Annotated in this window: 55 protein-coding genes, 1 pseudogene and 2 CRISPR repeat arrays (2 of these 58 only partly in view); of the genes and pseudogenes, 39 read left to right on the forward strand and 17 right to left on the reverse strand. The window is 52.6% G+C overall.

Features of this window, described 5'->3' with window-relative positions; genetic code table 11:
• The 3 genes from relA to J4617_RS09615 all read left to right on the forward strand — a co-directional run.
• Positions 1–585 carry the 3' end of a GTP diphosphokinase gene (relA, locus tag J4617_RS09605; protein WP_000226838.1) on the forward strand. It extends 1,650 nt beyond the left edge of the window, so the window shows 585 of its 2,235 coding nt (coding positions 1,651–2,235); the start codon falls outside the window, past its left edge; the stop codon is at positions 583–585.
• Positions 586–668: 83 nt separating this feature from the next.
• Positions 669–1,025: a type II toxin-antitoxin system ParD family antitoxin gene (locus J4617_RS09610; RefSeq protein WP_000480218.1), complete on the forward strand. Its 357-nt coding sequence runs from the start codon at positions 669–671 to the stop codon at positions 1,023–1,025.
• Complete coding sequence (locus J4617_RS09615) at positions 991–1,287, forward strand: type II toxin-antitoxin system RelE/ParE family toxin (RefSeq protein WP_001261201.1); 297 nt, start codon at positions 991–993, stop codon at positions 1,285–1,287. The genes J4617_RS09610 and J4617_RS09615 overlap by 35 nt, the downstream gene beginning before the upstream one ends.
• 457 nt (positions 1,288–1,744) lie before the next feature.
• Here the strand turns inward: J4617_RS09615 and J4617_RS09620 are convergent, their stop codons facing one another.
• From J4617_RS09620 to J4617_RS09655, 8 genes are all read right to left on the reverse strand, one after another.
• Complete coding sequence (locus tag J4617_RS09620; protein WP_001531793.1) at positions 1,745–2,830, reverse strand: hypothetical protein; 1,086 nt, start codon at positions 2,828–2,830, stop codon at positions 1,745–1,747.
• A 473-nt stretch (positions 2,831–3,303) separates the two neighbouring features.
• Positions 3,304–4,335: a hypothetical protein gene (locus tag J4617_RS09625; protein ID WP_001072353.1), complete on the reverse strand. Its 1,032-nt coding sequence runs from the start codon at positions 4,333–4,335 to the stop codon at positions 3,304–3,306.
• Between the two features lie 54 nt (positions 4,336–4,389).
• On the reverse strand, positions 4,390–4,926 hold the full coding sequence (locus J4617_RS09630; protein WP_017466195.1) for a fimbrial protein: 537 nt from the start codon (positions 4,924–4,926) through the stop codon (positions 4,390–4,392).
• Positions 4,923–5,393, reverse strand: coding sequence for a fimbrial protein (locus J4617_RS09635; RefSeq protein WP_000832396.1), 471 nt, complete (start codon positions 5,391–5,393; stop codon positions 4,923–4,925). Before J4617_RS09635 ends, J4617_RS09630 begins: the two co-directional genes overlap by 4 nt.
• Before the next feature lie 14 nt (positions 5,394–5,407).
• A complete protein-coding gene (locus tag J4617_RS09640; protein ID WP_000178258.1) occupies positions 5,408–5,914 on the reverse strand; it encodes a fimbrial protein in 507 nt (168 codons plus the stop codon).
• 19 nt (positions 5,915–5,933) lie between these two features.
• Positions 5,934–6,707, reverse strand: coding sequence for a fimbria/pilus periplasmic chaperone (locus J4617_RS09645; protein WP_017466196.1), 774 nt, complete (start codon positions 6,705–6,707; stop codon positions 5,934–5,936).
• A gap of 12 nt (positions 6,708–6,719) precedes the next feature.
• The gene (locus tag J4617_RS09650; RefSeq protein WP_071602143.1) at positions 6,720–9,416 is read right to left on the reverse strand and encodes a fimbrial biogenesis outer membrane usher protein; all 2,697 of its coding nucleotides are present in this window, start codon (positions 9,414–9,416) and stop codon (positions 6,720–6,722) included.
• Positions 9,417–9,498: 82 nt separating this feature from the next.
• Positions 9,499–10,086, reverse strand: coding sequence for a fimbrial protein (locus J4617_RS09655; RefSeq protein WP_017466162.1), 588 nt, complete (start codon positions 10,084–10,086; stop codon positions 9,499–9,501).
• Between the two features lie 605 nt (positions 10,087–10,691).
• Between J4617_RS09655 and mazG the strand changes: the two genes are divergently transcribed.
• The 5 genes and pseudogenes from mazG (at position 10,692) to J4617_RS09680 (ending at position 17,559) form a co-directional block, all read left to right on the forward strand.
• Positions 10,692–11,492 (forward strand): nucleoside triphosphate pyrophosphohydrolase, encoded by an 801-nt coding sequence (gene mazG / locus J4617_RS09660; RefSeq protein WP_000210449.1) that lies wholly within the window; start codon positions 10,692–10,694, stop codon positions 11,490–11,492.
• Between the two features lie 227 nt (positions 11,493–11,719).
• Entirely contained in the window at positions 11,720–13,357 is a 1,638-nt protein-coding gene (gene pyrG / locus J4617_RS09665) for a CTP synthase (glutamine hydrolyzing) (protein ID WP_000210863.1), read from the forward strand.
• A gap of 82 nt (positions 13,358–13,439) precedes the next feature.
• Positions 13,440–14,738, forward strand: a complete 1,299-nt coding sequence (gene eno, locus J4617_RS09670; RefSeq protein WP_000036734.1) for a phosphopyruvate hydratase — start codon at positions 13,440–13,442, stop codon at positions 14,736–14,738.
• A gap of 135 nt (positions 14,739–14,873) precedes the next feature.
• Positions 14,874–15,545, forward strand: coding sequence for a 7-carboxy-7-deazaguanine synthase QueE (gene queE / locus J4617_RS09675; RefSeq protein ID WP_001199961.1), 672 nt, complete (start codon positions 14,874–14,876; stop codon positions 15,543–15,545).
• A gap of 296 nt (positions 15,546–15,841) precedes the next feature.
• Positions 15,842–16,663: a CRISPR direct-repeat array (repeat unit 29 nt; unit sequence GTGTTCCCCGCGCCAGCGGGGATAAACCG).
• Between the two features lie 97 nt (positions 16,664–16,760).
• Positions 16,761–17,559 (forward strand): annotated as a pseudogene (locus J4617_RS09680) (MBL fold metallo-hydrolase).
• Positions 17,560–17,646: 87 nt separating this feature from the next.
• Here J4617_RS09680 and queD read toward each other — a convergent pair.
• The gene (gene queD / locus J4617_RS09685; protein WP_000108313.1) at positions 17,647–18,009 is read right to left on the reverse strand and encodes a 6-carboxytetrahydropterin synthase QueD; all 363 of its coding nucleotides are present in this window, start codon (positions 18,007–18,009) and stop codon (positions 17,647–17,649) included.
• 434 nt (positions 18,010–18,443) lie between these two features.
• On the opposite strand from queD, the gene cysJ reads away from it, so the two are divergent.
• From cysJ to cysH, 3 genes are all read left to right on the forward strand, one after another.
• The gene (gene cysJ / locus J4617_RS09690) at positions 18,444–20,243 is read left to right on the forward strand and encodes an NADPH-dependent assimilatory sulfite reductase flavoprotein subunit (RefSeq protein ID WP_017466163.1); all 1,800 of its coding nucleotides are present in this window, start codon (positions 18,444–18,446) and stop codon (positions 20,241–20,243) included.
• Entirely contained in the window at positions 20,243–21,955 is a 1,713-nt protein-coding gene (gene cysI, locus J4617_RS09695; RefSeq protein WP_001290662.1) for an assimilatory sulfite reductase (NADPH) hemoprotein subunit, read from the forward strand. Before cysJ ends, cysI begins: the two co-directional genes overlap by 1 nt.
• Before the next feature lie 101 nt (positions 21,956–22,056).
• The gene (gene cysH, locus J4617_RS09700; protein WP_000039870.1) at positions 22,057–22,791 is read left to right on the forward strand and encodes a phosphoadenosine phosphosulfate reductase; all 735 of its coding nucleotides are present in this window, start codon (positions 22,057–22,059) and stop codon (positions 22,789–22,791) included.
• Between the two features lie 87 nt (positions 22,792–22,878).
• On the opposite strand, the gene sopD is transcribed toward cysH, so the two are convergent.
• Positions 22,879–23,832: an SPI-1 type III secretion system effector SopD gene (gene sopD / locus J4617_RS09705; protein WP_024145767.1), complete on the reverse strand. Its 954-nt coding sequence runs from the start codon at positions 23,830–23,832 to the stop codon at positions 22,879–22,881.
• A gap of 444 nt (positions 23,833–24,276) precedes the next feature.
• Here sopD and J4617_RS09710 point away from each other — a divergent pair, with 444 nt between their 5' ends.
• From J4617_RS09710 to cas2e, 8 genes are read left to right on the forward strand one after another with little or no spacing between them, the layout of a single operon-like run.
• On the forward strand, positions 24,277–26,940 hold the full coding sequence (locus tag J4617_RS09710) for a CRISPR-associated helicase/endonuclease Cas3 (protein ID WP_000029738.1): 2,664 nt from the start codon (positions 24,277–24,279) through the stop codon (positions 26,938–26,940).
• A gap of 11 nt (positions 26,941–26,951) precedes the next feature.
• Positions 26,952–28,508, forward strand: coding sequence for a type I-E CRISPR-associated protein Cse1/CasA (casA, locus tag J4617_RS09715; RefSeq protein ID WP_000368584.1), 1,557 nt, complete (start codon positions 26,952–26,954; stop codon positions 28,506–28,508).
• Positions 28,505–29,065 carry a type I-E CRISPR-associated protein Cse2/CasB gene (gene casB, locus J4617_RS09720; protein ID WP_000117946.1) on the forward strand — a complete coding sequence of 187 codons (561 nt, stop codon included), beginning with the start codon at positions 28,505–28,507 and terminating at the stop codon, positions 29,063–29,065. The genes casA and casB overlap by 4 nt, the downstream gene beginning before the upstream one ends.
• 13 nt (positions 29,066–29,078) lie before the next feature.
• A complete protein-coding gene (cas7e, locus tag J4617_RS09725) occupies positions 29,079–30,137 on the forward strand; it encodes a type I-E CRISPR-associated protein Cas7/Cse4/CasC (RefSeq protein ID WP_000206416.1) in 1,059 nt (352 codons plus the stop codon).
• 10 nt (positions 30,138–30,147) lie between these two features.
• On the forward strand, positions 30,148–30,894 hold the full coding sequence (gene cas5e, locus J4617_RS09730) for a type I-E CRISPR-associated protein Cas5/CasD (protein WP_017466176.1): 747 nt from the start codon (positions 30,148–30,150) through the stop codon (positions 30,892–30,894).
• A complete protein-coding gene (gene cas6e / locus J4617_RS09735; protein ID WP_000281486.1) occupies positions 30,876–31,526 on the forward strand; it encodes a type I-E CRISPR-associated protein Cas6/Cse3/CasE in 651 nt (216 codons plus the stop codon). Before cas5e ends, cas6e begins: the two co-directional genes overlap by 19 nt.
• Positions 31,523–32,443 carry a type I-E CRISPR-associated endonuclease Cas1e gene (gene cas1e / locus J4617_RS09740; protein WP_017466175.1) on the forward strand — a complete coding sequence of 307 codons (921 nt, stop codon included), beginning with the start codon at positions 31,523–31,525 and terminating at the stop codon, positions 32,441–32,443. The genes cas6e and cas1e overlap by 4 nt, the downstream gene beginning before the upstream one ends.
• Entirely contained in the window at positions 32,443–32,736 is a 294-nt protein-coding gene (cas2e, locus tag J4617_RS09745; RefSeq protein ID WP_001518648.1) for a type I-E CRISPR-associated endoribonuclease Cas2e, read from the forward strand. Before cas1e ends, cas2e begins: the two co-directional genes overlap by 1 nt.
• A gap of 96 nt (positions 32,737–32,832) precedes the next feature.
• A CRISPR array of direct repeats spans positions 32,833–34,572; the repeat unit is 29 nt; unit sequence GTGTTCCCCGCGCCAGCGGGGATAAACCG.
• 14 nt (positions 34,573–34,586) lie between these two features.
• On the opposite strand, the gene J4617_RS09750 is transcribed toward cas2e, so the two are convergent.
• On the reverse strand, positions 34,587–35,633 hold the full coding sequence (locus J4617_RS09750; protein ID WP_000490481.1) for an aminopeptidase: 1,047 nt from the start codon (positions 35,631–35,633) through the stop codon (positions 34,587–34,589).
• A 250-nt stretch (positions 35,634–35,883) separates the two neighbouring features.
• On the opposite strand from J4617_RS09750, the gene cysD reads away from it, so the two are divergent.
• The 10 genes from cysD (at position 35,884) to J4617_RS09800 (ending at position 43,325) form a co-directional block, all read left to right on the forward strand.
• A complete protein-coding gene (gene cysD / locus J4617_RS09755; RefSeq protein WP_000372384.1) occupies positions 35,884–36,792 on the forward strand; it encodes a sulfate adenylyltransferase subunit CysD in 909 nt (302 codons plus the stop codon).
• A gap of 9 nt (positions 36,793–36,801) precedes the next feature.
• Positions 36,802–38,241 (forward strand): sulfate adenylyltransferase subunit CysN, encoded by a 1,440-nt coding sequence (cysN, locus tag J4617_RS09760; RefSeq protein WP_001522893.1) that lies wholly within the window; start codon positions 36,802–36,804, stop codon positions 38,239–38,241.
• The gene (cysC, locus tag J4617_RS09765; protein ID WP_001173663.1) at positions 38,228–38,833 is read left to right on the forward strand and encodes an adenylyl-sulfate kinase; all 606 of its coding nucleotides are present in this window, start codon (positions 38,228–38,230) and stop codon (positions 38,831–38,833) included. Before cysN ends, cysC begins: the two co-directional genes overlap by 14 nt.
• A gap of 50 nt (positions 38,834–38,883) precedes the next feature.
• Positions 38,884–39,207, forward strand: a complete 324-nt coding sequence (locus tag J4617_RS09770; RefSeq protein ID WP_017465864.1) for a DUF3561 family protein — start codon at positions 38,884–38,886, stop codon at positions 39,205–39,207.
• A 190-nt stretch (positions 39,208–39,397) separates the two neighbouring features.
• Entirely contained in the window at positions 39,398–39,709 is a 312-nt protein-coding gene (gene ftsB, locus J4617_RS09775) for a cell division protein FtsB (protein ID WP_000517480.1), read from the forward strand.
• Positions 39,710–39,727: 18 nt separating this feature from the next.
• Complete coding sequence (gene ispD / locus J4617_RS09780) at positions 39,728–40,438, forward strand: 2-C-methyl-D-erythritol 4-phosphate cytidylyltransferase (RefSeq protein WP_000741649.1); 711 nt, start codon at positions 39,728–39,730, stop codon at positions 40,436–40,438.
• Positions 40,438–40,917: a 2-C-methyl-D-erythritol 2,4-cyclodiphosphate synthase gene (ispF, locus tag J4617_RS09785; protein ID WP_001219245.1), complete on the forward strand. Its 480-nt coding sequence runs from the start codon at positions 40,438–40,440 to the stop codon at positions 40,915–40,917. Before ispD ends, ispF begins: the two co-directional genes overlap by 1 nt.
• The gene (gene truD, locus J4617_RS09790; protein ID WP_000134246.1) at positions 40,914–41,963 is read left to right on the forward strand and encodes a tRNA pseudouridine(13) synthase TruD; all 1,050 of its coding nucleotides are present in this window, start codon (positions 40,914–40,916) and stop codon (positions 41,961–41,963) included. Before ispF ends, truD begins: the two co-directional genes overlap by 4 nt.
• The gene (surE, locus tag J4617_RS09795) at positions 41,944–42,705 is read left to right on the forward strand and encodes a 5'/3'-nucleotidase SurE (RefSeq protein ID WP_001221537.1); all 762 of its coding nucleotides are present in this window, start codon (positions 41,944–41,946) and stop codon (positions 42,703–42,705) included. The genes truD and surE overlap by 20 nt, the downstream gene beginning before the upstream one ends.
• A complete protein-coding gene (locus tag J4617_RS09800) occupies positions 42,699–43,325 on the forward strand; it encodes a protein-L-isoaspartate(D-aspartate) O-methyltransferase (RefSeq protein ID WP_000253545.1) in 627 nt (208 codons plus the stop codon). The genes surE and J4617_RS09800 overlap by 7 nt, the downstream gene beginning before the upstream one ends.
• Before the next feature lie 138 nt (positions 43,326–43,463).
• Here the strand turns inward: J4617_RS09800 and J4617_RS22975 are convergent, their stop codons facing one another.
• A complete protein-coding gene (locus tag J4617_RS22975) occupies positions 43,464–43,622 on the reverse strand; it encodes a peptidase (protein ID WP_223148970.1) in 159 nt (52 codons plus the stop codon).
• Between J4617_RS22975 and nlpD the strand changes: the two genes are divergently transcribed.
• Together nlpD and rpoS are read left to right on the forward strand one after the other, a co-directional pair.
• Positions 43,552–44,634 (forward strand): murein hydrolase activator NlpD, encoded by a 1,083-nt coding sequence (gene nlpD / locus J4617_RS09805; RefSeq protein WP_223149274.1) that lies wholly within the window; start codon positions 43,552–43,554, stop codon positions 44,632–44,634. The genes J4617_RS22975 and nlpD overlap by 71 nt on opposite strands.
• A 62-nt stretch (positions 44,635–44,696) precedes the next feature.
• Entirely contained in the window at positions 44,697–45,689 is a 993-nt protein-coding gene (gene rpoS / locus J4617_RS09810; protein ID WP_000081498.1) for an RNA polymerase sigma factor RpoS, read from the forward strand.
• Between the two features lie 44 nt (positions 45,690–45,733).
• Here the strand turns inward: rpoS and J4617_RS09815 are convergent, their stop codons facing one another.
• Genes J4617_RS09815 through J4617_RS09825 form a run of 3 tightly spaced genes read right to left on the reverse strand, consistent with a single transcriptional unit; the run spans position 45,734 to position 48,001 of the window.
• Positions 45,734–45,970, reverse strand: a complete 237-nt coding sequence (locus J4617_RS09815; RefSeq protein WP_000562964.1) for a non-oxidative hydroxyarylic acid decarboxylases subunit D — start codon at positions 45,968–45,970, stop codon at positions 45,734–45,736.
• Positions 45,971–45,980: 10 nt separating this feature from the next.
• A complete protein-coding gene (locus J4617_RS09820) occupies positions 45,981–47,408 on the reverse strand; it encodes a non-oxidative hydroxyarylic acid decarboxylases subunit C (protein ID WP_000863168.1) in 1,428 nt (475 codons plus the stop codon).
• Positions 47,408–48,001, reverse strand: coding sequence for a non-oxidative hydroxyarylic acid decarboxylases subunit B (locus J4617_RS09825; RefSeq protein WP_001237181.1), 594 nt, complete (start codon positions 47,999–48,001; stop codon positions 47,408–47,410). Before J4617_RS09825 ends, J4617_RS09820 begins: the two co-directional genes overlap by 1 nt.
• Before the next feature lie 170 nt (positions 48,002–48,171).
• On the opposite strand from J4617_RS09825, the gene J4617_RS09830 reads away from it, so the two are divergent.
• A complete protein-coding gene (locus tag J4617_RS09830; RefSeq protein ID WP_000423344.1) occupies positions 48,172–48,576 on the forward strand; it encodes a MarR family winged helix-turn-helix transcriptional regulator in 405 nt (134 codons plus the stop codon).
• Positions 48,577–48,594: 18 nt separating this feature from the next.
• Here the strand turns inward: J4617_RS09830 and ygbI are convergent, their stop codons facing one another.
• A complete protein-coding gene (gene ygbI, locus J4617_RS09835; protein WP_000613184.1) occupies positions 48,595–49,359 on the reverse strand; it encodes a DNA-binding transcriptional repressor YgbI in 765 nt (254 codons plus the stop codon).
• A gap of 196 nt (positions 49,360–49,555) precedes the next feature.
• Here ygbI and ltnD point away from each other — a divergent pair, with 196 nt between their 5' ends.
• Genes ltnD through J4617_RS09865 form a run of 6 tightly spaced genes read left to right on the forward strand, consistent with a single transcriptional unit; the run spans position 49,556 to position 55,634 of the window.
• Positions 49,556–50,479 carry an L-threonate dehydrogenase gene (ltnD, locus tag J4617_RS09840; protein ID WP_017465865.1) on the forward strand — a complete coding sequence of 308 codons (924 nt, stop codon included), beginning with the start codon at positions 49,556–49,558 and terminating at the stop codon, positions 50,477–50,479.
• Positions 50,473–51,735 (forward strand): 3-oxo-tetronate kinase, encoded by a 1,263-nt coding sequence (gene otnK / locus J4617_RS09845; protein ID WP_017465866.1) that lies wholly within the window; start codon positions 50,473–50,475, stop codon positions 51,733–51,735. Before ltnD ends, otnK begins: the two co-directional genes overlap by 7 nt.
• Positions 51,732–52,370, forward strand: coding sequence for an aldolase (locus tag J4617_RS09850; protein WP_017465867.1), 639 nt, complete (start codon positions 51,732–51,734; stop codon positions 52,368–52,370). The genes otnK and J4617_RS09850 overlap by 4 nt, the downstream gene beginning before the upstream one ends.
• Positions 52,371–52,374: 4 nt before the next feature.
• Entirely contained in the window at positions 52,375–53,151 is a 777-nt protein-coding gene (locus J4617_RS09855; protein ID WP_001136901.1) for an HPr family phosphocarrier protein, read from the forward strand.
• 39 nt (positions 53,152–53,190) lie between these two features.
• Positions 53,191–54,141: a D-erythronate dehydrogenase gene (gene denD, locus J4617_RS09860; protein ID WP_017465868.1), complete on the forward strand. Its 951-nt coding sequence runs from the start codon at positions 53,191–53,193 to the stop codon at positions 54,139–54,141.
• Complete coding sequence (locus J4617_RS09865; protein WP_000202725.1) at positions 54,138–55,634, forward strand: gluconate:H+ symporter; 1,497 nt, start codon at positions 54,138–54,140, stop codon at positions 55,632–55,634. Before denD ends, J4617_RS09865 begins: the two co-directional genes overlap by 4 nt.
• Before the next feature lie 41 nt (positions 55,635–55,675).
• On the opposite strand, the gene J4617_RS09870 is transcribed toward J4617_RS09865, so the two are convergent.
• Positions 55,676–56,608, reverse strand: a complete 933-nt coding sequence (locus tag J4617_RS09870) for a LysR family transcriptional regulator (protein ID WP_072100737.1) — start codon at positions 56,606–56,608, stop codon at positions 55,676–55,678.
• A gap of 87 nt (positions 56,609–56,695) precedes the next feature.
• Between J4617_RS09870 and J4617_RS09875 the strand changes: the two genes are divergently transcribed.
• Positions 56,696–57,671 carry the 5' portion of an MFS transporter gene (locus tag J4617_RS09875; protein ID WP_017465870.1) on the forward strand. The gene runs 233 nt beyond the window's last position, so 976 of the gene's 1,209 nt are visible here — the first part of the coding sequence; the start codon lies at positions 56,696–56,698; its stop codon lies off the right edge, out of view.

Genomic DNA, 57,671 nt, shown 5'->3' on the forward strand with positions numbered 1-57,671 from the left:
ATCCGTCTTAATCAGATGGTGAATTTCCTGCAATCACAGTTCAATAAGCCGAGTGCAGAGGAGCAGGATGCAGCGGCGCTGAAACAGCTTCAGCAAAAAACATACGCGCCGCAAAATCGTCGTAAAGACGACGGGCGCGTGGTGGTAGAAGGCGTGGGTAATTTGATGCACCACATCGCCCGCTGCTGCCAGCCGATTCCGGGGGATGAAATTGTCGGCTTCATTACTCAAGGGCGAGGGATTTCCGTGCACCGGGCCGACTGCGAACAGCTGGCGGAACTGCGCTCCCATGCGCCGGAGCGGATCGTAGAGGCGGTATGGGGCGAAAGCTACTCGGCGGGATATTCGCTGGTGGTGCGCGTCCAGGCCAACGATCGCAGCGGCTTGCTGCGCGATATCACCACTATTCTGGCTAACGAAAAAGTCAACGTGCTGGGCGTCGCCAGCCGCAGCGACATTAAACAGCAGATCGCCACCATTGATATGACCATCGAGATCTACAACCTGCAGGTGCTGGGCCGCGTGCTCGGTAAGCTGAACCAGGTGCCGGATGTGATTGATGCACGGCGACTGCACGGGGGGTAAACCCCAGACACTAATAATGTAGCGGCTTTGCTACTCGTTCAGCAAAGCCGCATTAGCAACCCCATAAGCATGAGATATGGGGTATGTTTTTGACGTACATTTCATTTCCGGTGTACTCTTATGTAAGATTTATACTTACAGTGGAGGCTGTTATGGCCAGAACAATGACCGTTGATCTTGGCGATGAACTGCGCGAGTTTATTGAATCGCTCATAGAATCAGGTGATTACAGAACACAAAGTGAAGTGATCAGAGAGTCTCTTCGTCTGCTGAGGGAAAAACAGGCCGAGTCACGACTTCAGGCGTTACGTGAACTTCTGGCTGAAGGTCTGAACAGCGGAGAGCCGCAGGCCTGGGAAAAGGATGCCTTTTTACGGAAGGTCAAAACAGGGATGATCAAACCCGATGAGAACGGTAAAATTAACGCCAAAGGCCAGTGAAGATCTGGAAAATATCTGGCATTACGGCTGGCAGCATTTTGGCGAAATACAGGCCGATCGATATATTAATCATCTATCAGAAATATTCAGCATTATGAGTGCCAATAACATTGGCACGCCTCGACCTGAACTGGGTGAATACATTTATGCCTTACCGTTTGAAAGGCATATTATCTATTTTATACAATCAGTTACGGAAGTTATCGTGATACGTATTCTGAGCCAGAATCAGGATGCTGGTAAGCATGTAAATTGGTTATAGCCTTTTTATTAAAAAAACCAGTTATACTCTATGTGATATCGGTTAAGGTTTTATGTGTTTGAAATACGTAACACCTATTCTGAATTTTATTCATTACTATAGTATTTATTCTATGAATAATTAGCTATGAGTCTGGATCTAAGCTTCTTCATTCTTTATCTGTTCTCATCATTAATTCTTTTCGCCCTGCAATTCTGGAGCTATTTTCTGATCTATCCCGTGAGGGGCTGACCTCCTTTCTGGTATGCCGAAGCGTTCCCTGTACAACCAAAACGAAAGATTTCCCCTTCGCCGTAGATTACTATTTAAATCACTGTGCCTACCCCTCTGCCTGCCATATCATTCAATTCGGCATTGATCTTAACGTATCCAGATCCAAATGTATTATTGGTGAAGCACATAAATAGAATAAATGAAATTATGATTCTTTTGTTTATGGTCATCATTTTTCCTGTATTTATTCGTAGGGTATCAAAACGGTGATTGCACAAGTTGTATCGATGTTGACTCTCTCCCAGGTACCCTTTATCGTACCTACTTTGCCGTTCAGGCAATGTGTTGTGCCTGAAGCATTACAAGTGTTGCTAAAGTTAAGTTGCGCATTCAGATCGTGACATACAAGAGAAACTGATGTCTTATTAAGACTGTAGTTACACAAGGATGTATCATCGCATGGCGTATTGCCATGGTAGAGATATACAGAGGCTAGCTCGACATTATTTTTTGCGCCAGTCATGGCGACTTCAGTACTGTGCGCTATCGTATTTTCAGAAAATGAAGCATCTAATATTTCTGGAAGCAAATAACGATGTAGGGTGGACGCTGGAGAGCCGTTAAGTACAAGTGATCCGTTCCATATACCGACATCACCTTCGGTATCTTCTGTCACTGTTACAGTCCATTTTAATTTCAGATTCTCAATGCCCGATGTTTCCGGTTCATAATTCGTGTAGCTGCTTACCGATTCATCAATAATAATATGGCCGGAAAGGGATGAGTATTGATTAGTATCACTATTTCCTCCTCCGGGTATTACCGAAACTGTAAGATTTTGCTGGTTAATGGTTATTCCGTTCTGTTTGGTAAGTAAGGTGAGGGGAAGTGAAAATGATTTATCCCATACACAAATTGCGCTGTTAGTTGCCTGATTAGCCGTACAGCTGGCATGTGCCGTTGCTTTTACCGCTTCACCAGTAAAACTATAAGTGATACCGTTATCGACAGCGGTTGTATTGATGAAAGAAGTTGATGGATCAAACTCAAGAGTGGATTCAAGTCCATCAGGCAATGTACCTGGAATACAACCCCCCCCTCCACCTGATCCACCTGACTTAGTGCACGATGAAAGGATATGAATGTTTGTTGGTAATGGGGTATGGATGGTATCGAATGTAGGATCGCCAGCCAGTGCGCTAATACTATCAAACTGTGAAATAATTTGAGAATTATATTTTATATCCGTTCTTACTTCAGCGCATTGTAGCGCAATACACCAAAAAGTGGATGTTATTAGTAGCGATGTTTTTAAAAAATTTGTACACATTTGTTTTCCTTGGTCAATAATTTTGCTAAATTTTAAGTGAGGCAGGTTTTTTTAGGAGCAGTAAAGTGAACTGACCAATAATCCTGTATACAGCATCGGGATAGTGGTAAGCCGTCTGTATAACTCCTTATCCTGACTTTTCTGTACTGTTTTTTCAGCATTCTTCGCTTAACTCGCGAAAGAAATGGTAGCCGTTCATGGCCCGCCTCTCCGGGCCTCGCCCTAAAGGGCCGCCGTAAGCGGCGTTCACATCGGCCTTGCCAATTTGTCCTCGCTCCCCCCAGTCACTGACCAGAGTAAGCCCCGGGGATTGATGGGGGACATCCTTGTCCCCCACCGCAGGCAGCCTTCGGCTGTCAAATTCGTATCAGACGAATTTGTCACTGCGTCGCCGCCTGCCTGCAACTCGAATTATTTAGGGTATATGAGTATAAAAGTATGCAATAGTAAACTCAGATATATTAAGAAAAATACTATTGCCAGGGCAAAATAACTGTCACGCTGCAATTAGTATCAACGTTTATTCGTTCCCAGTTGCCGATTATTCTTCCCAGTTCGCCATTGTTGCATGCCCCCATATCACCATTCCTACATTGATAATCTACATTTGTTTTAATCCTGCTATCAGCACAAACTACATTGATCGTGCTATTTTCCAATGTATAATCGAATCCTTCACCCCACGTGACATTTTTCTCCTTATACATCAAATAAATTTTCCCTAGTTCTATATTTTCTGCCTTGTCGTTATAATGAAGTTCATTATAATTTAACACGGAGTTCTTATCCAAAGACGCAGTTATGAAACCAATCGGCGATGCAACCGTATAAGTTGAATTGTTATTCGTAAAAACAGAACCTGTCCCAGAATGATATTTGTATTGACCGCATCCAGGTACCGTAAAAATAAACCCGGGATCATATAGTGGTGGCATTGTTATGTTAGAAATAACACCCGTATTAGGGGTTGGTGTTATTGCGCCTGTATTAATTACTACTGCACCACCAATCGCCATACCCTGAAAGCCACTGCCATCCATCGGGATCTCTGTTATATATCTCATTGTTCCTGTAGCATATAATTTACTTTCGATAATTGACATGCCATTATCTGTCCTTACAGGTACAGCTTTGTCTGTGTCATAACCAGTAACAAAGCATGTTATGCCGTAATAACCAGGAAAATTACCATTGAGTAATGTACACTGGGCATCTGTATTAACTTTGACATCTGCTGTTGTATATAAATTAACTGTTATGCCACCAATAAACATAGATATGAGACTTCCATTAAGCAGGGTTGCCTCATATTTTGCTGGAATAACAGTGCTATCATGCGGCCAGCTTTTGCATTGTGAGAATTCAGCCTGTTGAGCCTGAGGTAGTACTAAATAATTTGTTGAGTCACGTATTACTAATGGTTCAATCATTACATTTTGGTTAATGGCCTGAGTTATCCCAGGATATGCAATTATACTTAGAAAAAATAATACTTTTTGATTCATTTAAATTTCCATTATTTAAATAAAATATTAGAAATGAGTATATAACTTGAGAAGTTACTGATATTCAAAACTCACTGTTGCGCTACCCTTAAATTCCCCCGGCATAACCTCTTCACCAGCGTATTTTTGCAGCCTGGCCTGCAAGTTGATGGTGGTAATCCCTTCTTTCAGCACAAAAGCTGTACCCACTGTTGCATTGATACTCACTGGTTGCTGTGCAGCCGTTTCCACGCCAATCGCAAAACCACTGGCTTCCGACGAGGGCTCCAGCGCCAGCAGTCCGGGCAGAGTACTGTCTTCAACGCCCTGAAAGGTCACCAGCACGCCGTTGGCTAGCGCTGTTTTGCAATCCTGGAGGCTAAGTGTGAATGGAACAGGAGTCGTTTGCCCGCTGGCGTCGAAATTGTCACTGCCAATAGTATGAAAATCCACCGTCGCCATCGTGTCATTATCCACTACCAGGTTACAGGCGCCGGCAACCAGCTTACCGCTGTAGTGCACATTAGGCGTGGCGGCAGGTAACGTATTGCAAACCGCCCATAACATTACGCCTCCGATCAAATGCCCGGCAGTTTGAAAAATACGGTTCATTGGTAATCCACCTGTAACGTGGCAAAAGCCTCAAAATCGCCTTCGGCAGGCTCTTTACCGGGCTGTTTTACCGGCACGGCTTTTAATGTGGGAAGCGATGACTCATCGATGGTTAGCGACGTGCCGGGAGGAAATACCGTGCCGTTCTGCTGAAGTTCAATGCCCAGCTCAGGGACATTGGTGGTTAAGGCATTTGCGGAGTAAGGCGTCGCCGTGCCCAGATAGCTCAACGTAAAAGTTAATGCGTCATCGCGAAAGCTGCTGTCGCAGGTAAGGGTCCACGGGATCTCGGTCAGGTAATTGACGCCGTCAATATTATCAATAATCACGCTACCAAAACTGACCTCCAGCGTTTCACCATTATTGATAGTACAGGCGGGCGGGTTTATCAGTTTGCCGTGAAAGGTCAAATTGTCGGCGCAGGCAAACTGGGTGATTAAAAGCGTCAGGATAAGCACCCTTTTCACTATGAATCTCTCCATCACTGGTAATCCACGACTAACGTCGCACTGGCGTTAAAATCGCCCCCCGCTAACTGCGTGGTGGGCTCTTTAACCGGTACGGCTTCCAGCTCCGGCCCATTGCTGCCGCTCAGGGTGAAGTTCAGCCAATCCGTTATGCCAACCGGAACCAGTTGCTTATTGCCCGCCTGCTGAATACGGATGCCTAACCCCTGAACCGAAGTTTGCAGAACCTGCTCCCCGCTGATGGTGGTAGTGGTCCCCTGAATTTGTAGCTTCAGATAGTCGCTCGCTCTGCCATCGCAGTTCAGGCTGTAGCCCACAGGTTTCGTTTGAGAAGCATCGCCAACTTTGGTGGTCAGGACATCGCCAAACTCTACGGAAGCGCCGCCTATCGTACAGGGCGGTGGTTGAGTGACGACCAGATGCAGCTCCAGTTGCACGGTTTTTGTGCCGGCAGCCTCGGTGCCGGTAACGAATCCACCGCACAGCAGCACCAGTATTTTCCAGCGAGTCAACATCGTCATGGATCTCTTTCGCACAGGATTACTTATTCGCTTTCTTCTCAGCGTCACGGGTTTTTTCCTCATTGACCTTGCAGGTATTCCCTGAGCAGGTAAAAACCAGCAGGCGATGGCCGCCGTAATCATCGACGTAGCCCACCACCGGCGAGCTGCCGAGCGAGGCACCTTTGATGGGAGCGGTCACTTTTTCACGCGGGGCAATCAGCAGGTTTTTAAAGCCGGAGGCGGTCTCGTTCTCTTTGCTACCGGCATTGCTGATGACGAGGTAAAACGGTGTGGGGTTGTCGAAAATCACACCATCGCCCTGGTAGGTCAGCGTGAGCTTCGTCTGCCACGGGTGCGTCTTATCCACCTGCCGGGCTACGGCTACCGGGCGGTAGAAAAACTTAATACGCGTTTGCAGCGCCAGCTGGAGCGTATTAGGCTTATCGCTTTTCGGCGGAATTTCCCGCACGTTGAAATAAAACAGACTTTCCCGGTCCTGCGGTAGGCTAGCCGCGGCTGGTAACGGCTGGACTTTAACCTGCCCGTCGGATTTTGGCTCAATACGCTGCAGCGGCGGCAGGGCGGTAAAATAGCGGGTATCTTTGGCGAACTTATCGTCTTCCAGCCACGCCTGTGCGAGGTAGGGCAGAGTGGCGTTGCCGTTTTTCAGCGTGACGGTGATTGAATTTTCATTGCCGTTAAAAATAACGCGGGTACGATCCGGCACAATCGCGCTGTGCGATACCAGCGGCGCAGCCAGTAATACCGAAGCGATAAGCGCCTGGCGCTTAAAATGGTTGGTCTTGTTCATTACAGGTTCCCTTTATTCCATATCCTTGCGATTCACCGCATGGTTGTCAGCCAGCGGTATGGGCGGGGTTTGAGTGGTTGTCGCCACCGGCGCGGCCGGTTGGCCATCGGTTTGCGTATGTTCCTGGATTAGCGGTTGCGCCGGCAGCGGAGAACTTTTCTGCGGTGCGGTGGGGGGCTGACCTTCCAGAATTTTGCACGGCAGCAATAGCGCGTTAGCCAATAGCTCCGGTGTAAACGTGGGCGGGAGTGATGCTTCACACTGCGCCGCGCCGTCCCAGAATACTTTCAATGTTTCCCCGGCTTTTACGCCCGCCAGCCACGCGTTGCCGTCATCGGCTACGAGGCCCAACTGCTGCTGGCGCTCGTTTTTCACTTCGGCGCCGAACGGTGGGAAGTCGCCGTCTGCCAGCCGGAAAACCGCCATCATTTTCTCGCCGCTGACCACGTCAAAGTGACGGTAGCCGATGGCGCCTTCGGTGAGCGTGATCTGCACAACCGACTTAGTAGCTTCCGCCTTCTCCGGCAACTTGTTCAGATCGATACGCGCCAGGCTGCGCGAATAGCTTCCGACATCCGCAATCACGGCCTTGCCGAAAATGTTGGTTGAGGTTGGCGAGCCGTTACCGCTAACGGGGACGTCCGCAATGCCGTCGGTATCAACCAGCAAACGTGTGCTGCCCGCTAAACTTCCCCGGTGTAGCGCGCCGCCCTGGGTGGTCAGCGTCATGCCGCCGCGCAGCGACATACCCAGCGAACGGTACGATCCTTCTTCATAATCCGCGCTCAGATCGATGTCCGTCAGCGCGCCCTGATGGCTGTAATAACCGTCTGCCTGCGCGCCTTGTTCATCCTGCCCGACGTGAAGCTGCCAGTTATCGCCGTTCTGGCTGTGGCCGGAATAGCCGAGCTGATTACGGTGTTGACTACCGTTAAACGTACCGTTGTAGCTGATGGAATCATTGCCCCAGGGAACAGACAGCGAGATATAGACGCCATCATCTTTATCACCGTTATATTCGCTGCGATAGCCGTTCAGCGACGCACTGAGATTTTTTATCGACCCTAAGTCGAAGTACCAGGAAAGAGACAGGTTATAGTTACTCTGATCCGGGCTGTCCCAGAAGGTACTGCGTGAATAGCTGAAATAGGCGCTCATGCCCTGTTCACGGAAGTTCTGGTTATAGGTGACCGTATAGCGTTCTTTTTCGTGACCGGCATTGAGATGATGATAGGTTTTCGCATCCAGATAGTCGCTCATGCTCATGAAGTTCTTTTCTGAGAAGCGGTATCCGGCAAAGGTCAGTCGGCTGTCGATTTCATCAAAGTCACGGGAGTAGCTGATGCGATATGAGTTACCCTGCAGCGTTTCGCCGTCAAACCCGTCGTCTTGCGGCATGTGGGCGATGGAGTGCGTAATGTCCACCGCCACCGCGCCCACCACGCCAAGATCCTTACCGCTTCCCAGCGCCACGGCCTGATAGTTGCTTTCTCCAATTGCGCCGCCATATAGCGACCAGCCGTTGGTGACCCCCCACGAAGCTTCCGCCGAGGCGAATGTGCCGGTAATGGGGTGATGATCCCAGTCCTGCGGGCGGCCCAGCGCCATCTTGTAGCGCACCATGCCGGGGCGCGTCAGGAAGGGAACCGATGCGGTGTTAACGTCAAACTCCTGGGTCTGACCGTTCTGCTCTTCCACGGTGACGTGCAACGTACCGGAAACGGACTGGTTGAGATCCTGAATACGGAACGGTCCTGCGGGCACCTGCGTTTCATACAGTACGCGCCCCTGCCAGGAGACTTTGACTTTTGCGTTAGAGCGCGCAATGCCCACGATCTCCGGCGCATAGCCGCGCAGTTTCGGCGGCAGCATCTGATCGTCAGAAATGACGCTGGCACCGATATAGTTAAAGCTGTCGAAAACATCGGACTGGAGATAGCTTTCGCCCAGCGTAAGTTTGGCCCCGAGCGTCGGTAGTGCGCGATAGGCGTAGTAGCGGCTCCAGCTCTGATCGTGGAGGGTGGAAGTGTTCTCGTCATCGTCACGATGGTCGTAGCTGGCCTGCCAGTCGGCCCGCAGTCGCCATGCGCCCAGGTTCGCGCCTAACGTCCCGTTGCCGCTGATGCTTTGCTCTTCGCTGCCGCTTTCTTGATCGTGGCGGAGCTGATTATTAATGTTGTAATCCAGAATGATGCCGGGAATACCATTATCCCAGCGGGCGGGTGGGTCCCAGTCGACATCGCTGTATTCCATATACGCCTGGGGTAAATTCACCAACAGCGTGGAGTGCCCCAGGTCGGCCTGAAAATCCATGCCTTTCAGTGAATCTGGCGCCAGACATTGTCGTTCGCCGTGCGTTATCCAGACGAGTTTTTCCGCGAGTTCCGGCTTTATACCCAATTGCGTAACTAATTCTGGTTCTGCGCAAACCTCACTTCCTTGTGGATCATGTTCTGGAATAACCCAGTTAACAGGAAATTCCTGCGGCAGAGTCTGTCCGTTAATTTTAATTTGTAAAAGGTAGACGCCTGGCAGAATAAAACCCTTACGAGAAAACTGTGCAATGTTAACGTTATCGCGATTTTTTACATCGAGGAAATCGGTATTAAATTCGATGTCTTTGCCTGACGCGCTATAAGGGGAGACGCTTAGAAGCATTCCCACTCCGCACGCTATTGGGCAAAGAACACTTTTCCATGTGTTATTCATCAAATATATTCCGCAATAAAACTCAACAGGAATACCCTACCTAAAGCGGCAGGGTATTATCGTCGTGACTCTGTTAACTGAATTACAGGTAAGAGATAGTGACGTTGGCGGCGCTGCTGAATTCACCTGTGCCTACGGTGCCGGTTGCTGCGCCAACCAGCCAGGCGGTGAAATTCAGGCTTTGCTTCTCATCAAGAATGGTATCTCCGTCCAGGTCCGCAAAGGCCTGTGTATAGGTATCACCCAGTTTGATATTGTTTTTGCCAGCATCGCTGATTGCCAGGCTTACATTGCTAATAGCGCCGGTGCCGTCAGTCTTCATCAGCGCGAGATTATCCGTGGCGCCTGTAGCCGCTGTGGTTCCACTACCTGTAGTGAATACCACATTCATATTTTTCTCGGTAGCCCAGGTACAACCCTCAAGATCGATATGAAAGGTACGGGCATTGTTGATGGTCGTTTTACCATTACTCAGCGTGCCATTACCGATACTTGAACCCATATTGACTGTTTGATCTTCCGTATCCAATGTGACGGAGCAGGGGGAGTCAACAATATTACCAAGGAAAGTGACCTTCGCTGTGTTGCTACCCGCGGCTTGAGCGCCGGAGACAATTCCCATAACTAAAGATGCAGTTACTGCCAGTTTACAAAAATGAGATGACTTCATCGTGTTATCCTTAATTAACGTGTTTTATGGCAACATTTTGTACGCGTATACCAAGGGATATGCGGCATAGAGCCATGCTGCGGGCTTTGGGTAAAAAATAGGTCATAATAAAAATATTATATTTCTACATTTTTATGAGTATATTCTTATGAGCTGAATGATCGTACCTGCTCATAGAATATTATATGTAATACTTTCAATATATTTATTTCATGTATGTTCCAGAAAAAACAAAAAAGCGGTCTTTTTTGAATATTAAACTGGCGTGCATGCTACTCGTTTTTCCGTAAAAGTGAAATAATTTATTTTTTTAAAAGGGAAGGCTCTTTGGGTGGGGTGCTTATAGTGTTTGCATAATTTTTTTTACTTAATTGATGTTATTTATAATGTCTGGTGCAAATATCTGTTTTTTTAATAAATTAGTTATATGATTATTATATTGTTGTGTATCGATTAATAATTTTAAAGTTATACGGGGAAGGTAGCATTCAACACCTGTTAACAATATATTTTATTATATAGGCGTTACCGTAGTGTCTCTGTGCGTGAATGGTTAAGAATAATACGTTACAATTGTCGCTGGTATTTACAACCGATTAAAAACCATGACAACTAACCATCAAATTGACCGTCTTCTCACCCTCATGCAGCGCCTGCGCGACCCGGAAAACGGCTGCCCGTGGGATAAAGAGCAGACCTTCGCCAGCATCGCGCCTTATACGCTGGAAGAAACCTATGAAGTACTGGATGCGATTGCGCGTGAGGATTTTGACGATTTGCGCGGCGAACTGGGCGACCTGTTGTTCCAGGTGGTGTTTTACGCGCAGATGGCGCAGGAAGAAGGCCGCTTCGATTTTAATGATATCTGCGCTGCCATCAGCGACAAGCTGGAGCGCCGCCATCCGCATGTTTTTGGCGAGCTTTCCGCGGATAATAGCGAAGAAGCATTAGTTCGCTGGGAGCAAATCAAAACGGAAGAGCGCGCGCAAAAAGCGCAGCATTCCGCGCTGGACGATATTCCGCGCAGCTTCCCGGCCTTAATGCGCGCGCAAAAAATCCAGAAACGGTGTTCAAACGTGGGCTTCGACTGGACGACGCTGGGGCCGGTCGTCGATAAGGTCTATGAAGAGATCGATGAGGTGATGTTCGAGGCGCGGCAGGCGGTTGTTGATCAGGCTAAACTGGAAGAGGAAATGGGCGATTTGCTCTTTGCCACGGTCAATATGGCGCGTCATTTAGGTACGAAAGCGGAGCTCGCTTTGCAAAAAGCGAACGATAAATTTGAACGTCGTTTTCGCGAAGTTGAACGTATTGTCGCAGCCAGAGGCCTGGAAATGACCGGGGTAGACCTGGAAACAATGGAAGAAGTTTGGCAGGAAGTAAAACGCCAGGAAATTGATCTCTAAAGGTTTTAGGCGGTCAAGAGCGATTTGTGTGATTTTTTAAATAACAAGCGCTTGATTTACGTCAAAAACATTTACCTCAAAGGGGCTATTTTCTCCCTCCCTGTGTGAATGTCAGCCTGACGAAGAGGAGGAATAATGAAAGTTTGTGGCGTAGGTCATGTTCGGGTATACTGCTTTCCCGTCCTGGTTATTCCATCGTCTTTTAAACCTAACTTCTCAGGTTCCGCATGACAACGAACTATATTTTTGTGACCGGCGGGGTCGTATCCTCTCTGGGTAAAGGCATTGCCGCAGCCTCCCTCGCAGCCATTCTGGAAGCCCGTGGTCTCAACGTGACCATCATGAAACTGGATCCGTACATCAACGTCGATCCGGGTACTATGAGCCCAATCCAACACGGGGAAGTGTTCGTTACTGAAGACGGCGCTGAAACCGACCTGGACCTGGGGCACTACGAGCGTTTCATCCGCACCAAGATGTCTCGCCGCAACAACTTCACGACTGGCCGCATCTACTCCGACGTTCTGCGTAAAGAACGCCGTGGCGACTATCTGGGCGCAACCGTACAGGTAATCCCTCACATCACTAACGCGATTAAAGAGCGCGTGCTGGAAGGTGGCGAAGGCCACGATGTGGTACTAGTGGAAATCGGCGGTACCGTCGGTGATATCGAATCGCTGCCGTTTCTTGAGGCGATTCGTCAATTGGCGGTAGATATCGGTCGTGAACACGCGCTGTTTATGCACCTGACGCTGGTACCTTACCTGGCGGCTGCGGGCGAAGTGAAAACTAAACCGACTCAGCACTCCGTGAAAGAGCTGCTGTCTATCGGTATTCAGCCCGATATTCTGATTTGTCGTTCCGATCGCGCGGTTCCTGCCAACGAGCGTGCAAAAATTGCATTGTTCTGTAATGTGCCGGAAAAAGCCGTTATTTCAATGAAAGATGTCGATTCCATTTATAAAATTCCAGGCCTGTTGAAATCTCAGGGGCTTGATGATTATATTTGTAAACGATTCAGCTTGAACTGTCCGGAAGCTAACCTGTCTGAATGGGAACAGGTCATTTACGAAGAAGCGAACCCGGCAGGCGAAGTGACTATCGGCATGGTCGGCAAATATATTGAACTGCCGGATGCCTATAAGTCGGTGATCGAAGCGCTGAAACACGGTGGTCTGAAAAACCGCGTTACCGTCAACATCAAATTGATCGATTCGCAAGATGTTGAAACGCGCGGCGTCGAAATTCTGAAAGATTTGGACGCTATCCTGATCCCCGGCGGCTTCGGCTATCGTGGCGTTGAAGGTAAAATCGCCACTGCGCGCTATGCGCGTGAAAACAATATTCCTTATCTGGGCATTTGCCTGGGGATGCAGGTTGCGTTGATTGAGTTCGCTCGTAACGTGGCCGGCATGGACAACGCCAACTCAACGGAATTTGTGCCAGACTGTAAGTACCCGGTTGTGGCGTTAATTACCGAGTGGCGCGATGAAGACGGTAACGTTGAAGTCCGTAGCGAGAAAAGCGATCTGGGCGGCACCATGCGCTTGGGCGCGCAGCAGTGCCAGCTTAGCGATGACAGTCTGGTACGTCAGTTGTACGGCGCGTCGACGATTGTTGAACGTCATCGCCATCGTTACGAAGTCAACAATATGTTGTTGAAACAAATTGAAGCAGCGGGTCTGCGTGTCGCAGGCCGTTCCGGTGATGATCAGTTAGTCGAGATCATTGAGGTACCGAATCATCCGTGGTTCGTGGCCTGTCAGTTCCATCCGGAATTTACTTCCACGCCGCGTGATGGACATCCGTTGTTCGCTGGCTTTGTTAAAGCCGCCAACGAGCATCAGAAACGTCAGGCGAAGTAAAAAAGTTAGAACGGCGGTGCACCCTCAGCGGTGCACCGTTTGTCTGAAGTTTTAGTTTAACTAGTGACTTGAGGAAAACCTAATGTCCAAAATCGTTAAAGTCATCGGTCGTGAAATCATCGACTCCCGTGGTAACCCGACTGTTGAAGCTGAAGTACACCTGGAAGGTGGTTTCGTAGGTATGGCGGCGGCTCCGTCAGGTGCTTCTACTGGTTCCCGCGAAGCGCTGGAACTGCGCGATGGCGACAAATCCCGTTTCCTGGGTAAAGGCGTAACCAAAGCTGTTGGCGCGGTTAACGGCCCGATCGCTCAGGCTATTCTTGGCAAAGACGCTAAAGACCAGGCTGGCATCGACAAAATCATGATCGACCTGGACGGTACTGAAAACAAATCTAACTTCGGTGCAAACGCCATTCTGGCTGTCTCTCTGGCTAACGCCAAAGCTGCTGCTGCCGCTAAAGGTATGCCGCTGTACGAGCACATTGCTGAACTGAATGGCACGCCGGGCAAATACTCCATGCCGGTTCCGATGATGAACATCATCAACGGCGGCGAGCACGCTGACAACAACGTCGACATCCAGGAATTCATGATCCAGCCGGTTGGCGCGAAAACGGTTAAAGAAGCCATCCGTATGGGTTCTGAAGTTTTCCATCACCTGGCAAAAGTGCTGAAAGGCAAAGGCATGAACACCGCTGTGGGTGACGAAGGCGGCTATGCGCCGAACCTGGGCTCCAACGCGGAAGCACTGGCTGTTATCGCTGAAGCGGTTAAAGCGGCTGGTTACGAGCTGGGTAAAGACATCACCCTGGCGATGGACTGCGCAGCATCTGAATTCTACAAAGACGGTAAATACGTTCTGGCTGGCGAAGGCAACAAAGCGTTCACCTCCGAAGAATTCACCCACTTCCTGGAAGAACTGACCAAACAGTACCCGATCGTTTCCATCGAAGATGGTCTGGACGAGTCTGACTGGGACGGTTTTGCATACCAGACCAAAGTACTGGGCGACAAAATCCAGCTGGTTGGTGACGACCTGTTCGTAACCAACACCAAAATCCTGAAAGAAGGCATCGAGAAAGGCATCGCTAACTCCATCCTGATCAAATTCAACCAGATCGGTTCTCTGACCGAAACTCTGGCTGCAATCAAGATGGCGAAAGACGCTGGCTACACTGCTGTCATCTCTCACCGTTCTGGCGAAACTGAAGACGCTACCATCGCTGACCTGGCTGTTGGTACCGCTGCAGGCCAGATCAAAACCGGTTCTATGAGCCGTTCTGACCGTGTTGCTAAATACAACCAGCTGATTCGTATCGAAGAAGCTCTGGGCGAAAAAGCACCGTATAACGGTCGTAAAGAGATCAAAGGCCAGGCGTAATCCTGCTTTTACCTCTTAATGTAAAAACCCGCTTCGGCGGGTTTTTTTGTATCTGTTCAATAGCGCAGCCGCTGTGCATGACCGGGCAGACGAAATCTGCAATAATTAACGATTATCCCCTTAACAGAGAACGCTATGCAGTACCCGATTAACGAGATGTTCCAGACCCTACAAGGCGAGGGTTATTTTACCGGCGTCCCCGCTATTTTTATTCGTTTACAGGGATGTCCGGTCGGCTGTGCCTGGTGTGATACTAAGCATACCTGGGATAAACTGAGCGATCGGGAAGTGTCTCTGTTCAGCATTCTGGCAAAAACCAAAGAGAGCGACAAATGGGGTGCTGCGAGCAGTGAAGATCTGCTGGCGGTGATTAATCGTCAGGGCTATACCGCGCGCCACGTTGTCATCACCGGTGGCGAACCCTGTATTCATGACCTCATGCCGCTCACCGATCTGCTTGAAAAGAGTGGTTTTAGTTGTCAGATTGAGACCAGCGGGACGCATGAAGTGCGCTGTACGCCTAACACCTGGGTCACGGTTTCACCAAAAGTGAATATGCGCGGGGGATATGACGTGCTTTCCCAGGCGCTGGAGCGCGCCAATGAAATCAAGCATCCCGTTGGGCGAGTTCGTGATATTGAGGCGCTGGATGAACTGTTAGCCACGTTGAGCGATGATAAACCGCGCGTGATTGCTTTGCAGCCCATTAGCCAGAAAGAAGACGCGACGCGTCTGTGTATTGAAACGTGTATTGCACGTAACTGGCGGCTGTCTATGCAAACGCATAAATATTTAAATATCGCCTGATGCATTACTAATCTTACAGACGGCCTGCCGATGCCGTCTGTGACTCATCCATTACCTTGCATTGTTTATTTTCTCTATGTGAATTTCGATGAGTGTATAAAAGCGCTGATAAATTTTTCCATAGCGATGCACGGATCACGCTATTTTGGTAAATTTAAAGAAAAAATCATTCTATGAACTTTTTTGCATCAAAATCAGCAAATTAGCTGTTCTTTAATAATTTAAATTGTTGCGATTATGTTGGTGAAATGTGGTGCTGATAAAAAGTAGTTTATAAACAATGACATACGTTTAGTGTGTTCCCCGCGCCAGCGGGGATAAACCGAATACTATCCTGCAATGCGCTACCACGTTACTGTGTTCCCCGCGCCAGCGGGGATAAACCGTGATAACGCATGGGAGTCCAGATTACAAATTCGTGTTCCCCGCGCCAGCGGGGATAAACCGTGCTGGATACACGCGTTTCAATGGTCAGAGTTGTGTTCCCCGCGCCAGCGGGGATAAACCGCAGCTCTCTAACGACTTCCCCGGAGTACGTAAGTGTTCCCCGCGCCAGCGGGGATAAACCGGGAAACGAAGATGACCTTTATTAGAGATATCCGTGTTCCCCGCGCCAGCGGGGATAAACCGTGCTGAATCTTTGCGAGTGGGATGATGGCACTGTGTTTCCCGCGCCAGCGGGGATAAACCGCCGCTACGATCTATTCGAATCATAGTGGTGCGGTGTTCCCCGCGCCAGCGGGGATAAACCGGCGTGCGCCGGGATATTGCGCCGCGCCGAGAAGTGTTCCCCGCGCCAGCGGGGATAAACCGTCCTTTTATTCTAATGGGTTAGATAGGGTAGAGTGTTCCCCGCGCCAGCGGGGATAAACCGAAAACTGCACCGCCGCTGCCACTGAGTTTGCTGTGTTCCCCGCGCCAGCGGGGATAAACCGGCGCAGAATTTACAGGTGTCACTGTTGTCCGGGTGTTCCCCGCGCCAGCGGGGATAAACCGGGCGTGGTGTATATCGGTCTTGATGCGTTGTCGTGTTCCCCGCGCCAGCGGGGATAAACCGGTCACGAGGTCTGACGCGGATGTGATGAGTTAGTGTTCCCCGCGCCAACAAGGATAGCCGTTGCATAATCATAATCTGTGTACCAGTAATGGCAGCTACAAACCTGTAAAGTAAAAAGGCCGCGTTTTCCCGGGGAGGCTTTTAGACAGGAGAAGGCCATGGCGTTAAGGATCAGGGTATTGCTCGAAAATCATAAGGGAGCTGGAGCGGATAAATCGTTGAAGGTCCGGCCAGGGTTAAGCCTGTTGGTCGAGGATGAGTCTACGTCTATCTTGTTCGATACCGGCCCTGATGGCAGTTTTATGCAAAACGCGTTGGCGATGGGGATCGACCTGTCCGATGTGTCTGCTGTGGTGCTTTCGCATGGTCATTACGATCATTGCGGCGGCGTGCCGTGGCTTCCTGATAACAGTCGAATCATCTGCCATCCCGATATTGCGCGCGAACGTTATGCGGCAATGACTTTTCTCGGTATTACCCGAAAAAATAAAAAAATTGTCGTGTGAGGTGGACTATTCACGCTACCGAATGATGTACACGCGTGGCCCCCTGCCGATTGGCGAAAACTTTATCTGGTCAGGGGAAATACCGGTGGTTGCGCCTGAAGCCTACGGCATTTTTGGCGGCCACGATGCGGAGCCGGACTCCATTTTGGATGAGGGCGTACTGATTTACCAATCGACAAAAGGATTAGTCATCATTACGGGATGCGGGCATCGGGGGATCGTAAATATTGTCCGGCACTGTCAGAACATTACCGGTATAAAGCGGATTTACGCGCTTGTCGGCGGATTTCATCTCCGCTGCGCATCACCGTTCACGATGTGGCGAGTCAGGCGCTTTCTGCAAGAACACAAACCTGAAAAACTATGCGGTTGTCACTGTACAGGGGCCTGGGGGCGGTTGTGGCTACCGGAAATAACCGCACCTGCAACCGGTGATGTGCTGCGTTTTTAACACCGCGCTGGACAATGTTTTCACTGATAAAACGTCGTGTGGATGGGCTGGAATCAATTTGGCATCCAGCCCACGCGTTAATAAACCTTATTCGCCGCGATAGACGCAGCCGGCTGTACAGGTCTCTTTCACCATCACGGCGCTCAGTAGCGGCACGACGGGCTTAACCTGATCCCAAATCCATTTTGCCAGCACTTCGCTGGTGGGATTGGACAGCCCTGGAATATCATTCAGATAGTAGTGATCAAGACGATCGTAAGTCGGTTTAAACGCCGCTTTGAGATCCGCGAAATCCATAATCCAACCGGTATGCGGATCGACTTCACCGGTAATTTCGAGACGCACCATAAACGAGTGTCCGTGCAGGCGGCCGCACTTATGCCCTTCAGGCACGTGAGGCAGGCGGTGAGCGGCTTCAAAGGTGAAATCTTTATACAACGTGGTGGACATGATGAACTCTCAGGCAATAAAAAAACCGCCGTAGGGTACCGGAAAGCGCATTTTTTATCATTAACTAAAACCATTCTCCGCCTTGTGACGGGCAATTAATTTAAGAATTTCCAGAAAATTTAATAATTATCAATCAATTATAAAATCGATTTTGGCGTTAATAACGATAACTAAAACAGGTTAGTTCATTTGGTTATTTGTTATTTCCAACCCTTCTTTAATTGTTATTCCTCTCACCGTTACCCTTATCCTTAGTTTGGGATTTATCGCTTATACACTTCATCCTTCAAGCCGCATCTGTGTTGACTGCGTTTACTCGCCCCAGTCACGTATTTATGTACGCTCCTGGGGCGCGATCAGCTTACAGTCTGGCTACAGCGAACTTGAATGATTTTGTGTATAGATCCGCTTTGCTTACTGGAACATAACGACGCATGACGACACCGGCTCCACTGACTGGGTTGCTTCCGCTTAATCCGGAGCAACTGGCGCGCCTTCAGGCCGCGACAACCGACCTTACTCCCGAACAGCTTGCCTGGGTCTCCGGCTATTTTTGGGGCGTACTGAACCCGCGCTCAGGCGCTGTTGCCGTCACGCCTGCTCCTGAGGGGAAGATGCCGGGGGTTACGCTTATCTCCGCTTCGCAAACCGGCAATGCGCGTCGTGTGGCGGAAGCGCTGCGTGATGATCTGCTGGCGGCCAACCTTAATGTGACACTGGTGAACGCCGGCGACTACAAATTCAAACAGATTGCCAGTGAAAAACTACTGGTGATAGTGACGTCCACCCAGGGAGAAGGCGAGCCGCCGGAAGAGGCCGTCGCGCTGCATAAATTCCTGTTCTCCAAAAAAGCGCCGAAACTGGAAAACACCGCTTTTGCCGTGTTTAGCCTCGGCGACACCTCTTATGAATTTTTCTGCCAGTCCGGAAAAGATTTCGACAGCAAACTGGCGGAACTGGGCGGTGAACGTCTGCTCGACCGTGTCGATGCTGACGTTGAATATCAGGCAACTGCCAGCGAATGGCGCGCCCGCGTGGTTGATGTTCTGAAGTCTCGCGCACCTGTCGCGGCACCTTCGCAATCCGTCGCTACTGGCGCGGTAAACGACATCCACACCAGCCCCTATACTAAAGACGCGCCGCTGATCGCGACCCTCTCCGTGAATCAGAACATCACCGGTCGCAACTCGGAAAAAGATGTGCGTCATATTGAGATTGATTTAGGCGACTCCGGCCTGCGCTATCAGCCGGGCGATGCGCTGGGCGTCTGGTATCAGAACGATCCGGCTCTGGTGAAGGAGCTGGTTGAGTTGCTGTGGCTGAAAGGCGATGAGCCGGTGACGGTTGATGGTAAAACCCTGCCGCTCGCCGAAGCGCTGGAGTGGCACTTCGAGCTGACGGTGAATACCGCCAACATTGTTGAGAACTACGCGACCCTGACGCGCAGTGAGTCGCTGTTGCCATTAGTGGGCGACAAAGCGCAGCTCCAGCACTACGCCGCGACCACGCCCATTGTTGATATGGTGCGTTTCTCTCCGGCGCAGCTCGACGCTGAAGCATTAATCGGCCTGCTGCGTCCGCTGACGCCGCGTCTGTACTCCATCGCCTCCGCGCAGGCGGAAGTCGAAAGCGAAGTACACGTAACCGTCGGCGTCGTGCGCTACGATATTGAAGGCCGCGCCCGCGCGGGTGGTGCTTCCAGCTTCCTCGCCGACCGCGTGGAAGAAGAGGGCGAAGTGCGCGTCTTTATTGAACACAACGATAATTTCCGCCTGCCAGCGAATCCGCAGACTCCGGTGATTATGATTGGCCCAGGTACGGGTATCGCGCCGTTCCGCGCCTTTATGCAGCAACGCGCCGCCGACGGTGCGGAAGGCAAGAACTGGCTGTTCTTCGGTAACCCGCACTTCACCGAAGACTTCCTTTATCAGGTTGAATGGCAGCGTTACGTGAAAGAAGGCGTGCTGAACCGGATCGATCTGGCCTGGTCCCGCGATCAAAAAGAAAAAATCTACGTACAAGACAAACTGCGCGAACAGGGCGCGGAGCTGTGGCGCTGGATCAATGACGGTGCCCACATTTATGTCTGCGGCGACGCCAGGCGTATGGCCGCAGATGTCGAAAAAGCATTGCTGGAAGTGATCGCTGAATTCGGCGGTATGGACCTCGAATCGGCAGATGAATATTTAAGTGAGCTGCGCGTAGAGCGCCGTTATCAGCGAGATGTCTACTAATGAGCGAAAAACATCCAGGCCCACTGGTGGTCGAAGGTAAACTGTCCGATGCCGAGCGCATGAAGCTGGAAAGCAACTACCTGCGCGGTACCATTGCGGAAGATCTGAACGACGGTCTCACCGGCGGTTTTAAAGGCGACAACTTCCTGCTAATACGCTTTCACGGCATGTATCAGCAGGATGACCGCGATATTCGCGCCGAGCGTGCGGCGCAGAAGCTGGAGCCGCGCCACGCCATGCTGCTGCGCTGCCGTCTGCCGGGCGGGGTGATTACTACGACGCAATGGCAGGCGATCGATAAATTCGCGGCGGATAACACGATTTATGGCAGTATCCGTCTGACCAACCGCCAGACCTTCCAGTTTCACGGTATTCTGAAGAAGAACGTCAAGCCGGTGCACCAGATGCTGCATTCGGTCGGGCTGGACGCGCTGGCGACCGCCAACGACATGAACCGTAACGTGCTGTGCACCTCCAACCCGTACGAATCGCAGTTGCACGCGGAAGCCTACGAGTGGGCGAAGAAGATCTCTGAACATCTGCTGCCGCGTACCCGCGCCTATGCGGAGATCTGGCTCGATCAGGAGAAGGTCGCGACCACCGATGAAGAGCCGATCCTCGGTCAGACCTATCTGCCGCGTAAGTTCAAAACCACGGTGGTGATCCCGCCGCAAAATGATATCGATCTGCACGCCAACGACATGAACTTTGTGGCGATTGCCGAGAACGGCAAGCTGGTCGGCTTTAACCTGCTGGTGGGCGGCGGTCTGTCTATTGAGCATGGTAATAAGAAAACCTACGCTCGTACGGCCAGCGAGTTTGGCTATCTGCCGCTGGAGCACACCCTGGCGGTGGCCGAAGCGGTAGTGACGACGCAGCGCGACTGGGGTAACCGTACCGACAGGAAAAATGCCAAAACCAAATACACCCTTGAGCGCGTGGGACTGGAGACATTTAAAGCGGAAGTCGAGCGTCGCGCGGGGATCAAATTTGAGCCGATCCGCCCGTATGAGTTTACCGGTCGCGGCGATCGTATCGGTTGGGTGAAAGGGATCGACAACAACTGGCACCTGACGCTGTTTATCGAAAACGGTCGTATCCTGGATTATCCGGGGCGTCCGCTGAAAACCGGTCTGCTGGAGATCGCGAAGATTCATCAGGGCGAGTTCCGTATCACCGCTAACCAGAACCTGATTATTGCCAGCGTGCCGGAAAGCCAGAAAGCGAAGATCGAGAAACTGGCGCGCGATCATGGGCTGATGAATGCCGTGAGCGCGCAGCGTGAAAACTCAATGGCCTGCGTGTCGTTCCCGACCTGCCCACTGGCGATGGCGGAAGCCGAGCGTTTCCTGCCGTCGTTTACTGACAAAGTGGAAGCGATTCTGGAAAAACACGGCATTCCTGATGAGCATATCGTGATGCGCGTGACCGGCTGCCCGAACGGCTGTGGCCGTGCGATGCTGGCGGAGCTGGGGCTGGTGGGCAAAGCGCCGGGTCGTTACAACGTGCATCTGGGCGGCAACCGCATGGGGACGCGTATTCCGCGTATGTATCGCGAAAATATTACGGAGTCAGAAATTCTCGATTCTGTTGACGAACTGGTTGGGCGTTGGGCGAAAGAGCGTGAAGCGGGTGAAGGCTTCGGCGACTTTACGGTGCGTGCGGGCATCATTCGCCCGGTGCTCGATCCCGCGCGTGATTTCTGGGAATAACCTGAATTGCCGGATGGCGGCATAAATGCCTTATCCGGCCTACCGCCCGCGTAGGCCTGATAAGCGAAGCGCCATCAGGCAAGGTATACCGCGAGGAACTTATGTCCAAACTCGATCTAAATGCCCTGAATGAACTGCCAAAAGTCGATCGCGTACTGGCGTTGGCGGAAACCAACGCTCAACTGGAAACGCTGACTGCCGAAGAACGCGTGGCTTGGGCGCTGGAAAATCTGCCCGGCGAATACGTGCTTTCTTCAAGCTTTGGCATCCAGGCGGCGGTGAGCCTGCACCTGGTGAATCAGATTCGCCCGGATATCCCGGTGATCCTCACCGATACCGGCTATTTGTTCCCGGAAACCTATCAGTTTATTGATGAGCTAACGGACAAACTCAAACTCAACCTGAAAGTTTACCGCGCGGGCGAAAGTCCGGCCTGGCAGGAAGCGCGCTACGGCAAGCTGTGGGAGCAGGGCGTTGAGGGCATTGAGAAATACAATGAGATCAACAAAGTCGAGCCGATGAACCGGGCGCTAAAAGAGCTGAAAGCGCAGACGTGGTTTGCGGGTCTGCGTCGCGAGCAGTCCGGCAGCCGCGCGCATTTACCTGTTCTCGCTATCCAACGCGGCGTGTTTAAAGTGCTACCGATTATCGACTGGGATAACCGCACGGTTTACCAGTATCTGCAAAAGCACGGTCTGAAATACCATCCGCTGTGGGATCAGGGCTATCTGTCTGTGGGCGATACGCACACCACCCGCAAATGGGAGCCGGGTATGGCGGAAGAAGAGACACGCTTCTTCGGACTGAAACGTGAGTGCGGGCTGCATGAAGGGTAATTGTCCTTACGCGGTATGATTATACCTGCTGCTATGAAAAATCCGGCAGGCAGCCGGATTTTAAATTGGTTATATTACTGGCTATCTTTATGTCAGTAATATATTACGACTGCACCCATCTTTACCAATGTGCAAAGAACGTTCATGCGTTAGATATAGCTTTTCAAGAATTACATCAATAAACATTTTTTTTGCATGATAGTCGTTATAATCCTGATTAAGTTTTTTTAAAAAACCGGAATTTGTTGGTTTAAACTCTGCAAACGGTGAATAGGTATGTAGTAAATAGGAGATGCATGGATGCATCATGCTAAAAGCGACTTCACCTTGTACCTCCTGATAACCTATTTTGCAAAACTGAGTTGTAGGCTCAAAGTTACCTGCATTAATACAGGCCAGCATCGATTTTTCATCTTCAGTAAGCGAGTCCTGCCATTCGACAAGCGGGTGGTCTGGAGCCTCTGCGGGACGCATCATCTCATAAACCGCCGCTTTGATTTGTGCATTGCCCGTCACTTCTTTTCGTAGTGTAGAAATCGACTCCTGAAGTAATTCCGGGTGCCAGGTCATCTTCGAACCAATCACCTCACATATTTGTAAAAATAATTGTCTCTCCTCTCTACTCATAGATTCTATCACTGCATCATCTGATATATTAAGGATGTCCTTAATATTGCTTTGGCTGATCACCGTGTCGCCGACCATAAGTAAAAATTGTGTCTGAGAAGCGTCCAACTTGATAGTAAACAGATCCTGATGAGCCGGGCAGGCCAGATGTTGTAGCCGTTTAAAGGCGTAAATTTTATTTATATCCTCTACGTTAACTTCCATCTCTCCAGGTTCACCACGGCCCTGCCCGTGAATGATGGAGTGTAACACTTCCAGCGCATGGTCCTTTTTTTCCGCTCTAAAATGATCCTGGACTTTATCCCAACCCCCCATATGGATTGCTTTTTCTTTATCTGCGCTTAACAGATGAGCAAGCCGACTTTCATTAAGCGTATAATTTTGATGATTACCGAAGCTTAAAGTGACTGGCATAATATTTTCCTTCAAATTTATATTATTCAATATCCGGAGTAAAATATATCGTTCAATTCTCTCTTTTTTATTAAACAGATAAAGTTTACTACAGGAGAGAATTTGAACGACATTATTAATACAGCACATTTATGGTTGGTAATCCTTTGTGGTGACGATAATTCAGACAAAAGGTAGATGATTCGCCGCAAATGGTCGTTTTTTTTAAATTTTGGTTTATGCAGAAGGCATTGGAGGAAGCCTCTTTGAGCGCTTCTTCCAGAAGAAAAAGGCGGAAAAATTTATAATAATTATTCGTGGGGTAAATATTTCTGAAGAATATATAAAATTGAGCGGGCATATTTAAATATAATCTCAGGAAGTGCAATTTTTGTGAGGTATATCAACAAAAAAGACCATTAAAAAGGCGTAGAGTGCTTTTATTATCCACATGCTGGAGTTTACGTGTCGATATATCACTATTGGGGAAAGTCTCGACGAGGAGAAACTGACGGCGGTGATGATTACCATTTGCTTTGCTGGCATTCTTTAGATGTTGCGGCTGTGGGTTACTGGATGGTGATAAATAATATTTATTTTATTGACCACTATCTAAAAAAATTAGGCATCCAGGATAAGGAGCAGGCGGCGCAATTTTTTGCCTGGATTTTATGTTGGCATGATATTGGAAAGTTTGCTCATTCCTTCCAGCAACTATACCGTCATGAGGCTTTAAATATCTTTAATGAGCCTACACGGCATTATGAAAAAATCGCGCATACCACGCTGGGATACATGTTGTGGAACTCCTGGCTAAGTGAATGCCCTGAATTGTTTCCTCCTTCTTCGCTTTCAGTTCGTAAAAGTAAGCGCGTTATGGCGCTTTGGATGCCAGTCACTACAGGTCATCATGGACGCCCTCCAGAGGCAATCCAGGAGCTGGACCATTTTCGCCAGCAGGATAAAGACGCGGCAAGAGATTTTCTTCTGAGAATAAAAGCGCTCTTTCCTTTAATTACTTTGCCTGAAGCCTGGGATGAAGATGAGGGTATCGACCAATTTCAGCAACTTTCCTGGTTTATTTCCGCTGCGGTTGTACTGGCTGACTGGACTGGTTCTGCCAGCCGTTATTTTCCGCGTACTGCGGAAAAAATGCCTGTTGATACCTACTGGCAGCAAGCTCTCGCTAAAGCACAAACTGCCATCACGCTATTTCCCTCAGCGGCGAATGTGTCTGCCTTTACGGGCATAGAAACGCTTTTCCCTTTTATTCAGCATCCCACACCGTTACAACAAAAGGCGCTTGAGCTGGATATCAACGTGGATGGCGCCCAACTCTTTATTCTTGAAGATGTCACCGGGGCCGGAAAAACAGAGGCGGCGCTCATATTAGCTCATCGACTGATGGCGGCAGGTAAAGCGCAGGGACTCTATTTTGGACTGCCGACAATGGCGACAGCCAACGCGATGTTTGAACGTATGGCGAACACCTGGCTGGCGCTGTATCAGCCGGACTCCCGTCCCAGCCTGATTCTGGCGCATAGCGCGCGTCGCTTAATGGATCGTTTCAATCAGTCAATATGGTCGGTCACTCTTTCTGGTACGGAAGAACCCGATGAAGCGCAGCCTTATAGTCAGGGATGCGCCGCCTGGTTTGCCGACAGCAATAAAAAAGCGTTGTTGGCGGAGGTTGGCGTAGGCACGTTGGATCAGGCGATGATGGCGGTAATGCCATTTAAACATAACAACCTGCGGTTACTGGGTCTTAGCAACAAGATCTTACTGGCTGATGAGATCCATGCCTGTGATGCCTGGATGTCCCGAATACTTGAAGGTTTGATCGAACGGCAGGCCAGTAATGGCAACGCCACTATTCTGTTATCTGCGACGCTATCGCAGCAGCAGCGAGATAAGCTGGTGGCGGCATTTTCCCGTGGGGTGAGGCGTAGTGTGCAGGCGCCGTTGCTAGGCCATGACGATTATCCCTGGCTGACTCAGGTCACACAAACAGAGCTGATTTCTCAGCGGGTTGATACACGCAAAGAGGTTGAGCGTTGCGTAGATATTGGCTGGCTACATAGTGAAGAGGCGTGTCTTGAACGTATAGGTGAAGCAGTGGAAAAAGGAAACTGTATCGCCTGGATACGTAACTCCGTTGATGATGCGATTCGTATCTATCGCCAGCTTCAACTGAGTAAGGTCGTCGTCACGGAAAACCTTTTACTCTTCCATAGTCGCTTTGCTTTTTACGATCGTCAGCGGATTGAGTCACAGACGCTGAATCTCTTTGGCAAACAGAGCGGCGCGCAACGTGCCGGTAAGGTCATTATCGCCACGCAGGTCATCGAACAAAGTCTGGATATTGACTGCGATGAGATGATCTCTGATTTAGCGCCGGTGGATTTATTAATTCAGCGGGCCGGTCGACTACAGCGTCATATTCGCGATCGTAACGGTCTGGTGAAAAAGAGTGGGCAGGATGAGCGAGAGACGCCAGTGCTGCGCATTCTTGCTCCGGAGTGGGATGACGCGCCGCGAGAGAACTGGTTATCCAGCGCCATGCGTAACAGCGCCTATGTCTATCCCGATCATGGGCGCATGTGGCTGACACAGCGCATATTACGTGAGCAGGGGACGATTCGGATGCCGCAATCTGCCCGATTGTTGATTGAGTCGGTCTACGGCGAGGATGTCAACATGCCGGTTGGATTTGCAAAAACCGAGCAATTGCAGGAAGGCAAATTTTATTGCGACCGGGCATTTGCCGGCCAGATGCTGCTTAACTTTGCGCCGGGCTACTGTGCTGAAATTAGCGATTCTTTACCGGAGAAAATGTCAACGCGGCTGGCGGAAGAGTCTGTCACGCTGTGGCTGGCGAAAATCGTGGATAGCGTCGTAACCCCTTATGCCAGCGGTGAACACGCCTGGGAGATGAGCGTGCTGCGAGTACGTCAGAGCTGGTGGAATAAACATAAAGACGAGTTTGAAAAATTAGACGGCGAACCCTTGCGTAAGTGGTGTGCGCAACAGCATCAGGATAAGGATTTTGCCACGGTGATTGTGGTGACGGACTTTGCCGCTTGTGGTTATTCGGCGAATGAGGGATTGATTGGCATGATGGGGGAATAACGAATACAGATATGGACAATTTTTCACTTTTAACAACGCCCTGGCTCCCCGTCCGTTTCAAAGACGGTTCCACGGGCAAGCTGGCCCCCGTCGATCTGGCGGATGAAAACGTGGTGGACATCGCCGCAACGCGAGCAGATTTACAGGGAGCGGCCTGGCAGTTTCTGTTGGGATTGCTGCAATGCAGTATCGCGCCGAAAAGATACAAAAATTGGGAGGATATCTGGTTTGATGGATTGCATGCCGATGTGCTCCATAAGGCATTAGCACCGTTAGAACACGCTTTTCAGTTTGGCGCGGAAACGCCGTCTTTTATGCAGGATTTTGAACCGTTAAGCGGCGAAAAAGTCTCTATTGCCTCATTGTTGCCGGAAATACCTGGCGCGCAAACCACGAAGTTCAATAAAGATCATTTTGTCAAACGCGGCGTAACGGAACGTTTTTGTCCGCACTGCGCGGCGCTGGCGCTGTTCTCGTTGCAGCTTAACGCGCCTGCGGGCGGCAAAGGCTATCGTACCGGGCTGCGCGGCGGCGGGCCACTGACCACGCTGGTTGAATTGCAGGAATATCAGGGCGAGCGGCAAACGCCGCTCTGGCGCAAGCTGTGGCTCAACGTGATGCCGCAGGATACTGCGGATCTGCCTTTACCAGACCAGTGTGATGCGACCGTTTTCCCGTGGCTTGCCGCGACGCGGACCAGCGAGCAGGCGAATGCCGTTACCACGCCGGAGCAGGTCAATAAACTCCAGGCGTACTGGGGGATGCCGCGTCGTATCCGCCTGGATTTTGCCACCTTACAGTCAGGTTGCTGCGATATTTGCGGCGCTGAAAGCGATGAGCTTCTTGGCTTTATGACCGTCAAGAACTACGGCGTTAACTACGATGGCTGGCGGCACCCGCTGACGCCTTATCGCGCCCCGGTAAAAGATCAAAACGCCTTCTTTTCCGTTAAACCGCAGCCCGGCGGCCTTATCTGGCGCGACTGGCTGGGATTAAGTCAGAACAACCAGACGGAAGCGAATTACGAATCTCCCGCGCAGGTAGTCAAGGTGTTTAACGCCCGCTCGCTGACTGACGTTAAAGCGGGGATCTGGGGCTTTGGCGCGGATTTCGACAATATGAAAATCCGCTGCTGGTATGAGCATCACTTCCCGTTGCTGATGACGGAAGGTCTGATCCCTGATTTACGTAAGGCCGTGCAAACTGCGGCCCGCCTGTTGAGCCTGCTTCGCAGCGCGCTCAAAGAGGCCTGGTTTGCCGATGCGAAGGGTGCTCGCGGTGATTTCAGTTTTATCGACATTGATTTCTGGAACCTGACGCAGGGACGTTTTCTCAACCTGATTCACGATCTGGAAAACGGCCACAAGCCGGACGAAAGGCTGAATAAATGGCAAAGAGAACTTTGGCTGTTTACCCGTCATTACTTCGATGATCACGTCTTTACCAACCCCTACGAGAGCAGCGATCTGGAACGCATCATGACCGCGCGCAAGAAATATTTTACGACATCGGCGGAAAAACAAAGTGCAAAAGCCGCCAAAGCAAAGAAACAGGAGGCTGCTGAATGAGTGTTGTGACGAAAGATGATAAAGCCACTTTGCGTCAGTGGCATGAGGAACTACAAGAAAAACGTGGATTACGTGCCAGCTTACGACGTAGTAAAACGGTGAATGATGCCTGTTTGGCTGAGGGGCTTCATTCATTGTTAATGCAAACACATTCTTTATGGAAAAACAAAGCACCCTGGAATGTTACTGCATTGGCAATCACAGCGGCACTGGCTGCACATATCAAATTTATTGATGAGCAAAAGAGTTTTGCTGCGCAGCTTGGACAGAAGAAAGGTGGCGACACTCCGGTGATGTCAAAATTACGCTTCTCCCACCTATTAGCGGTAAAAACGCCGGATGAACTGCTGCGCCAGTTACGGCGTGCGGTGAAGCTGTTAGATGGTTCGGTCAACCTGTTTTCTCTTGCAGACGATATTTTCTGCTGGTGCCAGGAGCAGAATGACTTGCTGAACCACCATCGCCGCCAGCAGCGGCCAACCGAATTTCTTCGTATCCGCTGGGCGCTGGAATACTACCAGGCCGGCGATGGCGATACCGATAACGAACAAGATTAACAGGGATATCTTTATGACAACGTTTATTCAGCTCCATTTACTGACCGCTTACCCCGCCGCTAACCTGAACCGTGATGATACCGGTGCGCCAAAAACCGTGGTGCTTGGCGGAGCAACACGTCTGCGTATCTCCTCTCAGAGCCTGAAACGCGCCTGGCGTACATCTGAGTTATTTGAACAGGCATTAGCTGGCCATATTGGTATTCGTACTGGTCGCATTGCTCGTGAGGCGGCGCAAATCCTCGTTGATAGCGGCATTGACGCCAAAAAAGCGGTTGAGTACGTCAAGAACATCGCCAACTGCTTTGGCAAGGTAAAAGAGGATAAGAAACCCAAAGATGAGTTGACGAATGCTGAAACCGAGCAACTGGTGCATATCAGCCCTGCTGAGTTTGAGGCCGTGAAAGCGCTGGCGCGCCGTCTGGCAGAAGAAAAACGTCCGGCAACAGAAGAGGAAGCAGAACTGTTACGTCACGATCGCATGGCCGTCGATATTGCCATGTTTGGCCGGATGTTAGCGAAGAAAACTGATTTTAACGTGGAAGCCGCCTGCCAGGTCGCCCACGCCTTCGGCGTCAGCGAAACGATCATCGAAGACGATTTCTTTACCGCTGTGGATGACCTACGCCAGGCATCGGCAGAAGATGCAGGCGCAGGCCATCTCGGCGAAACCGGCTTTGGCTCCGCGCTGTTTTACACCTATATCTGCATCGACAAAGATCTGCTGGTGAAAAACCTGAACGACAATGAAGAACTGGCAAACAAAACGCTGCGCGCCTTTACTGAAGCGGCGCTGAAAGTGTCGCCGACCGGCAAACAGAACAGCTTTGCCAGCCGTGCCTATGCCTCGTGGGCGCTGGCCGAAAAAGGCACCGACCAACCACGTTCACTGGCGGCCGCGTTTTATGAACCGATCAACGGTACAGACCAATTGAACGTTGCGGTTAAGCGTATTACATCGCTGCATAAGAATATGAATAAGGTTTATGGCCAGCGGACTGATACCGCCAGTTTCGACGTGATGAATCAGCAGGGAAGCATGAAAGACGTGCTTGATTTCATCTGCGCGTAAGGGGCGGCTTATGAGCCAATATCTGGTTTTTCAGCTTCACGGGCCGATGGCGTCCTGGGGCGTGGATGCGCCAGGCGAAGTGCGCCACAGCCATGATCTGCCTTCGCGCTCGGCGCTGCTGGGGCTGCTGGCGGCGGCGCTGGGTATTCGCCGCGATGAAGAGGAACGGCTAAACGCCTTCAACCGTCATTACCAATTTTTGCTGTGCGCCAGCGGCAACCCGCGCTGGGCGCGGGATTATCACACGGTGCAGATGCCGAAAGAGGTACGTAAGGCACGTTATTTCAGCCGCCGTGAAGAGTTGCAGGATCCTGAGTTACTGAGCGCGCTGATTTCCCGACGCGACTACTACACCGACGCCTGGTGGATGATCGCTGTCAGCGCGACGCCGGACGCGCCTTACTCGTTGGCGCAGCTTCAGGCGTCGTTACAACATCCTGTATTCCCGCTGTATCTGGGGCGCAAAAGTCACCCTCTGGCGTTGCCGCTTGCGCCGCAACTGCTGGACGGGCGTGCGCCGGATGTCCTGCGTGAAGCATATCGTTGGTATCAGGATCAATTCAATACGCTGAAACTGACTCTCCCCGGATTACAGAATGAATGCTGGTGGGAAGGTGAACACGATGGCTTAACGGCGAACAAAATTTTACGTCGTCGCGACATGCCGTTGAGCCGCCAGCAATGGTTGTTCGGTGAACGTAGCGTGAATCAGGGGCCGTGGCTCCGCAAGGAGGACGCGTGTATCTCTCAAGAATAACGCTGCACACCAGCGAGCTTTCGCCGGCACAGCTCTTGCATCTGGTGGAGCGCGGCGAGTACGTGATGCACCAGTGGTTATGGGATCTCTTTCCCGGCAGCAAGGAACGGCAGTTTCTTTATCGCCGCGAAGAGTTACAGGGCGCGTTTCGCTTTTTTGTTCTCTCACAGGAACAGCCTGCCGCCAGCGCGATTTTTGACGTGCAGACTCGCCCATTTGCGCCAACGCTGAGCGCGGGGCAGACGCTGCGGTTTAACCTGCGCGCCAATCCGACGGTTTGCAAAAACGGCAAGCGTCACGATTTGCTGATGGAGGCGAAACGCCAGCGTAAAACGCAGGGTGATAGCCAGGATATTTGGTCTTATCAGCAGCAGGCGGCGCTGACGTGGTTGGCGCGCCAGGGGGAGCAAAATGGCTTTACTCTGCGCGAGGCGAGCGTTGATGCTTATCGGCAGCAGCAGATACGTCGCGGGAAAGATCGGCAGATGATTCAGTTTAGCAGCGTGGACTATACCGGCGTGCTGGTGATTAACGAACCCGCGCTTTTCCTGCAACGTCTGGCGCAGGGGTTCGGTAAAAGCCGGGCGTTTGGCTGCGGAATGATGATGATCAAACCCGGAGACGACGCGTGACGTTCGTGCCGCTCAACCCGATCCCGTTAAAAGATCGAACCTCAATGATCTTCCTCCAGTACGGTCAAATTGACGTGCTGGATGGGGCATTTGTATTAATCAATAAAACCGGGGTTCGTACGCATATTCCGGTGGGATCGGTCGCCTGCATCATGCTGGAACCGGGAACGCGGGTTTCCCATGCGGCAGTGCATTTAGCATCAACGGTCGGCACCCTGTTGGTATGGGTGGGCGAGGCGGGAGTGCGGGTCTATTCCTCCGGACAACCCGGAGGCGCACGAGCCGATAAGTTGCTTTATCAGGCAAAGCTGGCGTTAGATGATGACCTGCGGCTTAAAGTAGTCCGCAAAATGTATGAACTGCGTTTTCGTGAGCCGCCTCCCGCCCGTCGTTCCGTTGAGCAACTGCGCGGTATTGAAGGATCCCGTGTGCGGGCGACCTATGCATTACTGGCGAAGCAGTATGGCGTGAAATGGCATGGTCGTAACTATGATCCGAAAGACTGGGAGATGGGGGATGTCGTCAACCGATGTATTAGCGCGGCGACATCGTGCCTGTACGGGATTTCAGAAGCGGCTATCCTGGCGGCGGGATATGCGCCAGCTATCGGTTTTATCCATAGTGGTAAGCCGCTTTCTTTTGTTTATGACATTGCCGATATCATCAAATTTGAATCGGTGGTGCCCAAAGCATTTGAGATCGCTGCTCGTCACCCGGCGGAACCTGATAAAGAAGTGCGCCTGGCCTGCCGTGATATTTTTCGCAGTTCGAAGCTGACCGGAAAATTGATCCCACTGATCGAAGAGGTGCTCGCTGCCGGTGAAATTGAACCACCTCAGCCTGCGCCGGATATGTTGCCGCCAGCAATACCGGAATCTGAATCACTGGGTGATAGCGGCCATCGGGGGCATGGTTGATGAGTATGGTGGTTGTGGTCACGGAAAACGTACCGCCGCGCCTGCGGGGACGTCTTGCCGTCTGGTTACTCGAGGTTCGTGCAGGTGTTTATGTTGGCGATACCTCGAAGCGTATTCGGGAAATGATTTGGCAACAGATCACACAGCTTGGCGGAGTCGGAAACGTAGTAATGGCCTGGGCAACAAATACTGAGTCTGGTTTTGAGTTCCAGACCTGGGGTGAAAACAGACGTATTCCGGTAGATTTGGATGGACTTAGATTAGTTTCTTTTCTTCCTGTTGAAAATCAATAAGTTGAATGTTCTTTAATAATAAGGAATTGTTATCTTACCGTTGGTAGTTTGTTAGGTAATAAAAAAGGGCTTTTAGAACAAATATATAGTTTTAGTGTGTTCCCCGCGCCAGCGGGGATAAACCGAGTTTATTACCCCGCCATTTTTCAGTCGTCGCGTGTTCCCCGCGCCAGCGGGGATAAACCGCGGTACGACGTAAACTGCGCGCCCGGACTGATGTGTTCCCCGCGCCAGCGGGGATAAACCGGAGGCTATCGGGACACAGGCAAACGTCGTGGCGTGTTCCCCGCGCCAGCGGGGATAAACCGTTTGGTTGATGCGTCAAACCTCGCTAACTTTGGTGTTCCCCGCGCCAGCGGGGATAAACCGGCGGAATAATAAATGGAGTGCCATTTGTAGCAGTGTTCCCCGCGCCAGCGGGGATAAACCGGAGCGATGTTGGCATGGCATTGGTTTACTGTAGTGTTCCCCGCGCCAGCGGGGATAAACCGTAGAGCCGTGTGTTAGCAGATAATCAGTATTAGTGTTCCCCGCGCCAGCGGGGATAAACCGAAGCCGGACCACATTTTTCTTGCCGAACTCACGTGTTCCCCGCGCCAGCGGGGATAAACCGGCTGTTGCCGACGTCGGGCTTAAACACCACTGGTGTTCCCCGCGCCAGCGGGGATAAACCGGACGCTTCACCTGCATCAAATTCTCCTCCAGTGTGTTCCCCGCGCCAGCGGGGATAAACCGGCGGGCAACAATTTTAGAGGGGCTGCATTCGCGTGTTCCCCGCGCCAGCGGGGATAAACCGACTACATAGATAACCAAAAATCCACTGGCAAGCGTGTTCCCCGCGCCAGCGGGGATAAACCGCGCACGCGGGTTGCGTAACGGATATACGACAGCGTGTTCCCCGCGCCAGCGGGGATAAACCGTCGCAGAACAGCTCTGCTTCCTTTGCGGAGACGTGTTCCCCGCGCCAGCGGGGATAAACCGTTGCGCTGTTCTATTGGCGGCAATTCTCTGAAGTGTTCCCCGCGCCAGCGGGGATAAACCGGGACAGCACAGTTGATTACAGCAAAATTTACGGTGTTCCCCGCGTCAGCGGGGATAAACCGACACGCCAGCCAACAATATTAATTTTGTCGTCGTGTTCCCCGCGCCAGCGGGGATAAACCGCCTTGGCGGCAGCCACCTGAGCAACTGTCGGGGTGTTCCCCGCGCCAGCGGGGATAAACCGCAGCTTCTTAACGAGGAGATTAACAGCGACGTGTGTTCCCCGCGCCAGCGGGGATAAACCGTTAATGCGGTCATTGGTCATGTCTCTAAAAGAGTGTTCCCCGCGCCAGCGGGGATAAACCGACTGTAGTTGCGGGTCAGGTTCCGGAATATCAGTGTTCCCCGCGCCAGCGGGGATAAACCGGGATAGGGATCGGTAACTTTGCCATCGATCGGCGTGTTCCCCGCGCCAGCGGGGATAAACCGAACGAATTGAGACTATTAGAGATTATTCGCCTGTGTTCCCCGCGCCAGCGGGGATAAACCGGCAACCCATTAATTAACTAAGCAGTAATAAACGTGTTCCCCGCGCCAGCGGGGATAAACCGCACCCAGCGGGTAAACTGATCAGCAGCAGCACGTGTTCCCCGCGCCAGCGGGGATAAACCGAACCCTCAGAAAATAATCCAGACGTTACCGAAGTGTTCCCCGCGCCAGCGGGGATAAACCGGCAGAAACAGAAACCGGATATGAGCCATCCATGTGTTCCCCGCGCCAGCGGGGATAAACCGAGGGGCGTTCCGCAGTCGGCAAGGGCTGAAAAATGTTCCCCGCGCCAACGGGGATAAACACGTTTCACCAGCATATCAGGACGTTTTTTCCGCCTTCGCCAGCTCTTTTACCAACGGCAGCATTATCCGCACTACATCGCGGCTACGGCGCTCAATCCTCCCTGGCAGCGCCTTGTCAATATGTTGTTGATTATCAAGCCGTACGTCGTGCCAGCTATTGCCGTTCGGAAAGGATGCATTTTTCACGCGTTGCTGGTATCCGTCTTTTTTACCCAGATTCCAGTTCGTCGCCTCAACAGAAAGCACCGATATTCCCGCTTTATCGAAAACCTCCGCATCATTACAGCAACCCGTTCCTTTGGGGTAGGATGGATTGCGTCCCGGATTGGTGTTGGCGGCGATACCATAACGGCGCGCAATCGCTAATGCTCGATCGCGGGTCAGTGTACGCACCGCTTCCGGCGTATTTTTCCCGCTATTAAAATAGAGCTTGTCGCCAACAATCAGGTTATCGAGATTAATCACCAGCAGCGTATTTTTCTTCTCAGCGTCACTCATTCGTTTGAGTAAATTTTCCGCGCCTAGCTTTCCCTCTTCTTCCCCGCTGGTGGCGATAAAACGAATCCCATAATGGGTCGGTATATCTTTCAGACGCGCCGCCAGTTCCAGCATAACGCCTAATCCCGCGGCATTATCATCCATTCCCTGTAACGTTAAACCGCCCAGATTGGCATCGACATCAGCGTCGCTCTGCGGAGCGTACGTATCCAGATGCGCCATAATGATGATCTGTTGCGGCACGCGCCCTTCATGGGCGGCGATGACCGTGCTGCCCGTCACGTTATGCCAGTTTTTGCGATTATCCTTCGTGGTATAAATAAATCGGCTATTAAACGTTCGAATATCGCTTTGGTATCCCATCTGGGTAAATTGTTGGCGTAAATAATCGGCAGACAACATCTCGGCGGGGGAGCCCGTCATTCTCCCGGGAAAAAAGGTGGCGATATGTCGTGCCTGAGTATTCGCTATTTCACCAGGCCCTGGTGATGCTGCTTGTGCAGGAAGGATAAAGCCTACGCCGAGCGCCAGAATGACGGCAAAGCGGCGCGTTGCGGAAAACATAATGAGTCCTTAAATACAGAACAAAATTTTACGTGGCTAGTATGAAACCGCGATCGTGTTAATACAATTTCATTTGCTCCTAAATGCTGGCAATCCGGTACGTTAAGCATTTTTTGATATTGGTTTTTGGGCCGCGTTATTCCTTTGAGGAACTACTCATTCCAATTCGTCATTTCATTCACTCTCCTGCGCTCCCTATAGTCGTGTAATCGAAATGTTTAGCAAAAAACGGTATTGCAAAGGAACGGTTATGGATCAAAAACGACTCACCCACCTGCGGCAACTGGAGGCGGAAAGTATCCACATTATCCGTGAAGTGGCAGCGGAATTCGCTAATCCGGTCATGCTGTACTCCATTGGTAAAGACTCCAGCGTCATGCTGCATCTGGCGCGTAAGGCGTTTTATCCGGGTACGTTACCGTTCCCGCTATTGCACGTTGATACCGGTTGGAAATTCCGTGAGATGTACGCCTTTCGCGATCGTACCGCCAACGCATATGGCTGCGAGTTGCTGGTACATAAAAATCCGGAAGGCGTGGCGATGGGCATCAATCCGTTCGTTCACGGTAGCGCTAAACACACCGACATTATGAAAACCGAAGGGTTAAAGCAGGCGCTGAATAAGTACGGTTTTGATGCCGCGTTCGGCGGCGCACGGCGCGATGAGGAAAAATCCCGTGCGAAAGAACGTATTTACTCCTTTCGTGACCGTTTCCATCGCTGGGACCCGAAAAATCAGCGTCCAGAGTTGTGGCGTAACTATAACGGTCAGATTAATAAAGGCGAAAGTATACGCGTCTTCCCGCTCTCCAACTGGACAGAGCAGGATATCTGGCAATACATCTGGCTGGAAAACATCGACATCGTGCCGCTGTATTTGGCTGCTGAACGCCCGGTTCTGGAACGTGACGGCATGTTGATGATGGTGGATGACGATCGTATCGATCTCCAGCCTGGCGAAGTCATCAAAAAAAGGATGGTGCGCTTCCGTACACTTGGCTGTTGGCCGCTCACCGGGGCGGTGGAATCCCACGCGCAAACGCTGCCGGAAATTATCGAAGAGATGCTGGTTTCTACCACCAGCGAGCGCCAGGGGAGGATGATTGACCGCGATCAGGCGGGGTCGATGGAGCTTAAAAAACGTCAGGGGTATTTCTAAGGAGCCGCCATGAACACCATACTTGCACAACAAATCGCCAATGAAGGCGGCGTCGAAGCCTGGATGATTGCCCAACAGCACAAAAGCCTGCTGCGTTTTTTAACCTGTGGCAGCGTTGATGACGGTAAAAGTACGCTGATAGGTCGTTTGCTGCACGATACTCTGCAAATTTATGAAGATCAGCTCTCTTCTCTGCATAATGACAGTAAACGTCATGGCACGCAGGGAGAAAAACTCGATCTGGCGCTACTGGTAGATGGGCTGCAGGCCGAGCGTGAGCAGGGCATTACTATTGACGTCGCGTACCGCTATTTCTCCACGGAAAAACGAAAATTTATTATCGCCGACACGCCGGGCCATGAACAATATACCCGGAATATGGCGACCGGAGCGTCCACCTGCGATCTGGCGATCCTACTGATCGACGCGCGTAAAGGCGTGCTGGATCAGACGCGTCGCCATAGCTTTATCTCCACGCTGTTGGGGATCAAACACCTGGTGGTGGCAATCAACAAAATGGATCTCGTTGACTACCGCGAAGAGACCTTCGCCCGTATTCGTGAAGATTACCTGACCTTTGCTGAACAGTTGCCGGGCGATCTGGATATTCGCTTTGTCCCGCTTTCGGCGCTGGAAGGGGATAATGTCGCCGCGCAGAGCGCGAATATGCGCTGGTACAGCGGTCCGACGCTGCTGGAAGTCCTGGAAACGGTAGACATACAGCGTGCGGTAGACCGTCAGCCGATGCGCTTTCCGGTACAATACGTCAATCGCCCGAACCTTGATTTTCGGGGATATGCCGGCACTCTGGCGTCTGGTAGCGTCAAAGTCGGAGAGCGCATTAAAGTGCTGCCGTCTGGCGTGGAATCCAGCGTGGCGCGTATCGTCACTTTTAATGGCGATAAAGAAGAAGCCTGTGCGGGCGAAGCCATTACCCTGGTACTCAACGACGACATTGATATTAGCCGCGGCGATCTGCTGCTGGCGGCAAACGAGACGCTGGCACCTGCGCGGCACGCCGCGATCGATGTGGTATGGATGGCGGAACAGCCGCTGGCGCCGGGCCAAAGCTACGACGTTAAACTCGCGGGCAAGAAAACCCGCGCGCGTATCGAGGCTATTCGCTATCAGATTGATATCAACAATCTGACCCAACGAGACGTCGAGAGTCTGCCGTTAAACGGTATTGGTCTGGTAGAGATGACATTCGATGAGCCGCTCGCGCTGGATATTTATCAGCAAAATCCGGTGACGGGCGGACTGATTTTTATCGACCGACTTTCTAACGTTACCGTGGGCGCTGGCATGGTGCGGGAACTGGACGAACGCGGAGCGACGCCGCCCGTGGAATACAGTGCGTTTGAGCTGGAGCTGAATGCGCTGGTACGCCGTCATTTTCCGCACTGGGACGCCCGAGATTTGCTGGGAGATAAACATGGCGCTGCATGATGAGAACGTGGTCTGGCACTCTCATCCCGTTACTGTCGCCGCCCGTGAACAGCTCCACGGCCACCGTGGCGTGGTGCTGTGGTTTACCGGACTCTCCGGTTCGGGAAAATCAACGGTGGCCGGCGCGCTGGAAGAGGCGTTACATCAGCGTGGCGTCAGTACCTACCTGTTGGATGGCGATAATGTGCGCCACGGTTTGTGCCGTGATTTAGGTTTTAGCGATGCCGATCGCCAGGAAAATATCCGGCGGGTAGGCGAAGTGGCCAGTCTGATGGCGGACGCCGGCCTGATTGTTTTGACGGCATTTATTTCTCCGCACCGCGCCGAGCGGCAACTGGTAAAAGAGCGCGTCGGCCACGATCGTTTTATCGAGATTTATGTCAATACGCCGCTGGCTATCTGTGAACAGCGCGATCCTAAAGGGTTGTATAAAAAAGCGCGCGCGGGTGAGTTGCGTAACTTTACCGGTATCGACGCCATTTACGAAGCGCCTGACTCGCCCCAGGTTCATCTTAATGGTGAACAATTAGTAACAAATTTGGTTTCCCAATTATTAGACCTGCTGAGACGGCGCGATATTATCAGATCCTGAGACACCACCGGGCTTGTATGCCCGGTATGGTCAAGGTTACAGGATTTAATATGCGTAATAGCCATAACATTACTTTCACAAGGTCAGACGCCTTCATGGTCGACGATGACGCCACCAGTGCATTTCCGGGGGCGGTGGTCGGCTTTGTGTCATGGCTGCTGGCGTTGGGGATCCCTTTTCTGCTTTATGGCCCTAACACGCTGTTTTTTTTCCTCTATACCTGGCCCTTTTTCCTCGCGTTAATGCCGGTATCGGTGATTATCGGCATTGTGTTGCATCTGCTAGTAAAGGGCAAAATACTTTTTAGCATCATGTTTACTCTACTGGCCGTAGGCGCGCTGTTTGGCGCGTTATTTATATGGCTATTAGGGTAGACGGGTTATCACTGCGCCTCCGGTCATAATTCAAACCGTAACCAACAATGAGATTATGTTCTCCTTACTCGGGTATACGTAACATCCGGCAAATGTGGTACATTTGCCGGCGTTGTCGCGGCAATCCCGTCCTGAATGTGGAGTCACAGAGGACGTTATGGGATGATGATGCCGTTTTTCAGGGGGCAGGATGGGTAAACTAACGCTGCTGTTGCTGGCTTTACTGGTCTGGCTACAGTACTCGCTGTGGTTCGGTAAGAACGGCATACATGACTATAGCCGCGTCAACGATGATGTGGTCGCGCAGCAGGCGACAAACGCCAAACTTAAAGCGCGTAACGATCAGCTTTTTGCCGAAATTGACGATCTCAATGGCGGCCAGGAAGCGATAGAGGAGCGCGCGCGCAACGAACTTAGCATGACCAAACCGGGCGAAACCTTCTATCGTCTGGTGCCTGACGCCTCAAAACGCGCGGCAACGGCGGGGCAAACTCATCGATAAACCATCCAGGGATTTAACATGGCAGCCACTTTATTGGACGTTTGCGCCGTGGTGCCGGCGGCCGGATTTGGCCGCCGAATGCAAACAGAATGTCCTAAGCAGTATCTCTCAATCGGTAATAAAACCATTCTGGAGCACTCAGTTCATGCGCTGCTGGCGCATCCTCGGGTGACACGCGTTGTTATTGCTATCAGCCCTGGCGATCATCGCTTTGCCCAACTTCCGCTGGCGAATCATCCGCAAATCACCGTTGTGGATGGCGGCAACGAACGCGCTGATTCCGTTTTGGCCGGGTTACAGGCCGTTGCAAAGGCGCAGTGGGTGCTGGTGCACGATGCGGCAAGACCCTGTTTGCATCAGGATGACCTTGCGCGGTTGCTGGCTATCAGCGAAAACAGCCGGGTCGGCGGTATCCTCGCCAGTCCGGTGCGCGACACCATGAAACGCGGCGAACCGGGGAAAAACGCGATTGCCCATACCGTAGAGCGCGCCGATTTATGGCACGCGCTCACCCCGCAGTTTTTCCCCCGCGAACTCTTGCACGATTGTCTGACGCGTGCGCTGAATGAAGGCGCGACCATCACCGACGAGGCGTCAGCGCTGGAGTATTGTGGTTTTCATCCGGCGCTGGTAGAAGGTCGCGCGGATAACATCAAGGTCACCCGTCCGGAAGATCTGGCGCTGGCGGAATTCTATCTGACCCGAACCATCCACCAGGAGAAAGCATAATGCGAATTGGACACGGTTTTGACGTACACGCGTTTGGCGGAGAAGGGCCGATTATTATTGGCGGCGTGCGTATCCCTTATGAAAAAGGGCTATTGGCGCATTCCGATGGCGATGTGGCGTTACATGCGCTGACCGATGCGCTGCTGGGCGCGGCGGCGCTTGGCGATATCGGCAAGCTCTTCCCGGATACCGATCCGGCATTTAAGGGAGCGGATAGCCGCGAACTACTGCGTGAAGCCTGGCGTCGTATTCAGGCCAAGGGGTACACCCTCGGCAACGTGGATGTCACCATTATTGCGCAGGCGCCGAAAATGCTGCCGCATATTCCGCAAATGCGTGTCTTTATCGCCGAAGATCTCGGCTGCCATATGGATGAGGTTAACGTGAAGGCGACGACGACGGAAAAGCTCGGATTTACCGGACGCGGAGAAGGCATTGCCTGCGAAGCGGTCGCGTTGCTGATGAAGGCGGCGAAATGACAGAGTTTGACAATCTCACCTGGCTGCACGGAAAACCACAAGGTAGCGGATTGCTGAAAGCGAATCCGGAAGATTTTGTGGTGGTTGAAGATTTAGGCTTTACGCCGGATGGTGAAGGCGAGCACATTTTGCTGCGTATTTTGAAAAACGGTTGCAATACCCGTTTTGTCGCTGACGCGCTGGCGAAATTCCTGAAAATTCACGCTCGCGAAGTGAGCTTTGCCGGGCAAAAAGATAAACACGCCGTTACCGAGCAGTGGCTGTGCGCGCGCGTGCCGGGGAAAGAGATGCCCGATTTCAGCGCCTTTCAGCTGGAAGGTTGTAAAGTGCTGGAATACGCGCGTCACAAGCGTAAGCTGCGTTTAGGCGCGCTGAAAGGCAATGCCTTTACGCTGGTATTGCGTGAAATAAGCGATCGCCGCGATGTCGAAACACGATTGCAGGCGATTCGCGATGGCGGCGTGCCGAACTATTTTGGTGCACAACGATTCGGCATTGGCGGCAGCAACTTGCAGGGCGCGCTGCGCTGGGCGCAAAGTAACGCGCCGGTGCGCGATCGCAATAAACGCAGTTTTTGGTTGTCGGCGGCGCGTAGCGCGTTGTTTAATCAAATTGTTCACCAGCGGCTGAAGAAACCAGACTTTAATCAAGTTGTTGACGGCGATGCGCTACAATTAGCGGGGCGTGGAAGCTGGTTCGTCGCGACATCTGAAGAACTGCCTGAATTGCAGCGCCGGGTAGACGAAAAAGAGCTGATGATTACAGCGTCGTTGCCGGGCAGCGGAGAGTGGGGAACACAGCGTGCGGCGCTGGCGTTTGAGCAAGATGCCATTGCCCAGGAAACGGTGTTGCAATCGCTGTTGCTGCGCGAAAAAGTAGAGGCGTCGCGCAGAGCGATGCTGCTTTATCCGCAACAATTAAGCTGGAACTGGTGGGATGACGTTACCGTCGAGTTACGTTTCTGGCTGCCCGCAGGCAGTTTTGCCACCAGCGTAGTAAGGGAACTGATCAACACAATGGGTGATTATGCGCATATTGCTGAGTAACGATGACGGGGTTCACGCGCCCGGTATACAAACGCTGGCGAAAGCGCTGCGTGAGTTTGCTGATGTACAGGTCGTAGCCCCGGATCGTAACCGCAGCGGCGCGTCTAATTCCCTCACGCTGGAATCTTCGCTTCGTACTTTTACCTTTGATAATGGCGATATCGCCGTACAGATGGGGACGCCGACCGATTGCGTCTATCTGGGCGTTAATGCCTTAATGCGTCCGCGTCCGGATATTGTCGTTTCCGGTATTAACGCGGGTCCGAATCTGGGCGATGATGTGATCTATTCCGGTACTGTCGCCGCGGCGATGGAAGGTCGTCATCTCGGCTTTCCGGCATTAGCGGTCTCCCTTAACGGCTATCAGCATTATGATACGGCTGCGGCCGTAACTTGCGCGCTTTTGCGAGGGTTAAGCCGGGAGCCGTTGCGTACCGGGCGTATTCTCAACGTGAATGTCCCGGATCTACCGTTAGCGCAGATTAAAGGCATCCGCGTGACTCGCTGTGGTAGCCGCCATCCAGCGGATAAAGTAATCCCGCAGGAAGATCCGCGCGGTAATACATTGTACTGGATTGGCCCACCGGGCGATAAATACGATGCCGGGCCGGATACCGATTTCGCGGCGGTGGATGAAGGCTACGTCTCCGTCACGCCGTTGCATGTGGATTTAACCGCGCACAGCGCGCATGATGTGGTTTCAGACTGGTTAGACAGCGTGGGAGTTGGCACGCAATGGTAAGTGGACGTGTACAGGCTCTTCTTGAACAATTGCGCGCGCAGGGCATCAGAGATGAGCAGGTGCTTAATGCGCTTGCCGCAGTGCCGCGCGAGAAATTTATTGATGAAGCGTTTGAACATAAGGCCTGGGAAAATATCGCTTTGCCGATAGGCCAGGGTCAGACGATTTCGCAGCCCTATATGGTGGCGCGAATGACGGAACTGCTCGAACTGACGCCGCAATCCAGGGTGCTGGAAATTGGCACCGGTTCCGGCTATCAGACGGCGATTCTGGCGCATCTGGTGCATCACGTTTGCTCCGTTGAGCGGATTAAGGGGCTGCAATGGCAGGCGCGTCGCCGCCTGAAGCAGCTCGATTTACATAATGTTTCTACCCGTCATGGCGATGGCTGGCAAGGCTGGCAGGCGCGTGCGCCGTTTGACGCTATCATTGTGACGGCCGCGCCGCCGGAAATTCCTACCGCGCTCATGGCACAGTTGGATGAAGGCGGCATTCTTGTTCTGCCCGTGGGCGATGAGCAGCAGTTTTTGAAACGCGTGCGTCGCCGGGGCGGCGAATTTATTATCGATACCGTGGAGGCCGTTCGCTTCGTCCCGTTAGTCAAGGGAGAGCTGGCCTAGTTTGCCCTGCAAACACCCACTCTTACGCCTGATGAAGCCGAAACGAATACCTGGAGTTTTCCTGGTTATTCCCGGTGGGTTAAGCGTATCGTGAACACATTTTCCCGTGTTCACTTAATGCGTTGCACGGTTCTTACGTCACTGGTTGTTAACCAAATTTTTTCCTGGGGGATAAATGAGCGCGGGAAGCCCAAAATTCACCGTTAGTCGCATTGCGGCACTATCACTGGTTTCACTATGGCTGGCAGGTTGTACCAGTTCGTCAAACCCTCCGGCGCCGGTCACGTCTGTGGACAGTGGGTCGTCATCAAATACCAATTCCGGGATGTTGATCACACCGCCGCCAAAAATGGGCGCGACGACGCAACAAACGCCGCAACAAGCGCCGCAAATTCAACCCGTTCAGCGTCCTGTAACGCAGCCCATGCAAACTCAACCGGTCACGGAACAACCCGTGCAGATGGAAAATGGGCGAATCGTATACAATCGCCAGTATGGGAATATTCCGAAAGGTAGCTATACGGGTGGCAGTACTTACACCGTGAAAAAGGGGGATACGCTTTTTTACATCGCCTGGATTACCGGGAACGATTTCCGCGATCTGGCCCAGAGAAACAGTATTTCTGCCCCGTATAGCCTGAATGTAGGGCAAACTTTGCAAGTTGGTAACGCATCCGGTACGCCAATTACTGGCGGAAATGCGATCACCCAGGCGGATGCAGCACAGCAAGGAGTTGTGACCAGGTCTGCACAAAATTCCACCGTTGCAGTTGCGTCTCAACCAACAATTACGTATTCTGAGGGCTCAGGTGAACAAAGTGCTAACAAAATGTTGCCAAACAACAAGCCTGCTGGGACGGTTGTCACAGCGCCTGTAACGGCACCAACGGTAAGCACGACCGAACCAAATGCAAGCAGTACGTCAACCAGCGCGCCGATTTCCGCATGGCGCTGGCCGACGGATGGCAAAGTGATCGAAAACTTTGGCGCTTCCGAAGGGGGCAATAAAGGGATCGACATTGCAGGCAGTAAGGGACAGGCTATCGTCGCAACCGCTGATGGGCGCGTCGTATATGCCGGTAACGCACTGCGTGGTTACGGTAATCTTATTATCATCAAACATAACGATGATTACCTGAGTGCCTACGCCCATAATGATACGATGCTGGTCCGGGAACAACAGGAAGTTAAGGCGGGGCAAAAAATCGCTACTATGGGTAGCACCGGCACCAGCTCTACACGCTTGCATTTTGAAATTCGTTACAAGGGGAAATCCGTAAACCCGCTGCGTTATTTACCGCAGCGATAAAGCGGCGGAACCAGGCTTTGACTTGCTAGTTCCGTCAAGGGATCACGGGTAGGAGCCACCTTATGAGTCAGAATACGCTGAAAGTTCATGATTTAAATGAAGACGCGGAATTTGATGAGAACGGAGTAGAGGCTTTTGACGAAAAAGCCTTGAGTGAAGAGGAACCCAGTGATAACGACCTGGCTGAAGAAGAGCTGTTATCGCAAGGGGCCACACAGCGTGTGTTGGACGCGACTCAGCTTTACCTTGGTGAGATTGGGTATTCACCACTGTTAACAGCCGAAGAAGAAGTCTATTTTGCGCGTCGCGCACTGCGTGGAGATGTCGCTTCTCGCCGTCGCATGATTGAGAGTAACCTGCGTCTGGTGGTAAAAATTGCCCGCCGTTATGGCAATCGTGGACTGGCGTTGCTGGACCTGATTGAAGAGGGCAACCTGGGGCTTATCCGTGCAGTCGAGAAGTTTGACCCGGAACGTGGGTTCCGCTTCTCAACATACGCAACCTGGTGGATTCGCCAGACAATCGAACGGGCGATTATGAACCAAACCCGTACGATTCGCTTGCCGATTCACATTGTTAAAGAGCTGAACGTATACCTGCGCACCGCACGTGAGTTGTCGCATAAACTGGACCACGAACCGAGTGCGGAAGAAATTGCAGAGCAACTGGATAAACCGGTTGATGACGTCAGCCGTATGCTTCGTCTCAACGAGCGCATTACCTCGGTAGACACCCCGCTGGGCGGTGATTCCGAAAAAGCGTTGCTGGACATCCTGGCCGATGAAAAAGAGAATGGTCCGGAAGACACCACGCAAGATGACGATATGAAACAGAGCATCGTCAAATGGTTGTTCGAACTGAACGCCAAACAGCGTGAAGTGCTGGCGCGCCGTTTCGGTCTGCTGGGATATGAAGCTGCGACACTGGAAGATGTAGGCCGTGAAATCGGTCTTACGCGTGAACGTGTTCGTCAGATTCAGGTTGAAGGCCTGCGCCGTCTGCGCGAAATTCTGCAGACGCAGGGGCTGAATATCGAAGCGCTGTTCCGCGAGTAAGTACCCTTGTCAAAAAAAGGCCAGTCGACAGACTGGCCTTTTTTTTACCGTTTGTCTTCTGCCAGCAGCGGCGGGATACTCGGCACCATTGGCGCGTCATCAATATCTTTTTGCGTCATGCGAAACGCTTGTGGATAGTGTTCGCGGCTGGTACGGCGTAACGGTTCGGTATCGCGCCAGGTATACAGACAATGCTGACACTGATATACCGTCCAGACTCCTTTTACCGGCGAAGTCGCCATGAGTTCAATATGTGCATCGGCACAGCGTGGACAAATCATCGGTTACTCCTTATTTACGGTTGGCCAGCATGGCGGTCAGCTTTTCAGCCCAGGCTTTAGTTTCCGGTAAATCAACAACCGGCTGGCTATAGTGACCACGGTTATCTGGCGCAACCGGCGTGGTGGCGTCAATGATCAGCTTGTCGGTAATCCCCGCCGGGCTTGAGCCCGGATCCAATTCCAGGACGGACATATTCGGTAGCTGTACCAGATCGCCTGCCGGATTCACTTTCGACGACAACGCCCACATCACCTGTGGCAGATTGAATGGATCGACATCTTCATCGACCATGATCACCATCTTCACATATCCCAGACCGTGCGGCGTCGTCATCGCTCGCAGGCCCACCGCACGGGCAAAGCCGCCGTAGCGTTTTTTGGTCGAGATGATGGCCAGCAAGCCGTGGGTGTACATGGCGTTTACCGCCTGCACTTCCGGAAATTCGGCTTTCAGCTGTTGATACAGTGGCACGCAGGTCGCCGGCCCCATCAGGTAGTCGATTTCTGTCCACGGCATACCTAAATAGAGCGATTCAAAAATGGGTTTGCTGCGGTAAGAGACCTTATCGATACGCACCACGGTCATGTTGCGACCGCCGGAATAGTGGCCGGTAAATTCGCCGAACGGTCCTTCAATTTCACGTTTACGGCTTTCGATGACCCCTTCAAGAATGACTTCAGATCCCCACGGCACATCAAAACCGGTCAGCGGCGCGGTGGCGATAGGATAGGGGCTTTCACGCAGCGCGCCTGCCATTTCATACTCTGACTGATCGTATTTCAGCGGCGTTGCGCCCATCAGGGTAATGATCGGATCGTTACCCAACGTGATCGCAATTGGCAGATCTTCTCCGCGCTCTTCGGCTTTGTGCAGGTGCAATGCGATATCATGCATCGGCACTGGTTGCAGACCCAGCTTACGCTTGCCTTTAACTTCCATGCGGTAGATGCCGACATTCTGCTTGCCGAAGTTATCGGGATCGAGCGGATCGCGTGATACCACACAGGCTTTATCCAGATAGAATCCGCCGTCGCCGTCGTTCAGACGAAACAGCGGCAGGATATCAAACAGGTTGATTGCGTCGCCGTCGACGGTATTTTCCGCCCAGCCCGGATTCGCCCGTCGTTCCGGCGCTACCGGAAAATTGTCCCAGCGGCGAATAAATTCATCGATCTGTTTTTTAACCGGCGTGTTAGGCGGCAAACCCAGTGAGATGGCATGGTTCTGCCAGGAACCGATGGTATTCATCGCCACGCGGGCGTCGGTAAAACCACGAATATTGTCAAACCACAGCGCGGGCGCGCCATCGCCGATGCGTCCCGTTGCGTTGGCAGCGGCGGCGAGATCCGGCTCCGCATTCACTTCCTCGCTGATTTTCAGCAGTTGTCCCTGCTGATCCAGCGCATGTAAAAAACTGCGCAAATCATCAAATGCCATTATCCATTCTCCTGTGAAAAATTTGCTGCCTGTCGCAGTCCTTGCCAGCGGCGCGTGCGCGTATGCTCCAGACCAAACTGGTCGAGAACGCGCGCTACGATGTGCTGGATAATATCGTCAACGGTTTGCGGCAGGTTGTAGAAGGCGGGCATGGGCGGCACTATCGCCACCCCCATACGAGAAAGCGCTAGCATGTTTTCCAGATGAATCGTGCTGAGCGGCATTTCCCGCGGCACAAGCACCAGCTTGCGACCCTCTTTCAACACGACATCGGCAGCGCGTCCCACCAGCCCCTCGGCATAGCCGGCGCGAACCCCCGCCAGTGTTTTCATACTGCAGGGGATAATAATCATGCCGTCGGTACGAAATGAGCCGGAGGAAATGGTCGCCGCCTGATCGGCCGGGCTATGACAATAATCTGCCAGGGCGGCTACCTCAGCGGGCGTGTAGGGCGTCTCCAGTTCAATAGTGGTTTTCGCCCACTTTGACATTACCAGATGCGTTTCAACATCAGGTATCGCCCGCAATGCCTGGAGTAGCTCGACGCCAAGCGGCGCGCCGGTCGCACCGGTCATCCCCACAATCAATCTCATTTCTTACCTCAAATATCGTTCGTATACGAACATTTTGATCAAAATACGCCCACACGGCCTTTGCGACAAGATCGCTCCCGACGCCTGCGCACGTTTAGCTAAAGCATTCGTCATTAAAAAACCGTGCATAAGTCGTTATGATAGAAAAAGTTAATTTATCCGGAGCGCTCATGGAGTTACGAAACACCGCGTTTCATCTGTTACGCCAACTTTTTCAGCAACATACCGCACGCTGGCAGCATGAACTACCGGAGCTCACCAAACCTCAATATGCGGTGATGCGCGTTATTGCTGAACATCCGGGTATTGAACAGGTCGATCTGACCGAAGCGGCGGTCAGCACTAAAGCGACGCTGGCGGAGATGTTAAGCCGGATGGAAAATCGTGGGCTGGTAAAGCGAGAAAACGATCCGCTGGATAAACGTCGGCGTTTTGTCTATCTCACCGTTCAGGGCCAAACGTTGCTCACCGCCGCGATACCACTGGGGGATCGCGTTGACGATGAGTTTTTGGGGCGACTGAGCGCTGAAGAACGCGAACAGTTTACGCAACTGGTACGCAAGATGATGACGTAAGCGGCTTGCACCGCTTTGCTATTTTTTGGCCATCAGCAGTGAGATATCCACTTTAGCCAGCGCCCGAATTGCGCTTTCCGGCAGGCCGTCATCGGTGACGATTTGGTTGAATTCCGCCAGCGGTAACGCCAGCCACGTCGCGACCTGGCCGTATTTGGTCGCGTCGCACACCAGAATTTTTTGGCGGCTGGCGCTGGCGACGGCCCGTTTCACCGTGACTTTATCTTCTGCCGGCGTTGAAATACCGCGCACGCTCCAGGAAGAGGCGGAAATAAAGGCCTGGTCAATCATCAGCCCGCGCAAAAGCGTCGCCGCGGCTTCACCGACGCACGACCGGTTTTCCCGGCATACCGCCCCGCCAGTGTGAATAATTGTGCAATTGCTATTGTCCATCAGGTAATCGGCGATAACGAAATCATTCGTCACCACCGTAAGTTTATTCATCGTAACCAGCTGCCTGGCAATCGCCAGCGTGGTCGTACCTGCATCAAGGTAGATACAGCTTTCTGGCTGTACCAGGCTGGCGGCCAGTTTGCCAATTGCCGCTTTCTGCGGCGTCGCCAGTTCGGTTTTGATCTGATGCGAGGGTTCGTGCGCCACGCGAGTCGATGATTGCACGCCGCCAGAGACCTGGATTACCGCGCCTTGCTGCTCCAGTTTTTGTAAATCACGGCGGATAGTCATGTGGGATACATGCATGCGCTCGGTCAGTTCAGCGATACTGACGATGCCTTTCTCCGCCACCATATCAAGAATGATTTGTCGACGCTCAGTAGGTATCAACGTCTGCTCCTTTCTTTAGTCCTGTCGCGATTTTACGCGATTTCTCGTCACAGCGTGTGAAGTTCTATGAGGATTGCCTTCACAAAAAATAACACATTTTGTTATTTTTTGTGAAACAACTCACCGCAATTGTTTACAAAAACGCCTATATTCACATAACAAAACATAATATCACGTAAATTAACATGGAGTGATAATGACAACAGGAACCGATTTTCATGTCGGCATTGTGGGGCTTGGCTCAATGGGAATGGGCGCTGCGCGTTCATGCCTGCGCGCCGGGCTTTCCACATGGGGGGCCGATCTTAACCCGCAAGCGTGCGCGACTCTGCTCGCTGAAGGGGCTTGTGGGGCTGCCGCCAGCGCCAGGGAGTTCGCCGGCGTCGTGGATGCGTTAGTCATTCTGGTCGTCAATGCCGCCCAGGTCAGACAGGTGTTATTCGGTGAGGATGGCGTCGCCCATCTGATGAAACCCGGAAGCGCGGTGATGGTTTCGTCCACGATCTCAAGCGCCGACGCGCAAGAGATCGCCGCGGCGTTGACGGCATTGAATCTTAACATGCTGGATGCGCCGGTTTCCGGCGGTGCAGTAAAAGCGGCGCAGGGCGAAATGACGGTGATGGCCTCCGGGAGCGAGGCGGCATTTACCCGCCTGAAGCCTGTGCTGGACGCCGTTGCCAGCAACGTTTATCGCATCAGCGATACGCCGGGCGCAGGCTCAACCGTCAAAATCATTCATCAACTGCTGGCTGGCGTGCATATTGCGGCGGCGGCCGAAGCGATGGCGCTGGCCGCGCGGGCCGGTATTCCTCTGGACGTGATGTATGACGTTGTGACCCATGCCGCCGGCAACTCCTGGATGTTTGAAAACCGTATGCAGCATGTCGTTGACGGCGACTATACCCCGCGTTCGGCCGTCGACATTTTTGTCAAAGATTTGGGGCTGGTTGCCGACACGGCGAAAGCGCTGCGCTTCCCCTTACCGCTGGCCTCTACGGCGTTAAATATGTTCACCAGCGCCAGTAACGCCGGTTATGGCAAAGAGGATGACAGCGCTGTGATCAAAATTTTCTCAGGGATTACTCTGCCTGGCGTCACGCCTGAGGAGCCGTCATGTTAAAAATTGGCGTCATTGCCGATGATTTTACCGGCGCGACTGACATCGCCAGTTTTCTGGTCGAAAACGGGATGCCGACAGTGCAGATCAATGATGTTCCAACCGGGACGCAACCGGAAGGATGCGACGCGGTGGTTATCAGCCTGAAAACCCGCTCATGCCCGGCGCAAGAGGCGATAAAACAATCGCTGGCGGCGCTGGTATGGCTAAAAAAACAGGGCTGCCAGCAAGTCTATTCCAAATATTGCTCGACTTTCGATAGTACCGCCGAAGGCAATATCGGCCCGGTCACCGACGCGCTGATGGTGGCGCTGGATACCTCATTTACCGTGATTTCTCCCGCGCTGCCGGTTAACGGACGCACGGTTTATCAGGGCTATCTGTTTGTCATGAACCACTTGCTGGCGGAGTCCGGTATGCGCCACCACCCTATCAATCCGATGACCGACAGCTACCTGCCGCGTCTGATGGAAGCGCAGGCGCAAGGACGCTGCGGCGTTATTCCGGCTCAGACGCTTGATGAAGGCGTTGCCGCGACCCGTGCGGCGCTGTCGCGTTTACAGCAGGAAGGATATCGCTACGCGGTACTTGACGCGCTCAATGAGCGGCACCTGGAAATCCAGGGCGAGGTTTTGCGTGATGCCCCGCTGGTGACTGGCGGTTCCGGGTTGGCAATGGGGCTGGCGCGTCAGTGGGCGAAGCACGGCGTTTCTCAGGCCCGTTCCGCAGGCTATCCACTGAGCGGTCGCGCGGTGGTGCTTTCCGGTTCCTGTTCGCAAATGACGAATCAGCAGGTGGCCTTCTATCGACAACATGCTCCCACACGCGACGTTGATGTGGCGCGCTGCCTGTCATCCGAGACGCGCGAGGCCTACGCTGAAGCGCTGGCGCAGTGGGTGCTCAGTCAGGACAGCGAACTGGCGCCAATGATTAGCGCCACCGCCTCCACGCAGGCGCTGGCTGCCATCCAGCAGCAATATGGTGCTACCGAAGCCAGCTATGCGGTAGAGGCGCTCTTTTCCCTGCTGGCCGCTCGCTTAGAGGAAGGCGGTATCACCCGGTTTATTGTGGCGGGCGGCGAAACCTCGGGCGTGGTGACGCAAAGCCTCGGTATTACCGGTTTCCACATTGGACCGTGCATTTCACCCGGCGTGCCGTGGGTCAACGCGCTCCATGCGCCAGTCTCGCTGGCGCTAAAGTCAGGCAATTTTGGCGATGAATCCTTTTTCATCCGCGCTCAAAGGGAGTTTCAGGTATGACGACACTGGCAAAAGAAGAGCACGCTTTGCGAGAAGAGATGGTCAGGATAGCCGCCTCGTTTTTCCAGCGCGGCTATGCCACCGGCTCGGCAGGCAATCTCTCGCTGCTACTGCCGGACGGCAATATTCTGGCGACGCCCACCGGTTCGTGTCTGGGTAATCTCGACCCGCAGCGGCTATCCAAAGTGGACCTGCAGGGCGAATGGCTCAGCGGCGATAAACCGTCTAAAGAGGTGCGTTTTCATCTGGCGTTGTATCGCAATAACCCTTGCTGCAAGGCCGTGGTTCATCTGCACAGCACCTGGTCAACGGCGCTTTCCTGCCTCGAAGGACTGGACCCGCAAAATGTGATTCGCCCGTTTACCCCCTATGTGGTGATGCGGATGGGGGACATTCCGCTGGTTCCCTACTATCGCCCGGGAGATGACCGAATTGCCCGCGATTTGGCTGCGCTGGCGGCCCGGCATCAGGCCTTTTTACTGGCTAATCATGGGCCGGTCGTGTGCGGGGAGAATTTGCAGGAAGCCGCTAATAATACCGAGGAGCTGGAAGAGACGGCAAAGCTGATTTTTATCCTTGGCGAACGCCCGATTCGTTATTTAACCACCGAAGAAATTGCGCAGTTAAGGAGATAACCCGATGCCGCGTTTTGCCGCCAATTTGTCGATGATGTTTACCGAAGTGCCGTTTATCGAGCGTTTTGCCGCCGCTGCCGAAGCCGGTTTTCAGGCCGTTGAGTTTCTGTTCCCCTACGGCTTTGCCGCCAGCGAGATTAAAGCCCAGCTATCGCGTCATGATCTGACGCTGGCGCTGTTTAATACTTCGGCGGGCGATACCGCGGCGGGCGAGTGGGGACGTGCCGCGCTACCGGGGCGCGAACACGACGCGCGCGCCGATATTGAACTGGCTCTGGAATACGCTCTGGCGCTGGAATGCGAGCAGGTTCACATCATGGCGGGCGTAGTGCCGGATGGCGCTGATGGCGCACGTTATCGCGCCACGTTTATCGATAATTTGCGTTATGCCGCCGACCGGTTTGCCGCCCACGATAAACGTATTTTGATCGAAGCGCTGAGTCCCGGCGTTAAACCCGGCTACCTCTTTTCCAGCCAATATCAGGCGCTGGGCATCGCAGAAGAGGTTGACCGCCCGAATGTATTCATCCAGCTCGACACTTTCCACGCGCAAAAAGTGGATGGCAATTTGAGTCACCTGATTCGCGAGTACGCGGGCCGCTATGCCCATGTACAAATCGCCTCGCTACCGGACAGACATGAACCGGATGATGGCGAGATCAACTACCCGTGGCTGTTCCGGCTGTTCGATGACGTAGGTTATCGCGGCTGGATAGGCTGCGAATACCAACCACGGAATACCACTCAGGACGGGCTTGGCTGGTTTAACGCCTGGCGCTAACCCTGAACTACCCTACACAACAATAAAGAGGACATCCGGATGCAGATTATCATTACCGGCGGGGGCGGCTTTTTAGGCCAGAAACTCGCAAGCGCCTTATTAAACTCATCGCTGGCGTTTAACGAACTGCTTCTTGTTGATTTAAAAATGCCTGCACGGTTATCAGATTCCCCTCGTTTACGCTGCCTGGAAGCTGACTTAACCCAGCCGGGCGTGCTGGAGAATGTGATTACCGCTAATACCTCTATTGTTTATCATCTCGCTGCGATTGTCAGCAGTCATGCGGAAGACGATTTTGATCTGGGATGGAAAGTTAACCTGGATCTTACCCGCCAGTTACTTGAGGCGTGTCGTCGACAACCGCAGAAAATTCGTTTTGTCTTCTCCAGCTCGCTTGCCGTTTATGGCGGTACGCTGCCGGAATGCGTCACCGATACCACCGCGCTCACGCCGCGCTCGTCTTATGGCGCGCAGAAAGCCGCCTGTGAACTGTTGGTCAACGACTATACCCGCAAAGGCTATGTGGATGGGCTGGCGCTGCGTTTGCCGACGATCTGTGTTCGCCCGGGTAAACCAAACCGCGCCGCCTCTTCTTTTGTCAGTGCGATTATTCGTGAACCGTTGCAGGGCGAGACGACCGTCTGCCCGGTATCGGAAAGTTTGCGGCTGTGGATTTCCAGCCCGGCGACGGTGATCCATAACCTGTCGCTGGCCGCAACGTTACCCGCGCCTGGCGAGGCGAGCAGCATCAACTTACCGGGGATCAGCGTAACCGTGGGCGAGATGCTGGAAACGTTGCGTCAGGCGGGCGGCCAGGCGGCGCGCGATCGGGTTACGCATCAGCGCGATGAAGGCGTCGAGAAAATTGTCGCCTCCTGGCCGGGACGTATCGATAACCAGCGTGCGCTGGCGTTAGGTTTTGTCGCCGATAAACGCTTCGATGACATTATCGAACGCTTTCGACAAGATGATATGGAGGGGAGGTCATGACAAGTTTACCGACCCCAATTATCGGTCTGATCGTTGCCGTTTTCGTGCTGGTATGGCTGGTGTTACGCACCCGTGTTCATGCGCTGATCGCGATGCTGGCGGCGGCCTGCATCGCCGGTCTGTTGGGGGGAATGGGCATTGATAAAACGCTCTCTGTCATCACCAGCGGATTCGGTACGACGCTGGGCAGCATTGGCCTGGTGATTGGTCTCGGCGTAATGATGGGGCGCTTGCTGGAGGTTTCCGGCGCGGCGGAGCGTATCGCCTGGAGCTTTATCAAATGGCTGGGGAAACGCCGTGAAGAGTGGGCGCTGGCAATCACGGGTTATATTGTCAGCATCCCCATTTTCGTCGATTCCGCTTTTGTCATTCTTTATCCGGTGGCGAAAGCGCTGGCGAAAAGCGGTAAACGTTCGCTACTGACGCTGGGCGTCGCGCTGGCGGGCGGGCTGGTGGTCACTCACCATACGGTACCTCCGACGCCAGGCCCGCTGGGGGTAGCCGGGATTTTTAACGTCGACATCGGCGCAATGTTATTGACCGGGATGGCGCTGGCGGTGCCCTGTGTGATCGGCATTGTGTTCTATGCGCAGTGGCTGGATAAACGCTACCCTGATTTCGTGCCGCGTACGCTGAACGCCGATGAAGTCAATGCCGCGCTGGAGCAGTACAATAAAGAGAAAGAGCAAAAGGATCTGCCGAGCCTGACGCTCTCTCTGCTGCCTATTGTGGTGCCGATCGTGCTGATCTTCCTGAAGGCTATCTGTTCCACCCTCGCCACTGTAGAAGGATGGTCCGGCCTGGCGACGCATCCGGTGGTACAGGCAATCAACTTTGTGGGAAGCCCAGTGATCGCGTTGGCCATCAGCGTTCTGCTGGCGGTGTATACGCTGGTGCCGCGCATGGATAAACATACCACCGCAGAGCGTCTGGAAGAGGGCTTGCAAAGCGCCGGGATTATCTTACTGGTCACGGGCGCTGGCGGCGCGTTGGGCGCGATCCTGCGCGACAGCGGCGCGGGGCAACAGCTGGCGGAGCAGGTTGCCAACCTGCCGATCTCGCCGATCCTGATCCCGTTTATCGTGGCGACGTTGGTACGCCTGATTCAGGGATCGGGGACGGTGGCGATGATCACTGCCGCCTCGATTTCCGCGCCGATCCTGGCGCAGATCCCCGGCATCAATATGTTGCTTGCCGCTCAGGCCGCAACGATGGGGTCGCTGTTTTTCGGCTACTTCAACGATAGCCTGTTCTGGGTGGTTAACCGCATGATGGGCGTCTCTGATGTCAAACAGCAGATGGTGGTTTGGTCTGTACCGACGACCATTGCCTGGGCGATTGGCGGCACCGGCGTGGCGCTGATTAACCTGCTGTTCGGTTCCGGCGGCAGTTGGCTCGATCCGTTACTGCCGATTGTCGTTCTGGCGGCAATTATGCTGTGGGTGCGTTGGCAGGCGCAGGGGATCAAAGACAAGCTGGTAGTTAAGGATTAAGACGGTATTATCCGTCCGGGAGCGCAATGCTCCCGGACTGGCTACAATGATGGGGCGTGCTCCCCGCAATCCCATTGCGAACGTAAAAAATCAATAAATGTGCGTACTTTTGTCGATACATGGCGGGCGTCCGGATAAACGGCATAAATGCCCTGACGGGGAAAATGATAGTCGGGTAACAGGTGAATTAACGTTCCATCCTCCAGTGCGGTGTTGACTAACCATTGCGGCAGTAATGCGACGCCGCTTCCCGCGAGAGCGAAGGCCATCAGCGAGCGCGCGCTGTCGACAGAAATTTTGCCGGCTTTGCTTATCTCCAGGCGTGAGTGTTGGCCATGATTATTCGTTACTGTCCACCGTAGCGGCGTAGGTAATCGCTCATGAATAATCCATTCCGCCTGAGCCAACGACTCCAGCGACGACACGGGGTTGCGGGCGAGCCACTGCGGCGCGGCGACCGGCAGAATGGTAAAGCGGGATATCAGCGCGGCGCGATAGCGGGAGTCCGCCAGCGAGCCAAGCCGAATCGCCACATCAAAGCGCTCGGCAATTAAATCGGCATGATGTGATGAGGACATATGCCGAATACGGAGATCGGGATGGCGCTGACTAAACTGCGCCAGTACCGGAATGACCACCTGTTCGCCAAACTCGGGCGTAGTGGTAATACGTAACTCGCCGCCCAGCCCACTATGGCTGGCACGCACTTCATCCTGCAAATTTTTCGCGGCGTTGAGTAAATTCACGCCTTTTTGGTAAAAGAGGACGCCGGCGTCTGTGAGCGTCAATCGTCGGGTGGAACGTAGCAGTAACGTTACGCCAAGCTCTTTTTCAAGCTGCCGAATATTAAAACTCACTACCGCTTTTGTTTGGCCCAATGCGGCCGCCGCCGCCGTGAAGCTGCCGCTATCTACCACGGCGATAAACAGCGACATACGCTGCAAATTGAGCATGGCGAGCTCCTTTACTGTCAAAATTATTTTGACAGTATATCGTTGACGCGCGGACTTATCTGGCTTTCTCCGGACGGCTACATTAGCGCCTCTGACGGAGGATGCATAATGACGTATCGCAGTAAAGTGGCAGTGGTTTACCTGCTCGGCTTCTTTCTTGATCTGATTAATCTGTTTATTGCCAGCGTGGCTTTTCCTGCGATGTCCGTGGATCTGCATACGTCCATATCGGCGCTGGCATGGGTGAGTAATGGTTATATCGCAGGATTAACGCTGATCGTTCCGTTTAGCGCGTTTCTTTCGCGTTATCTCGGCGCACGACGGCTGATCATATTTTCGCTCATTCTGTTTAGCGTTGCCGCCGCTGCCGCAGGTTTTGCCGATTCATTACACAGCCTTGTTTTCTGGCGTATTGTGCAGGGGGCGGGCGGTGGCTTATTGATCCCGGTTGGTCAGGCGTTAACCTGGCAACAGTTTAAACCGCATGAACGCGCTGGCGTGTCATCGGTTGTCATGATGGTGGCGCTACTGGCGCCGGCATGTTCGCCTGCGATTGGCGGGCTGCTGGTGGAAACGTGCGGCTGGCGCTGGATATTCTTTGCCACGCTGCCGGTGGCCGTTCTCACCTTATTGCTCGCTTATCGTTGGCTGAATGTCGCGTCGACGACAATGGCGTCAGCAAGATTGCTCCATCTGCCGTTGTTGACGGACAGGCTGCTGCGTTTTGCCATGATCGTCTATCTGTGTGTGCCGGGTATGTTCATTGGTATCAGCGTGGTCGGGATGTTCTATCTACAGAACGTCGCGCAGCTATCGCCTGCGGCGGCGGGGTCGCTGATGCTCCCCTGGTCGATCGCTTCATTTGTCGCCATTATGCTTACCGGACGTTACTTCAATCGGCTTGGGCCGCGTCCGCTGATTATCGTCGGCTGTCTACTTCAGGCCGCAGGGATACTGCTTTTAACTAACGTTACGCCTGCGACATCGCACCGTGTACTGATGATGATATTCGCCTTAATGGGCGCTGGCGGCAGTTTGTGCAGCAGTACCGCGCAGAGTGGCGCTTTCCTGACTATTGCTCGCT

The organism is Salmonella sp. 32010601201800023SM, assembly GCF_017572235.1.
Taxonomy (GTDB): domain Bacteria; phylum Pseudomonadota; class Gammaproteobacteria; order Enterobacterales; family Enterobacteriaceae; genus Salmonella; species Salmonella enterica.

What these genes read in the sequence shown, in the direction of transcription:
- J4617_RS09610 (WP_000480218.1), top strand. Translation starts at nt 669, where the DNA reads ATGTTTTTGACGTACATTTCATTTCCGGTGTACTCTTATGTAAGATTT.
- J4617_RS09615 (WP_001261201.1), top strand. Translation starts at nt 991, where the DNA reads ATGAGAACGGTAAAATTAACGCCAAAGGCCAGTGAAGATCTGGAAAAT.
- J4617_RS09620 (WP_001531793.1), bottom strand. Translation starts at nt 2,830, where the DNA reads ATGTGTACAAATTTTTTAAAAACATCGCTACTAATAACATCCACTTTT.
- J4617_RS09625 (WP_001072353.1), bottom strand. Translation starts at nt 4,335, where the DNA reads ATGAATCAAAAAGTATTATTTTTTCTAAGTATAATTGCATATCCTGGG.
- J4617_RS09630 (WP_017466195.1), bottom strand. Translation starts at nt 4,926, where the DNA reads ATGAACCGTATTTTTCAAACTGCCGGGCATTTGATCGGAGGCGTAATG.
- J4617_RS09640 (WP_000178258.1), bottom strand. Translation starts at nt 5,914, where the DNA reads ATGACGATGTTGACTCGCTGGAAAATACTGGTGCTGCTGTGCGGTGGA.
- J4617_RS09645 (WP_017466196.1), bottom strand. Translation starts at nt 6,707, where the DNA reads ATGAACAAGACCAACCATTTTAAGCGCCAGGCGCTTATCGCTTCGGTA.
- J4617_RS09650 (WP_071602143.1), bottom strand. Translation starts at nt 9,416, where the DNA reads ATGAATAACACATGGAAAAGTGTTCTTTGCCCAATAGCGTGCGGAGTG.
- J4617_RS09655 (WP_017466162.1), bottom strand. Translation starts at nt 10,086, where the DNA reads ATGAAGTCATCTCATTTTTGTAAACTGGCAGTAACTGCATCTTTAGTT.
- mazG (WP_000210449.1), top strand. Translation starts at nt 10,692, where the DNA reads ATGACAACTAACCATCAAATTGACCGTCTTCTCACCCTCATGCAGCGC.
- pyrG (WP_000210863.1), top strand. Translation starts at nt 11,720, where the DNA reads ATGACAACGAACTATATTTTTGTGACCGGCGGGGTCGTATCCTCTCTG.
- eno (WP_000036734.1), top strand. Translation starts at nt 13,440, where the DNA reads ATGTCCAAAATCGTTAAAGTCATCGGTCGTGAAATCATCGACTCCCGT.
- queE (WP_001199961.1), top strand. Translation starts at nt 14,874, where the DNA reads ATGCAGTACCCGATTAACGAGATGTTCCAGACCCTACAAGGCGAGGGT.
- queD (WP_000108313.1), bottom strand. Translation starts at nt 18,009, where the DNA reads ATGTCCACCACGTTGTATAAAGATTTCACCTTTGAAGCCGCTCACCGC.
- cysJ (WP_017466163.1), top strand. Translation starts at nt 18,444, where the DNA reads ATGACGACACCGGCTCCACTGACTGGGTTGCTTCCGCTTAATCCGGAG.
- cysI (WP_001290662.1), top strand. Translation starts at nt 20,243, where the DNA reads ATGAGCGAAAAACATCCAGGCCCACTGGTGGTCGAAGGTAAACTGTCC.
- cysH (WP_000039870.1), top strand. Translation starts at nt 22,057, where the DNA reads ATGTCCAAACTCGATCTAAATGCCCTGAATGAACTGCCAAAAGTCGAT.
- sopD (WP_024145767.1), bottom strand. Translation starts at nt 23,832, where the DNA reads ATGCCAGTCACTTTAAGCTTCGGTAATCATCAAAATTATACGCTTAAT.
- casA (WP_000368584.1), top strand. Translation starts at nt 26,952, where the DNA reads ATGGACAATTTTTCACTTTTAACAACGCCCTGGCTCCCCGTCCGTTTC.
- casB (WP_000117946.1), top strand. Translation starts at nt 28,505, where the DNA reads ATGAGTGTTGTGACGAAAGATGATAAAGCCACTTTGCGTCAGTGGCAT.
- cas7e (WP_000206416.1), top strand. Translation starts at nt 29,079, where the DNA reads ATGACAACGTTTATTCAGCTCCATTTACTGACCGCTTACCCCGCCGCT.
- cas5e (WP_017466176.1), top strand. Translation starts at nt 30,148, where the DNA reads ATGAGCCAATATCTGGTTTTTCAGCTTCACGGGCCGATGGCGTCCTGG.
- cas2e (WP_001518648.1), top strand. Translation starts at nt 32,443, where the DNA reads ATGAGTATGGTGGTTGTGGTCACGGAAAACGTACCGCCGCGCCTGCGG.
- J4617_RS09750 (WP_000490481.1), bottom strand. Translation starts at nt 35,633, where the DNA reads ATGTTTTCCGCAACGCGCCGCTTTGCCGTCATTCTGGCGCTCGGCGTA.
- cysD (WP_000372384.1), top strand. Translation starts at nt 35,884, where the DNA reads ATGGATCAAAAACGACTCACCCACCTGCGGCAACTGGAGGCGGAAAGT.
- cysN (WP_001522893.1), top strand. Translation starts at nt 36,802, where the DNA reads ATGAACACCATACTTGCACAACAAATCGCCAATGAAGGCGGCGTCGAA.
- cysC (WP_001173663.1), top strand. Translation starts at nt 38,228, where the DNA reads ATGGCGCTGCATGATGAGAACGTGGTCTGGCACTCTCATCCCGTTACT.
- J4617_RS09770 (WP_017465864.1), top strand. Translation starts at nt 38,884, where the DNA reads ATGCGTAATAGCCATAACATTACTTTCACAAGGTCAGACGCCTTCATG.
- ftsB (WP_000517480.1), top strand. Translation starts at nt 39,398, where the DNA reads ATGGGTAAACTAACGCTGCTGTTGCTGGCTTTACTGGTCTGGCTACAG.
- ispD (WP_000741649.1), top strand. Translation starts at nt 39,728, where the DNA reads ATGGCAGCCACTTTATTGGACGTTTGCGCCGTGGTGCCGGCGGCCGGA.
- ispF (WP_001219245.1), top strand. Translation starts at nt 40,438, where the DNA reads ATGCGAATTGGACACGGTTTTGACGTACACGCGTTTGGCGGAGAAGGG.
- truD (WP_000134246.1), top strand. Translation starts at nt 40,914, where the DNA reads ATGACAGAGTTTGACAATCTCACCTGGCTGCACGGAAAACCACAAGGT.
- surE (WP_001221537.1), top strand. Translation starts at nt 41,944, where the DNA reads ATGCGCATATTGCTGAGTAACGATGACGGGGTTCACGCGCCCGGTATA.
- J4617_RS09800 (WP_000253545.1), top strand. Translation starts at nt 42,699, where the DNA reads ATGGTAAGTGGACGTGTACAGGCTCTTCTTGAACAATTGCGCGCGCAG.
- rpoS (WP_000081498.1), top strand. Translation starts at nt 44,697, where the DNA reads ATGAGTCAGAATACGCTGAAAGTTCATGATTTAAATGAAGACGCGGAA.
- J4617_RS09815 (WP_000562964.1), bottom strand. Translation starts at nt 45,970, where the DNA reads ATGATTTGTCCACGCTGTGCCGATGCACATATTGAACTCATGGCGACT.
- J4617_RS09820 (WP_000863168.1), bottom strand. Translation starts at nt 47,408, where the DNA reads ATGGCATTTGATGATTTGCGCAGTTTTTTACATGCGCTGGATCAGCAG.
- J4617_RS09825 (WP_001237181.1), bottom strand. Translation starts at nt 48,001, where the DNA reads ATGAGATTGATTGTGGGGATGACCGGTGCGACCGGCGCGCCGCTTGGC.
- J4617_RS09830 (WP_000423344.1), top strand. Translation starts at nt 48,172, where the DNA reads ATGGAGTTACGAAACACCGCGTTTCATCTGTTACGCCAACTTTTTCAG.
- ltnD (WP_017465865.1), top strand. Translation starts at nt 49,556, where the DNA reads ATGACAACAGGAACCGATTTTCATGTCGGCATTGTGGGGCTTGGCTCA.
- otnK (WP_017465866.1), top strand. Translation starts at nt 50,473, where the DNA reads ATGTTAAAAATTGGCGTCATTGCCGATGATTTTACCGGCGCGACTGAC.
- J4617_RS09850 (WP_017465867.1), top strand. Translation starts at nt 51,732, where the DNA reads ATGACGACACTGGCAAAAGAAGAGCACGCTTTGCGAGAAGAGATGGTC.
- J4617_RS09855 (WP_001136901.1), top strand. Translation starts at nt 52,375, where the DNA reads ATGCCGCGTTTTGCCGCCAATTTGTCGATGATGTTTACCGAAGTGCCG.
- denD (WP_017465868.1), top strand. Translation starts at nt 53,191, where the DNA reads ATGCAGATTATCATTACCGGCGGGGGCGGCTTTTTAGGCCAGAAACTC.
- J4617_RS09865 (WP_000202725.1), top strand. Translation starts at nt 54,138, where the DNA reads ATGACAAGTTTACCGACCCCAATTATCGGTCTGATCGTTGCCGTTTTC.